The 40,562-nt window shown below is 42.6% G+C and carries 27 protein-coding genes and 3 pseudogenes; 18 read left to right on the top strand and 12 right to left on the bottom strand.

Going from position 1 to position 40,562, the window contains the following annotated elements:
* The first annotated feature begins 132 nt into the window (after positions 1-132).
* The 6 genes and pseudogenes from V7K48_RS11305 (at position 133) to V7K48_RS11280 (ending at position 5,230) form a co-directional block, all read left to right on the top strand.
* Complete coding sequence (locus V7K48_RS11305; RefSeq protein WP_442949432.1) at positions 133-282, top strand: hypothetical protein; 150 nt, start codon at positions 133-135, stop codon at positions 280-282.
* Between the two features lie 69 nt (positions 283-351).
* Positions 352-1,207: pseudogene (locus V7K48_RS11300) on the top strand (MFS transporter).
* A gap of 226 nt (positions 1,208-1,433) precedes the next feature.
* Positions 1,434-1,888, top strand: a pseudogene (locus tag V7K48_RS11295) (molybdopterin dinucleotide binding domain-containing protein); the annotation flags it as partial.
* Positions 1,889-2,018: 130 nt separating this feature from the next.
* On the top strand, positions 2,019-2,471 hold the full coding sequence (locus tag V7K48_RS11290; RefSeq protein ID WP_335072398.1) for a nitrate reductase associated protein: 453 nt from the start codon (positions 2,019-2,021) through the stop codon (positions 2,469-2,471).
* Positions 2,472-2,788: 317 nt separating this feature from the next.
* Complete coding sequence (locus tag V7K48_RS11285; protein WP_335072396.1) at positions 2,789-3,391, top strand: DJ-1/PfpI family protein; 603 nt, start codon at positions 2,789-2,791, stop codon at positions 3,389-3,391.
* Positions 3,392-3,847: 456 nt separating this feature from the next.
* Positions 3,848-5,230 carry a PrsW family glutamic-type intramembrane protease gene (locus tag V7K48_RS11280; RefSeq protein ID WP_335072394.1) on the top strand — a complete coding sequence of 461 codons (1,383 nt, stop codon included), beginning with the start codon at positions 3,848-3,850 and terminating at the stop codon, positions 5,228-5,230.
* A 242-nt stretch (positions 5,231-5,472) separates the two neighbouring features.
* Here the strand turns inward: V7K48_RS11280 and V7K48_RS11275 are convergent, their stop codons facing one another.
* The 4 genes from V7K48_RS11275 to V7K48_RS11260 form a co-directional block, all read right to left on the bottom strand.
* On the bottom strand, positions 5,473-6,120 hold the full coding sequence (locus V7K48_RS11275; RefSeq protein WP_335072392.1) for a hypothetical protein: 648 nt from the start codon (positions 6,118-6,120) through the stop codon (positions 5,473-5,475).
* A 147-nt stretch (positions 6,121-6,267) separates the two neighbouring features.
* Positions 6,268-7,851, bottom strand: coding sequence for a CHAT domain-containing protein (locus tag V7K48_RS11270; protein ID WP_335072390.1), 1,584 nt, complete (start codon positions 7,849-7,851; stop codon positions 6,268-6,270).
* Positions 7,852-7,999: 148 nt separating this feature from the next.
* Complete coding sequence (locus tag V7K48_RS11265) at positions 8,000-10,279, bottom strand: protein phosphatase 2C domain-containing protein (protein WP_335072388.1); 2,280 nt, start codon at positions 10,277-10,279, stop codon at positions 8,000-8,002.
* A 579-nt stretch (positions 10,280-10,858) separates the two neighbouring features.
* A complete protein-coding gene (locus V7K48_RS11260) occupies positions 10,859-11,218 on the bottom strand; it encodes an NAD(P)H-quinone oxidoreductase subunit M (protein ID WP_334980022.1) in 360 nt (119 codons plus the stop codon).
* Between the two features lie 889 nt (positions 11,219-12,107).
* Here V7K48_RS11260 and V7K48_RS11255 point away from each other — a divergent pair.
* Entirely contained in the window at positions 12,108-12,392 is a 285-nt protein-coding gene (locus V7K48_RS11255) for an Npun_R1517 family heterocyst differentiation transcriptional regulator (RefSeq protein ID WP_335072386.1), read from the top strand.
* A 581-nt stretch (positions 12,393-12,973) separates the two neighbouring features.
* On the opposite strand, the gene V7K48_RS11250 is transcribed toward V7K48_RS11255, so the two are convergent.
* A complete protein-coding gene (locus V7K48_RS11250; RefSeq protein WP_335072384.1) occupies positions 12,974-13,669 on the bottom strand; it encodes a response regulator transcription factor in 696 nt (231 codons plus the stop codon).
* Positions 13,670-13,701: 32 nt separating this feature from the next.
* The gene (locus V7K48_RS11245; protein WP_335072382.1) at positions 13,702-17,310 is read right to left on the bottom strand and encodes an NB-ARC domain-containing protein; all 3,609 of its coding nucleotides are present in this window, start codon (positions 17,308-17,310) and stop codon (positions 13,702-13,704) included.
* Positions 17,311-18,182: 872 nt separating this feature from the next.
* On the opposite strand from V7K48_RS11245, the gene V7K48_RS11240 reads away from it, so the two are divergent.
* Together V7K48_RS11240 and V7K48_RS11235 are read left to right on the top strand one after the other, a co-directional pair.
* Positions 18,183-23,666: a calcium-binding protein gene (locus tag V7K48_RS11240; protein ID WP_335072380.1), complete on the top strand. Its 5,484-nt coding sequence runs from the start codon at positions 18,183-18,185 to the stop codon at positions 23,664-23,666.
* 207 nt (positions 23,667-23,873) lie between these two features.
* On the top strand, positions 23,874-24,101 hold the full coding sequence (locus V7K48_RS11235; protein ID WP_335072378.1) for a hypothetical protein: 228 nt from the start codon (positions 23,874-23,876) through the stop codon (positions 24,099-24,101).
* Between the two features lie 313 nt (positions 24,102-24,414).
* On the opposite strand, the gene V7K48_RS11230 is transcribed toward V7K48_RS11235, so the two are convergent.
* The 3 genes from V7K48_RS11230 to ctpB form a co-directional block, all read right to left on the bottom strand.
* Positions 24,415-26,400 carry a sensor domain-containing protein gene (locus tag V7K48_RS11230; protein ID WP_335072376.1) on the bottom strand — a complete coding sequence of 662 codons (1,986 nt, stop codon included), beginning with the start codon at positions 26,398-26,400 and terminating at the stop codon, positions 24,415-24,417.
* Between the two features lie 827 nt (positions 26,401-27,227).
* Positions 27,228-28,217, bottom strand: coding sequence for a glycosyltransferase (locus tag V7K48_RS11225; RefSeq protein WP_335072374.1), 990 nt, complete (start codon positions 28,215-28,217; stop codon positions 27,228-27,230).
* A gap of 148 nt (positions 28,218-28,365) precedes the next feature.
* Complete coding sequence (ctpB, locus tag V7K48_RS11220) at positions 28,366-29,706, bottom strand: carboxyl-terminal processing protease CtpB (protein WP_335072372.1); 1,341 nt, start codon at positions 29,704-29,706, stop codon at positions 28,366-28,368.
* A gap of 309 nt (positions 29,707-30,015) precedes the next feature.
* On the opposite strand from ctpB, the gene V7K48_RS11215 reads away from it, so the two are divergent.
* The gene (locus tag V7K48_RS11215) at positions 30,016-30,714 is read left to right on the top strand and encodes a YdcF family protein (RefSeq protein ID WP_335072370.1); all 699 of its coding nucleotides are present in this window, start codon (positions 30,016-30,018) and stop codon (positions 30,712-30,714) included.
* Between the two features lies 1 nt (position 30,715).
* Here V7K48_RS11215 and V7K48_RS11210 read toward each other — a convergent pair whose 3' ends face one another.
* Together V7K48_RS11210 and V7K48_RS11205 are read right to left on the bottom strand one after the other, a co-directional pair.
* Positions 30,716-31,024, bottom strand: coding sequence for a Txe/YoeB family addiction module toxin (locus V7K48_RS11210; RefSeq protein ID WP_335072368.1), 309 nt, complete (start codon positions 31,022-31,024; stop codon positions 30,716-30,718).
* Positions 31,021-31,266, bottom strand: coding sequence for a type II toxin-antitoxin system Phd/YefM family antitoxin (locus V7K48_RS11205; RefSeq protein WP_322706617.1), 246 nt, complete (start codon positions 31,264-31,266; stop codon positions 31,021-31,023). The genes V7K48_RS11210 and V7K48_RS11205 overlap by 4 nt, the downstream gene beginning before the upstream one ends.
* 211 nt (positions 31,267-31,477) lie before the next feature.
* Between V7K48_RS11205 and V7K48_RS11200 the strand changes: the two are divergent.
* Positions 31,478-31,603, top strand: a pseudogene (locus tag V7K48_RS11200) (HigA family addiction module antitoxin); the annotation flags it as partial.
* Between the two features lie 555 nt (positions 31,604-32,158).
* Here the strand turns inward: V7K48_RS11200 and V7K48_RS11195 are convergent.
* On the bottom strand, positions 32,159-33,361 hold the full coding sequence (locus tag V7K48_RS11195) for a 3-dehydroquinate synthase (protein ID WP_335072361.1): 1,203 nt from the start codon (positions 33,359-33,361) through the stop codon (positions 32,159-32,161).
* A 478-nt stretch (positions 33,362-33,839) separates the two neighbouring features.
* Here V7K48_RS11195 and V7K48_RS11190 point away from each other — a divergent pair, with 478 nt between their 5' ends.
* The 7 genes from V7K48_RS11190 (at position 33,840) to V7K48_RS11160 (ending at position 40,387) form a co-directional block, all read left to right on the top strand.
* Complete coding sequence (locus tag V7K48_RS11190; protein ID WP_335072359.1) at positions 33,840-34,721, top strand: EboA family metabolite traffic protein; 882 nt, start codon at positions 33,840-33,842, stop codon at positions 34,719-34,721.
* Positions 34,722-34,803: 82 nt separating this feature from the next.
* The gene (locus V7K48_RS11185; RefSeq protein WP_335072357.1) at positions 34,804-35,739 is read left to right on the top strand and encodes a TatD family hydrolase; all 936 of its coding nucleotides are present in this window, start codon (positions 34,804-34,806) and stop codon (positions 35,737-35,739) included.
* Between the two features lie 167 nt (positions 35,740-35,906).
* Complete coding sequence (gene eboC / locus V7K48_RS11180) at positions 35,907-36,839, top strand: UbiA-like protein EboC (RefSeq protein WP_335072355.1); 933 nt, start codon at positions 35,907-35,909, stop codon at positions 36,837-36,839.
* Between the two features lie 209 nt (positions 36,840-37,048).
* Complete coding sequence (eboE, locus tag V7K48_RS11175) at positions 37,049-38,275, top strand: metabolite traffic protein EboE (RefSeq protein ID WP_335072353.1); 1,227 nt, start codon at positions 37,049-37,051, stop codon at positions 38,273-38,275.
* Positions 38,276-38,290: 15 nt separating this feature from the next.
* Complete coding sequence (locus tag V7K48_RS11170) at positions 38,291-39,667, top strand: alkaline phosphatase family protein (RefSeq protein ID WP_335072351.1); 1,377 nt, start codon at positions 38,291-38,293, stop codon at positions 39,665-39,667.
* Between the two features lie 100 nt (positions 39,668-39,767).
* Positions 39,768-39,977, top strand: a complete 210-nt coding sequence (locus V7K48_RS11165; protein ID WP_335072349.1) for a hypothetical protein — start codon at positions 39,768-39,770, stop codon at positions 39,975-39,977.
* Positions 39,974-40,387: a type II toxin-antitoxin system VapC family toxin gene (locus V7K48_RS11160; RefSeq protein WP_335072347.1), complete on the top strand. Its 414-nt coding sequence runs from the start codon at positions 39,974-39,976 to the stop codon at positions 40,385-40,387. Before V7K48_RS11165 ends, V7K48_RS11160 begins: the two co-directional genes overlap by 4 nt.
* Positions 40,388-40,562 lie beyond the last annotated feature (175 nt).

Below are 40,562 nucleotides of genomic sequence, written 5' to 3'. Positions count from 1 at the left end.
AAAACGCTCTAAATTGGTTTAATCATTGTGGTCTATTTTTTGAGCCTATTCGATAGTTATTTTTGTGGTTTTTTTGATCGCAAACTGCTGTAAAACTCGCAAAAATGGTTAAACCTTGGAAGCCGTTGATATATGGGTGGCAAAGTCGGCAAAGACGCTCATTTAAGAACTTATGTGACCAAAGGCATACCCTGTGAAGACTTGCAGCTAGTATTACAAGATTTACTGATTAAACATTTTGGGGCAAAACTCAAGCAAGAAGCCTTAGTAATTAGCGGTTAGTAACTGCTAAAGCTAATTTTTTCGCTCATTGTCCTCATCTCCCTCACTTCTTCAATTAGAAAGATTAAAATGCTTAAAAAATTATTTTCATTCAGCGATCGCTACCGCATCTTACATCAAACTTGGCTTGCTTTCTTTCTCTCTCACCTTTGTCTGGTGGTTTAATTTTGCTCCCTTTGCTACAACTATTGGCAAAGAGCTACATTTAGCACCAGAACAAATCAAAACTTTGGGCATCTGTAATCTTGCCCTCACAATCCCTGCACGACTAATTATTGGGATGCTTTTGGATCGTTTTGACCCCAGAATCACCTATTCAATCCTGCTGATATTTGCGGCTGTTCCCTGTTTAGCGACGGTGTTAGCGCAAGATTTTAATCAACTAGTGATCAGTCGTTTGCTGATGGGAATTGTCGGATCTGGGTTTGTTGTGGGTGTCCGCATGGTGGCGGAATGGTTCCAGCCAAAAGAAATGGGAATTGCTCAAGGTATTTATGGCGGTTGGGGTAACTTTGGGGCTTTTGGCGCAGAGTTTGCCTTGCCGATGATTGCAGTTTCTACTAGCTTTTTCGCTGCTGCTTCTAACTGGCGGTTAGCGATCGCAGTTACAATGTTTGCCGCCTACTTTGCCCAAGCTGGCTGCGGTGCAACCTACAGTATCGTACCCCTAATTAAGAAAGAAGCTACTGGACAAATTGCTGGTAATGTGGGAGCTTACGGTAATTTTGGCGGCGTGGTTTACCTGACAATTTTTAGCTTCACCGACGCATCTACATTATTTAGCACAATGGGTTTAACTGCTTTAGTCTGCGCTTTCATGTGTGCCTTCTTCCTTAAAGAACCAAAAGATTCCTTTGCAGCTGCTTATAAGGGCGAATTACCAGAAATCACAACTAAAAACCCTACTTTCTTAACGGAAGAATAGACCTCTTGCATAAATCAAAAATAAGAACCCCGCCCAATACTGCTCGGTTAAGAATATTTGTAGGTTTGGTTGAACATTTTTATTTTTTAGGCAAAACCTACGCAGTATTGGAACCCCACCCCGTCTTTGATTTAGATTAAAGTCTCCTTTCACGGATGCCTACGTATCTCTTGATCTGCAATGCCAATGTATCAACCTGCATTGTTAATGTAAAATATACAATGTCAATGTATCTGAAGTTTATGCTGAGTTTATCAAACTAACTAAAACTCGTCCCTACAATATGACGGGTATCAGTCATGAGCAATTACAAGCAGAAGTCCCAACTCAATGGCCTCATTCAGAAAAAAGTTATGAGTTAAGAGTTAGGAATTATGAATTAGAATCTTCAACTCCTAACTTCTCACTCCTAACTCCAAACGCCTCTACACCTCTGATGGACGCGCTCGATTTGAGGCATATTACTCAAAGGGATTGGCAGAACCACTAGACCCAGATTATCCGTTTGTGCTAACTAATGGACGACTTTACAGACACTGGCATACGCAGACACGCACTGGGCGGATTGAAAAAATTTGTAAAATGCATCCCCGTGATGCTGCTCAGTTAGGTATTGTAGATAATATATGTGTAAAAGTGCGATCGCGTTGCGGTAAAGCTAAGTTTCCGGCAAAAGTGACAACCAATAGGTAATTTTGTCAATAATCATCAATAATTATGATAATTTTTTATGACTTTAATCCCAATCCTCACCTAGCAATTTTGGGTTTGTCGAGCAACAGTATAATGAGCTAATTTTAAATACTTTCTTATGACAGATTTCTTTCAATTTGAAGCAGACTTTGTTGATTCTCTGCGTTGCATCCCCATGCAGGTGCGTTATAAATTAGATACCTGTGGCATCAAGCTAAAATTGTCTGATTGGAATCAAATGACTACAGCCGAGCGTCAAGCTTTAGTCGAATTACCTTGCACCACAAAAACGGAAATTCAGTTTTACCACGACCATATCCAGCAATTAATTATACAACGTACAAATATATCAGCGACAAAATTACCCATCGAGCTTCATCCTGCATGGCTAGACTCTGCCACTGTACCAGCTAGCCTCCAAGAAAAAGCTCAAGAAATAGGTGTAACCCTGACACAGCAATATTGGGCAGCTTTAACGCCCTTACAGCGTTTTGCCTTGATTAAACTCAGCCACCCAGGACATGAAAATAAAAACTTTAAGAGAGCAATGGCAGAATTTTATCTGCTTTAATTAGTCAATGCGTAAGTCTTACTACAGCAACCTTCAGTTACTTCACAGGCATTATCACCACAGAAAAACAGCAATGGATATCAAATCTCTTGTTGGAAGTACCCATATCAAGGGTCAAAATATAGAGGAGCCAGATGACGCGCTCATTGTCACGTCCGGTTCTGAAGACGAGCAGTTCTTGTGAGGGAATCGCTTAATTTAACATTAAGCACGGTTTTGAAGACCAACGGGGTTAGTGACAACCTCGTTGAATTTTACTAGTATGTCAATTTATAAACAACTATAGACTTTGACTAATAGGTGAGGGTAACAAAAATATGGCTGCAAAAAAACTTTTGATGCTTGTTGGGGATTATGTAGAAGACTATGAAGTAATGGTTCCTTTCCAGGCGTTGCAAATGGTGGGACACACTGTCCATGCAGTTTGCCCAGACAAAAAAGCTGGCGACAAGGTGCGGACAGCAGTTCATGATTTTGAAGGAGACCAGACTTACAGCGAAAAACCCGGTCACAATTTCACTTTAAATGCTACGTTTGCAGAAGTAGAAGCTGCAAACTATGATGCCTTAGTCATTCCCGGAGGACGAGCACCAGAATATATCCGCCTGAATCAGCAGGTGCTAGAAATCGCCCGTCACTTTGCCCAAACGAATAAACCGATTGCTGCCATCTGCCACGGCTTGCAGTTATTGGCAGCTGCTGATGTACTACAAGGCAAGAGATGTACCGGTTACCCTGCTTGTAGCCCAGATGTCAAGAGTGCTGGAGGGATTTATGTCGATATCCCTGTTGATCAGGCAATAGTTGATGGTAACTTGGTGACAGCACCAGCTTGGCCTGCTCACCCCCGTTGGCTGGCAGAATTCCTCACAGTACTTGGAACTAAGATTGAACACCCAGAACTGGCTATAGTTGTTTGAGCAAGATACTGTAAATCTTTTGGTTCAATCTTCGGGGCAGTTTCTTTGACTACTCCCTACTCCCTGCCCCGAAGGAGCTTAGTCAATTAGCAGTGGCAAAAACAACTGACAATAGACAACTGAAAATCATATAGTTTTTTGATGAAGCTAAATGCAATAAAAACTACTATTTTTGATAAATTGGTGTGGGTTTAATTTGCCGCTAGGATGTCAAGAGTACACCACCGATACAATCTGATTCATCCGCCTAACAAGCCAGATTTAGGACAAACTCTCCGCAGATGGAATACTTATTTACATTAGGTGAAACAATTTAAAATTTTGCATCTGAAATTTTAAATTTCTTAGCAGTAAGTGAAGCTATAGTGGATTTAGCAATGCTGCTGTTAATGTGGCTAAGGTTAGTCCTGCTGCCAAATTATGTGAAGAATTAGTTTAGAAACGCACTTCTTATCGATGACAGGCAAAAACGCAAGACAAAATGCATTTCTGCGGCTAGTGTCTGGTAATGGGGCAGCTTTTGGATCAGAATCTCGCTACTCGCTGCCCCCCAGTAAAGAGATGGTAATTGGACGCGACCCCAGCTGCCAAGTTGTCTTGGATGCCATGAGCTACCGAATGGTATCTCGTCGTCATGCGGTGGTTCGTCCCCTTTCTCTATCTCCAGATAGCAAATTCAGCTGGGTGCTTTGTGATTTGAATAGTGCTAATGGCACTTATTTGAATGGACAACGCTTGTATGAATGTCAGGAATTGCACCCAGGCGATCGCATTTCTCTAGGTGCTGATGGTCCACAATACGTTTTTGAGTACGAGTTTACCTCATTTACCCCGACCACGACAGTTAACCAAGTTACACCATTACCTTCGGCGACAAACCACCACAACCACACGCAGTTAAAGCAGCCAGATTCTGTTAGCTTCACCCAGCTTTTTCCGATTATTTCCACTGGTAAAGATTTAACTCGTAAAGCTTACCTCGTACCGGGAATCCTAACTGTAATCTTTGTAGTGTTAATGTTTGCTACAGTCGGTCAGCCCCGAGCTAATCAAGTTATCGTCGCAACTTACATCGCCTTCGCTGCCTACTATTTTGTTTACCAACTTTGCGGTAAACAGAAGCCTTGGTGGGTGTTAATGGGTGCAACATTGGGCACGATGCTGATTTTGCTCAGTCCGCTGTTGAATTTATTTATCTTCGTGTTTCGCGGCATTTTGCCTGGAAACTTGCCCTCTTCCCAAGAATCGATCACCTTTACAGAGTTACTGGTGCGGATGTTTTTTGGCGCTGGCTTGATGGAGGAATTACTCAAGGCATTGCCTGTACTAGGGGCCTTTGCCATCGGTAGAATGTTGTCTTCACCTTGGCGGGAACGCATAGGCGTCTGGGAACCTCTAGATGGTATTCTCCTGGGAACGGCTTCTGCTGTGGGTTTCACTCTCTTGGAAACTCTCGGACAATATGTCCCAGATATTACTCAAAATGTCACACAACAGGTGGGTACTGGTGCTGCTGGTCAACTGGCGGGTTTACAACTGCTAATTCCGCGAATTTTAGGCTCTGTAGCCGGACATATGGCTTATAGTGGCTACCTGGGTTATTTTATCGGGTTGGCTGTTCTCAAACCCAGTAGAAGTTGGCAAATTCTCTCTATTGGTTATCTGAGTGCGGCTGCGCTCCACGCTCTGTGGAATGCTACAGGATCAATCAATGCCTTGCTGTTGGTAGTTGTTGGGGTGTTATCTTACGCCTTTTTGATGGCGGCAATTCTCAAGGCACGGGCACTGTCACCGACGCGATCGCAAAATTTTGCTACCCGATTTATTGGCCCAAAATAAGAGATGGGGAAATCAGGGAGATGAGGCAGAACAACCAATGCCCAATCACTTTTGAATATTTATATCTTGGGATAGATGGCCTAATTGGAAAATTAGCTTATCGTAATGTTACTTTAGGTGCATTATACTAAAATGCAGAAAATTAGTAAATGCTTAAAATCGCAGCACAGCTTTTATCAGTAGATAAATCTGCCTACCTTGCGTCGGAAATTTATGTAGAAAAAAGAGATAGTTGACTCAAGTTATGGTTCAGATTGAGACTTGTCGAGTTGATTGAAAGCATAGGAAGCGATCGCTAAAGTAACCTTTGCTTTCTCTACTTCTGATAAAGCTGTCCACTCACTATTTTTAAGATTACTGAGCGCAGATGCCGCGTTTTGCGATTCGCTACTTCGCATAGCGTAAGCAAAAGGACGAGCCAAAACTAAAAGATCCTCTGTTCCCCAAGTTGGTAGTACTGTCTGAACGCACTCAACCAGTTGCTCACCCATTAATTGGCCAGAAGCAAATATCTCAGCAGCTTTGGTGGCGATCGCGTTGAGTAATACTTGGGGGACGTAGGCAAGAAAAGTAGTACGTAATGTTTCTTCAAGATTAAGCACTACTGCCTGTTGGGGATTGAGATTAGAGTTTGACTCAAGGGAGATATTAGACCAAAGTGTGTCTAAATGACTATAAAAATCTTGCGATCGCGTCGTCAGTTCTTCTTCGAGCAAATCTGGTATTCCGAACTGTTGTTCTAGTTCCTGAAAATAAGCTTCTGATTGATCATCACCTGGATTCCAGGGATAGGTAGCATCCTCTGGTTCCAGTAACGCTTCTAAGAAGTCTAAATCTACTTGAGATGGCAAAGAGGAGAAAGTGTCTGAGCCGTTAATTTTTTTAACCATTTTTTATTGCCTCAAGATTCTTTGGTCATATTGACAGCTACAATTCCTAAGAAGAGATTTCCGCAAAAAAAGTTGATTTTTTCTTTCGGAAAAACAGATTTTAAAGGTTAATACTAAAGACTAAAATCCATTTCTGCAATAGCTCAGCTAGGAGTCTTCAATAATAAACTCCCAGGTTTCACCTTTAGCACTTCCAAACTTTAACTGCATTCCCGATTTCAAAGGGACTTCCTCTCGGAGGATTTGTTGCCAGCCATTAGGCCCTAAAAACCAGGTTGTCCCGTAGGTGGAAAAATCTTGCAAGTAATAAGTTCGCACCAGTGTAGCATCAGTAAGAGTATTGCGGCAGAAGATTTCGGCGTGGCGTTTAGAAACAGATGGTTCCGGGATGACAATATCATTGTCCCTCGTGCGGCCGATACGAGTGACGACTCCATAACGCAACAACCAGATTTTACCTTTTGGGGTGAGCGATCGCAAAGAAGCAATCGGAAGCGAGGAATCGACATCAGGAATGGCTGTGTCTGGTAGTTCTGTAATCCCTTCATCCAGGTTCTTAATCAGTTCGCCATTAAAATCTGGATGCAAGTAAAGAACAGGCAAAGTCCAAGCAGGTTGATTAAATTTATATAGTGTTAACAACTCTTGCCTAGCCTGGGCTACGGCTTCATCAATTGGCTTGTGCGATCGCAAAGCTTCGGTAAAGGCTTGAATAAAACTGTGGCTTTCGTGGTCAGCAATTTCATCGCGCATTCCCAAAACCGCAGGCACACCATTACGAATCAGTACTTCTGCTAAACTACTGGCAGGTATAGCTTGATGATTAATAGCAGCTGGTTGTGCGCCCCAACAGGCGTTGAAAACTGCTAGTTTCACACCTGTATGGGTCAATACTTGCGCCAATTCTATCCCATTCAGTGGCATGTCTGGCCGCAAAAACAGTAACCCCCCGTCTGGATCTGGCAAACCATGTCCAGCGTAAAAGAAAACATTGTATGCTTTGGTTTCTAATTCATCAATCAACTCCTGTGGAGTTGGTTGTAGAAGTTGATTCACTATACAAGGTGCATATCTTTGGGAATTATCACTTACAGGCGTATCTGCAAGAGTTTGCTGTAAAATAGCAGCTTCAAGTTCTAGTTGCAGCTTTTCATCATGACCTAAAACCAGCAGGATACTTAAAGCCTGGTCAGTTCGCAAATACGGTAAGGCGTCAACTTCACTGCTGGTGCGACTAAATAGCAAATCTGGGGAGAGAGACATCGCCGATTGACCAGGCTCACGCTGCATAATTTCCCAAGGGAGAGCGATCAGATCCGGATCGCGAATTTCTAGTCGAAAGCGCAAACGTGTATGCTGACCCATAGCAATACCGCGACTGCGTTCTAGACTACCGAGAATTTGTCCGTCGAATACCCAGCGCCATAAATTCATTCCCAAGTATTGCATCAGACGACTGCTATGGGGACCAGTAGTCTGACCTGAAGGGGGTGAAATCCAATCCAGGGGTGATGGGTTGGGCTTTTGAGATGTTGAGTTTGGGGAAATATCTAGGTGACTATGACCGGCAAACATCTGCTGCCATTCTTGCCAGACTTGGGTGAGTTCAACAGGCCATACACAGTCACGTAAAACGTAGCCACTGGGATAGGGAGCGTTGACCACCCAAATGGCGAAGTTGTCAGTGCCAGTGTTTCGGAGACGGGCGATCGCCAAATTCAGGGATGGCATGGATTCATTAAACTAAAAGCTAAAAACAAATAATTTCAAATAACAATTCTTCAAGGTGAAAATTTTCTACTTTTTTACCTTGTAAATTTTTTACTCTAGTTGTTACCTGTTATTATTCCAGGTTTTTACAAGTTTATCGAGTATTTGACTAAGTTGGACTGGTGTTAGGTGATTGAATAACTGGCGGTTGGGTGGTAGCGTTACATGGACTTGGTGTGTCTGATTGTAAAACAGAGACTCCAAAACGGTTGAGTTGTTCAAATTGAATCGATACTGTTTTCTCAGGTTTCAATACAGGTTTTGATTTAGATGGAGCTTGGGAGGATGCTGGTGGATTTGTAGTGTTTACGGGAGTTGGTGTACTTTTATTGGTACAGACTCGCATATTCACCGAAAAATCCCCAGAAGTAGGTTTGGGATCTGGTTTTGTGCTGAGAACTTGTAAAAAACTGTTGGGGGGAAGCGATTGGTTCTTTCCGAAGGAAATTTGATTGTTGGTTTTTATTACCCAATCACGATCAAGGTTAGCAAGCGATCGCAGTGTGGGTGTCGCTGGGATGGTAGGGTTTAAAGTTTGTATTGGATTGGAAAAAATTGGAAATGGCCATGATTGCGATCGGAATTGCTTCATGAACAATCCTAAAGAAGCTGCTGCTACTACAATTACTAACGGAACTATCCACTGTAAAGGTAAACTGGAAGTTTTGATCGGCTCCTTGTCGGGAATGACCTGAGTTTTATGGTTTGGGTTATTTAAAAGTGTCGGATCTGTGGCTCTGGACGTAAAATCAGCAGTTTTGGCAGAATAACTCTTCGGAATAACGGCTTTGATCGTGATTTCTGGTTCCCAGTATTCAACTTGATAGTGGACTAAAGCGACGGTGACATTATCGTGTCCATTCTTAGCATTAGCGATTTCGACTAATCTATCCACAACATTTGTTATACTTGCTTCCCCAACTAAAATCGGCAAGATTTCTGTTTCCCAGTACTCCTCCACCCGATCAAAATCACTCAAACCATCGGATGTGAGCAGAAAAACAGCATCTTCATCGAGCATAAACCGTCCCGATGTGGGATGCAATGAAGTGCTGGGCCCCATGCCCAAAGCCTGGACGAGAGAGCCAGCGGCACTCTGTTGCACTGCCTCGCGGTAAATGGCATAACCTAGCCGCACTTCGCGGGAGGCAACATCATCGTCGAGGGTAACTTGATAACAGCCGTGACGGGTAATCCAGTAGGCACGACTATCCCCAACGTGGGTAATGTACATTTCGTGTGCAACAGGCAATGCCATGACTAAAGTTGTGCCCATGCGTTGACGCCCTTGGCGATTTTCACCGTCATTGCGCTGACTAATTTTGTCATTGGCAATTGCCACTGCCTTTTCGAGGTCATAAAGCAGCTGTGAGGGGTCTATGTGGTCGTAGGGAACTTTTGTTAGTTGCTGTACCTGCTGCTGGATTGTTTCAATGGCTAAATTTGAGGCGACATTACCGCCCTCGTGTCCACCGATGCCATCACAGACAATTGCTAAGGCTGTTGGCTGGGGTGGTTTGCTCACCAGAGTTCCGCTGGGTGGGCTACAGGCATCTTCGTTACGTTGGCGACTTGGCCCAGTGTCGGTTTTGGTGATAATTTTGATTGTGGGTGTTTGCGATCGCCCTAACCCAGCCAGTCCCCCATCTAAAACTCCGATTAATTGATCAGTTGAATTAATCTCTCCCTGAATTAAGGCAAGGCTAACCTGCTCAACAAATTTAGCTATAGCTGGTTTAGCATCACTGACCAACTGCTGCCAAAATTCACCTAATTGGGGCAATTCTGGTGATTTTGCGGTGTCGAAACGCAAGTCCAACAACCGGACTAATGATCCTTCTACCCGTAATACATAGGAGTCAAGCAAGCTAGAGGCCACACCTTCACTCGCAAGCGGTTGCCACAGATGAGCTATTTGCCATAACCAATTGAGTTGGCGCATCGATGTTGCATCTCGCCAAGCGGTAGTTAACTCGCAGCCCAAATGCACTTGTTGGATTGTGTCATCTACTAATAGTGGCGGTTTTTCTAAGAGTAATATTTCTCGATGGGAGGGCGCGTCAGCGAGAAATATTACTCCATATACCTGCGGTACGTGTAAGCGATAAGGAATGAGTCTCAGGTAAGCTCTTAGAGGCTGTAAATTATCTAACTCAGGCGTTAACGCTAATAAACCAGGCTTCGTATCTAAAAGAACAAATTTATCAAGGATTAAATAGCGATCGGCTAATATTTCTCCAGGGCTACCCACACTCGGGGCATCTACCACAGCCCAGAGGTAATTTTTCGGTAGGGGCGTGGAACATCGCTGGCAAAACTTGTGGGTCAGGGGGTTGGCAGCCTGACAATTTTCATTTGGACAGTAGAGCGTTGCCGCGTCATTTTCCATAGTTTTCGCACCGATCAGCGATTGGCAATTTCTTTAACAGCATTATTAGGGACAATCTAGACCGCTCATCTTTCTTTAACTTGACATATCCAGACTTTAGATGATGATTTTAGCTGGCGGATATCAGCAGGTGCTAATACTTAACTTATCCAAAGAATACGCTCCTAAGTCAACCCTACAGCCTCATCATAGCTTTTATTGCCTTGTGACTCTCCATCGCCAAAGCAACTAACTCCAACCCTGTTAGCAAAGCATAACCCAAGCATAACTGCGCTATTTGCTTTTGCTGAATTACCCGATCATCAAGAGGCAGATCAGGTTGGTATTTATTTAGTTTATAAGTAAGATAGCAACAATTAACTTTAATTAAGAATTAAGAATAGCAAATATAATAATTTTGGCAAAAGTACCTGATGAATCAAGAAAACCTCTCTAAATCTCTCTCCTACCAGGAGAGAGATTTAGAATTTCCCCCTTAGAGCGTCGGGAAGGGAGTTAGGGGGTTAGGTTTTTTGTGGGCTTTTCCAGATGACCTAAATTGTCACAAAGGTTCAGCCAACTCGCTACTAACTCATTCGCTTATTGTTTATCGTCAATTGCAACTTGGGGAACTCCCATGCTGTAGTTGGTGACACGGGCAGAGAGATTGTAGCTGATTTCGCCGAGTTGGAGGAGCGATCGCAGATAATGCTCTAAGTCTGACCCCACACGGCGTAAGTTATAGTCTGTAAGGTCTGCGCCACTAGATGCTTCTACTAGTTCATCAAATTTTCGATAAACCTTTTGCAGTGCATCTTCATTCCAGTTAAATTCGTTATCTGGGTCAACATCTAACGTTAAAACCTGTTCACTGGGAACCAGGTCGCCATCCCGGTCAATTTCGCCTGCAAAAATGCGGACATGTCGGGTTGTGGACTTGAGCAGCATCGGGTTATCCATAAAAGGATGTAAGATTTGGGTGGATTACACTGAAATTATTGTAGACGCTATATCCGAGCTTGAATGCTCTCGATTTACAAGCTTTGAACGCAGTTTCAAAAGGGTATATTGAATGGGCATAAGTAAAAATATCAGTTGTAGTGATTAACTTACTACTTCTGTTAGGAGTTGAAGACAAATTTAGTTGCTAGTACTGACAGTAGTCCAATTATTTTTCTGCAAAAAGTACTGGGTAGAGTGTTTTTCTTTGGAGCATACAAACAAGTTTAAGCGGTGTCCTGATCTTCCTACTACTAAGATTTTTATACTCACTCAGCTTAGAAGGCAGTAGGGTGAGGCGATCAGCTGGAATAATTTGATCTGTGTACATTTTTTTGGGGAGAACAAAAATTTTTACCTTAATAATTATGCTGAGCAATTTTTCCGGAATTTTCTACTGAAAAAAAAGTACATCTAGTAATTTTACTGAATAGGGCTACATCGACCTCTGGCTTTAATAAACTCAAAAAAATTCAGCAGTTTTGCTTACGTATAAATACCAAAATCAAAGTAACAAGTTCAACTTTTATTGGCGTTAACATAAAGTTGATGTAAAAACCTTTAAAAAGGTCGAACAACTTCTTACAGAAACTTTATTGTGTAGAATTTTAAAAACTGAATAATAGTTATGGCTTACCATAAGCTACATCTGGCACAGTCACATCAAAATCTAGACAGTGAAAATCTAGCTTTAAAATAAAGCACAGGAGAGTGAAATGGAATACAAAGGTGATTGATGAAGAAAAATTCTTAATTCAAGCACTTTGGATTCAAAAGAGATATAAAGAATTTTTGTTCGACATCTACCTCCTTAGCCTCATGACCACCAAGTAAAGGAATCTCAATAGCTATGAACTCCAAAGCATTACCACGCCAGATAAATAATCTCGAAGTAGGTGTTTATGAGTGCGAAATACATCTCAAATTCCGGTTGATTGAGGAAAAGAGTCTATTGGGCGATCGTGAGCAGCTCTTACAGGTGCTACTTGATGCCTTGACTGTGGGTTCTGACGACTTTTTAGAGACGCTACAAGCGTCCGTCAAAGCGCAGGAAGTATCCGAGTTCAAAGCCTCACCTCAAATGCGACGCCAGCTAATGCGTTTGCGTAATGCTACCGAGAATCCCCAAACTTAAAGGTGTAATTTGAAGAGCGGCAAAACGTGAATTGGGCATCAAATCAAATATTGATCCCATACCCCCGTTGCAATAGAAACTAAGCAGTAAGTAGAATTCATCAAATACTGTGATTTTTACTTTATGAAAGTCTTTAGCAACACAAAGTCCCAGGAACAGTTTCCTCCATTAAAAACTTTGTAGCAAAGGGTACTGGTAGAATCTGAGATCAAATTCAGCCGGGTGCATTTTACCGAGTTTTTATCAAAACATTGCAGGAATAATAAAACCCTGTGTCTTTACAGATAGGGAATTGGACAACAAGCGCAAATCAAATGCAAACCTAAAAGACCAAAGTAAAAATAAATAACCTTTCTTTTAGCTTTTTGCTCTAGCTCAGTGCCTGATTGCTGAAATACTTATGTTTTATCTATTACTGGTAATAGGTTATGGTTTAGCAGCCAGTTACCTATTACCAATTACCCACAATCAAAAGAAGATTTAATCAAGAGGAGCAGATAGCAGAGGGGAAAGAGGTGATTTTTCATTCTCCCCCTGCAAGAACTGCCCCTCTACCTCTTCTCAATGCCCAATGCCCATTTCTATTTAGCAAGACCGTGTTCTAGAGCAAAACGAACTAACTCTGTACGGCTATTGGTGCCAGTTTTACTAAACAAACGGCTGACGTACTTTTCTACATTGCGGACGCTGGTTTCTAAGCGTCGGGCGATTTCTTTGTTCATCAACCCTTCAGCGACCAAGTTTAAAACACTTTGTTCTCTGGGAGTCAAATCAATCTTGAAAGGAGCTGGCGATTGGGAAATAGCATTTCTCTGAGTTAACAATGCCTTAATTTGGGCAATCTGATTAGCTAGTTCAGCAAGATCAGGGGTTTCAGCATCATCTCCCGTACTTGAAGCCTTAGCAGCACGGCGGGCTAGCAAATTTTCGACTATAGCCACTAACTCGTCTGGATCGAAGGGTTTGGGTAGATAGGCATCAACACCAGCATGATAGCCTTGGATGCGATCGCCTGTCATACCTTTAGCAGTTAAAAATACTACTGGGAGCGCTTGGAAGCGGGGGTCTTCTCGTAATTGCTTGAGGAACTGATAGCCATCCACCTGAGGCATCATGACATCAGAAATCACTAAATCCGGTGTATTCAGCTGCATCCATTCCCAACCTTCAAGGGCGTTACTGGCGACTTGAACGCTGAAACCGCTCTCTTGCAAATAGTCTTTCACGGCTTCCCGTATGCCTGGTTCATCATCCACCAGTAACAATTGTGCTGACATTTAAAATTCCCTTGAGTTTATCTTTTTCCAATTTAGCGAAAGTTGACAGTGATTGAACAATCTGAATTCACCTCTACCGCCCCCAAAGCTTTTAAAGTTGACATCTCTGCCTCGGTCAACCCTTTAACCTCTGTAATAATCGTGCCTTCATATGGACGGGCTGGCCGCAAAGTTGTCCAGCATTCTCCTGTACCAATATCCCAACAGTTGATTGTTTCATCCTGGCTACCGCTGAGGAGAGTTTGATCGTCTGGACTCACACTGAGCGACCACACCCAATTTTGGTGATTCTCTAGTGTAGCAAGGCAGTCTCCAGTAGCCACATGCCAAATTTTGATGGTGCGATCGCTACTACCGCTAATCATGCGGCTACCATCGGCGGTGAACAGAATGCAGACTACCTGGCTAGTATGTCCAGAGAATGTCCGCAGAGAAAACCCTGTGTGGATGTCCCACAGTCGTACCAAGGAGTCATCACCCCCAGTAGCAACGTATTGAGTATCTGGACTGACAGCAACTGCCCAAACACGGTTAGAATCTGCCTCCCAAGTATGAAGACAATTGCCTGTTTTAACATCCCACTGTTTAACTATCTTTTCATAGCCACCGCTGAAGAGAGTTTTGCCATCAGGGCTAAAGGCGATCGCCAGCACACAACCAGGATGCCCCTGCAATGTTTGCAAACATTCACCAGAACCAAGATCCCAAATCTTGATTGTGTGGTCGTAGCTGCCACTAGCAAGGAAGTTACTGTCTGGACTGAAGGCGATCGCCCAGACCCAACTCCCATGACCATACAAGGTTTTGAGGCATTGTCCTGTATGGGGACTCCAGAGTTTAATGGTGCGATCGGCACTAGCGCTAGCCAGGAATTGCCTATCAGAACTGAAGGCAACATCAAAGACACGATTACTGTGTCCGTGGAGTACACGAAAAGGCTGGAGGTCAACTTTTAAGCGTTGTGGAACATTCAGGTTGACATCCCAAAGTTTGATTGTCTGGTCTTCATGTCCACTGGCAAGTAAGTTTTGTTGCCAACTGTGAGCGATCGCATAAATAATATTGCTATGCCCTTGTAAGGTTTTAGTACACTTTCCACTCTTAAGCTCCCAGACTCTAGCTGCATGGTCATCCCCACCACTAGCAATCAAGTGTCCTTGGGGGTGAAAAGCAATTGACCAAATACGGTTTCTATGCTTATTGAGCGTATCCAAACATTTGCCGGTGACCGTATCCCAAATCTTCACAGTTTTGTCATAACTGCCACTTGCGACTCGCTTACCCTGTGGACTAAATGCTACGGATGTTACGACACCTGTATGTCCCAGCAACGTCATGAAACATACCCACACTCCAGTATGTACATCCCACAGTTTCACAGTTTGATCAAAACTTGCACTGACTAACATTTGTCCCTCTGGGCTAAAGGCGATCGCTTTTATCCAGTGCTGATGACCTTCTAGGGTTTGCACACAGCATCCAGTTTCTAGATTCCACAACTTGATTGTGTTATCTTCACCAGCACTTGCTAGGGTTTTACCTGTGGGATGAAACGCTACACTCCATACACAAGTACTATGTCCCTCCAATGTTTGCACACATTTTTCTGTGGTAAGATGCCAGAGTTTGACTGTGTGGTCGTAGCTAGCACTGGCAAGGAATTGAGCATCGGGACTAAAAGCCAGCGCTGTGACGATGCTGGCGTGTCCATGCAGCGTCTTAAGACATTTACCTGTGGTGGTGTCCCAAAGTTTGATTGTATGATCCTGACCGCAACTAGCTAACACCGGATGCACAGGGCTAAAGGCAACACTCCACACCCAACTATTGTGTTCCTTACAGCTAAAGAGTTGTTTGCCATTGTTGGCATCCCAGATATAAAGTTCACCGTTAGTATCACTGGTAGCAAGATGGCGTCCATCTGGACTGAAGACAACACTAGTAATGCCGCCAAAGGTTGCAGCAAATGCACACTCTCGAAATGTTGTTTGGGTAAAGTTGACTTGATGTAAATTGAGCGATCGCAAATCGCAGTCACGAATGTTGAGACCAGAAAAGTCATACCCGGTTAAATCAGTTTCTAATTGTGCAAACAAATTCAGCAGGTTGCCGCCACCATAATCAACTGTATCTACAGCTTCGTCTTGCAGTTTATTAATCAGTCTGCCCAGTTTATGCTCAAGCTGACGAGTTGAGCCAAGGGTTATTTGCAGTTGATCCAGGATAGGCCGCACAATTAGGTGAATTTGACTATCGCGGATATAGTCTTTTGCCTGGGCTTTCATCAAGGCATGACTGAGGAGATATTGCGGCAATTCCGTCACAATTTCCTGACATACTTGCTCAATCAAACGATCTGTCACGTATTCCATTACGACAGGTTGCTGTGTGAATCCCGTAGTGTTGCTTTCAATCAAACTACGCCAGCATAAAGACTCCAGCACTTCTATTAACTTCGGTTTAGGCACTGGTGCTGCAAGATTGGTTTGCAATTCCGCCACAGAAACGCTTTCCCGGTGAATCGCCAACCAGTGCATAACTTGTTGCTCCAAGGCACAGAGTCGTTGGAATTGCTGCTCTATGAGATTGCTAATACCATTAAAGACCGTTGTGCCTTCGGTAAAAAAGCGGGCAATGCTGCCTTCATACAAGTGCCGAATTGAGGTTGCAGCAATTTTCAACGCCAGGGGATTACCACGGTAACATTCAATCAGTTGGCGGGTTTCGTTCTCTGTACTTGATAACCCTTTGAGCGATAGAATTGTTTCTCCGGCTGCGACTTCTAATCCTGATAGAGCAAGAGTCCGAACTGGCAAAGCATCACCTTCCAAGGCAGCGACTTGGGCAGGTTTTTCCCGACTGGTGAGCAGAACACAGCTTTGATGCCCAGTTTCTCCTAATCGCCACAAAAGTTCACCGTAGGATTCATAGCCCTCCCGATAACAGCCTGTCTGCCTACCATGTTGCAACAGCGTGTCAAAATTATCTAGAATCAGCAAGCAGCGAGATTTCCGAAGGGACTCGATTAAACAGGTGATTTGCTCGTGAGGGTCAGCGGGCAATGTGATAACTTGTTGATTGGAAAGAATTTTGATGCAGTCCGTCAGCTTGTCATGTAAAAAAGGTGCGTGCCGCAGCGATCGCCAAATGACATACTCAAATTCTCCCTGCAACTGTTCTGCTAACTTGACTGAGAGTGCAGTTTTGCCCATACCACCCATACCTAGCAGTACCACCAGACGAGTGCGATCGCGCACAATCCATTGGCTCAAGGTTTCTAATTCAGTGATACGTCCATAGAAGCAGGAAACGTCGATCGCCTCTCCCCAATCGAGGTAAGGCGTGAAGGGCTGAAGGTTTAATGTTGGAGATGTGTTTGTGCGATTGTGCTGGTGTGCGGTTCGCTTCAGGACTCCGTGCAGATTATTCTTGGTAACTTTTTCATCTAAAGCTTGAGAGAGCGATCGCCATAGTTGCGAGCCAACATCTTTGATGTGACCGGGGTCGTATGTGACTTCTCGCGCCATTTCTAGGTAAGTTTTCCCTTCCCAGGAGTAGCAGAATACAATCTCTTGTGCTCTTGTTAAGCGTCCCCGTTCCAGTAAGCGTTCAACGAGTGCGATCGCTTCTTCAACCGTCATTTATTTCCCTAGTAATACAGGTTAACTACAATATTCCCACTGTAAGCTTTATGTTTTCTTAAAGTTTAGGTAAATCTACCAAGAAGAGCCGACATTTTTACAGCTTTGGTCTTGCTCTCAAGTCAACCAATTTTGGATTTTGGACTTCGGCTTCCTTCCCTACGGGACGCTGCGCGAACGGCTCCGCTCAGGACAAGTCGCTCAGTCGAACGATTTTAGATTAAAGAATTGAAGCAATAGCAATCAAGTCACTAAAGGCGATCGCAATACTACCATCAAGCGATCGTCTCACTGCTGGCTAATTTTTCGGTGCATTGGCATAGACCACCGTACCCCGACTCTTAAGCAAGCTACGCGTATGGTTTTGCAGTAAAGCGATCGCTTCTTCAACTGTTATTTATTTTCGTAGTAATACCAGGTTAACTATGATTTTCCCACTATAAACTTGATTTTTCCAAAAAGTTTATGTAAATCTACCAAAAAGACCCGACTTTTTTCCGACCTTTTCCGACCGTCAAACTTTATACAAGGCTATAGAGTATTTATATTATTCAGTTTGAGGACAGGAATCTGCCCAATGATTAAATATAGGTAAAGTGTTTACCCAAACACCAGAAGGTGTTGAGTGCGATAAATTTTTCATCTAGTTGAGCCATAGCAGTTGTGAGCGACGATGTTTATTCGTTCGCTGGTTTTTTTCTGGCTAATGGTTTGGAATTGCGATGCGATGCCTACGGCGGGCTGCGCCTACGCACTTAAGTTATCGGGGTTTGGAAGGGGTGCGATTGTAGATAGGAAAATTTTTTTCAACATCTGACGAGTGTATTTCTGTTTTCTTCAACAAACTTTAGTTTCAATAGGATTTAATTCGCATGGTAACTGTACAACAAGCTCAAAGTAGTTTATCGCAACTCAGCAAGATTTTAGAGTCGTTTAAAACTCCTAGTATTTTCAATACTGACTTTAAAAAACTACAGGATAGTATCAATCAATCACAAACCAACATCAAAGATGCTGCTACAGAAACTGAACTTTTTCAGAAAGTAGAGGACACCTTTGATAAAGTTTTTGAGAGTAAAGCAAGCGATCCAAATTGGGTTAATCTTGACAAGGGCAAACTAAATTTGGATGCTCTTTCTCTAAAAACAAATTTTGGTATTGGTAAAGGTCTACCACAATTTATAGTTACTGCTTCAGATTTTTCCCTTGAGAATACCAATAATACTAATCTTAGTCTTAATTTTAACGTCGCACTAGATGCACGCTCTTTTGTGCAGGATTTTACTAAGCCGATTCTGAATAAAATTGATAGTGTGCTTACGCCTTTCAAAATAATTAATAAAGCCTTAGATAAGGAAATAGAACCTCTTAAAATTCTTGAGCCTGCTGGAGTACCTATAACTTTAAAAAAGTTGATTAATAAGTTTGGTAATAGTAAGGACTTTGGTTTGCTAACGAAGGTTAGTGACTTTAGCAATCTTTTCAATGAAATTGAGAACACAGAAAAAATTGCTTCCAAAATTGGTTTAATTTCAATAGGTAGTTTTGGTATTAATGGTAGTGGGGATACACTAAATTCAATCCCTAATCCTGAGACTACACTTGATTATCTTAGCAAAAATGGCCTAAAATCTTTTATTAGCAATGCAAAAAATACTGGTTTTTCTTTCCCACTTTTTGACAATTCAAATGAAGTATTTAAGTTACTTCTAGGTAAGGATAATAATGTAGATATTTTGAGACTTACACTGCCCAAGCTTGGGGCTGGTATTGCTTATGATGTGCCTCTTCCTTCTATACCTATAATACCAATTCCTCCGATAAATGCCAATATCAAGTTTGGAGCTACAGCCAGTTTTAGTAGTCCTGGACTTACATTTGGATTTGACACTGAGGGAATTAAAACAAGTGATCCCCTTAAAGGTCTTTATATAGACGGTAGTAATCCTCTATTCACAGCTACTGCTAACATTTTTGGACAAGCTGGTGCTGCTCTTGGTATTGATCCAATAAAAGCTGCTGAGGCAGGTGGTAAATTATTTATTGAAGGCAATATTGACTTCAATATTTCTTCTAATGGAAAAGAACCGAAAAAAGTTAGACTAGAAAGCTTAGGAAATATCTCAAGCTCTATTAACGGTAAGATATATGCTGGTGCTGATTTGTATGTAGAGTATATTAGTCCAAATCCAATCAAAGTTGTATCAGGGCTATTTAGTGGAAATCTTGACGAGGTATATAATAGAAAAGAAAAGACTCTAGTTACAGTCGATATTTTCGATTTTAACAATGATAGTTCTAATTCTCAAACTGAACCACCTAACTTATCAAGAATTGATGGAGAAAATCTCATACTTAATGTTGGTAATGATGCTAAATTCCGAAATATAGAAAAAGAGAAGACTGAGGAGTTTTTTGTAGTTGAATCAGGAAAAGTCAAAGCTTTTGGTGCAGAAGAGTCTCGTTCTGGCATAAAAAAAATTATTGCTAATGCTGGAACAAACAATGATTCTATCAATATTCAGGTAGATATTATTGCCGAACTTCACGGTGGCATAGGAGATGATGTTCTTTATGGAAATAATCAGAGCGATAAGCTCTACGGAGATGAAGATGACGATCAACTTCTAGGTAGAAATGGTAATGATTATCTAGATGGTGGCGATGGTAAAGACCGATTATACGGCGATGAAGGTAATGATACTCTTGTGGGCAGTAAAGGTCAGGATCTGCTCATTGGTGGTAAAGATAATGACATTCTTGATGGTGGAGCTGATGACGACAAGCTTTACGGTGATGATGGTAATGACGAGTTAAAAGGTATGGGAGGCAATGACCTTCTAGTAGGTGGTAAAGGTAAAGACACTTTGAGAGGTGGAGCTGATAACGACAATCTTCTTGGTTTAGAAGATGATGATCTTATCTACGGTGATGAAGGAAATGATCAACTAGATGGATATGCTGGAAATGACACTTTAATAGGTGGAATTGGAGAAGATCGACTTTTTGGTAATATCGGTAACGATATTCTAGATGGTGGAAATGAAAACGATGAGTTAAGGGGTGGCGATCAGAATGATACCTTGAATGGTGGAGAAGGAGCCGATCAACTTTTTGGAGACGCTGACAATGATTTACTAAATGGTGGTGCAGGCAATGACACCCTTGACGGCGGCTTGCAGAATGACAAACTCTTCGGTGAAGACGGAAATGACCTTCTCAAAGGTGATGCTGGCAATGACAAACTAGAAGGTGGTGCTGGCAGCGACAAGCTTTACGGGGGTATAGACAATGACACTCTTAATGGCGGTCAGGGGAATGACACACTCTCCGGCGAAGGCGGAAATGACTTCCCCTATGGCGATGCTGGCGATGACGAACTAACAGGTGGTGACGACAGCGATCGCCTCTACGGAGGTATAGACAATGACCGTCTTGATGGAGAAGTTGGCAATGACTTTCTCTATGGTGATGCTGGTGTTGATACCCTATACGGTGGTGCTGATGCTGACACTCTATACGGCGGTGCTGACGATGATCAGCTGTTAGGTGAAGTAGGCAACGACCTACTGCTGGGAGAAGCAGGTAATGACTTTATTGACGGAGGCACCGAAGTCGATACCGTCAGCTACGACAACTCCCCCAGTGGTGTAGTCGTCAATATTGATGAGGCACAGAACTACCAAAATCCCGGCGGCTCTCTCCACACAACCATAGTTACAACCAGCCTCATACCTACCGACACAGAACCAAACTTTACGATCGCCCCAGGTACAGCTAAAGATGGGTTTGGCACTGTAGATACTCTACGAAATCTAGAAAATATCATCGGTTCTAGATTTGATGATGTTCTAATTGGCAACAACTTAGATAACAGCATCTTAGGCTTAGTCGGGAATGACCTGTTAGTTGGCAATGCTGGCAATGACTCCCTTGACGGAGGCGATGGCATTGATACCGTTAGTTATCGCCGTGATCCTAGTTCAGTCAGAGTTAACTTAGAGCAAAACTACGCTAAAGACGGCTTTGGCAGCACTGACCAAATCTTTAATGTTGAAAATGTGATCGGCTCTGCCTTCAATGATGAAATCATCGGCGATGCCAAAGTCAATATCATTCATGCTGGAGATGGCGATGATGTTGTTAACGCCAAAGACGGCAACGACATCATTTTTGGCGAGGGTGGTAAAGACACTCTTTCTGGCGAAAACGGTGACGATTTCTTGGTTGGGGGTAAGGATGCCGATCGCCTCAATGGTGGAGAAGGCAATGATACGGCTTCCTATTTCACCTCTGCGACGCGTGTATCTGTTAGTCTGACAACGGGTACAGGCTGGGCTGGAGATGCCAAAGGCGATCGCCTCCAAGCGATTGAAAACCTAGAAGGTTCTGAATTTGAGGATTTGCTCATCGGCGACGCTGGAAACAATACCCTCAGTGGGTTGGGTGGCAATGACCTAATTTACGGTGAAGCTGGCGACGACTACCTTGATGGCGGCACAGGAAGCGATCGCCTTTACGGTGGAGACGGTAACGACAACCTATATGGTCAAGCCGATGAAGACCTCCTCAAAGGTGAAGCTGGCAATGACAATCTGAATGGAGGAGACGGCAACGATCAACTCTACGGTCAAGACGGCAGAGACACCTTAAATGGTAATACTGGCAATGACTATCTCGAAGGCGGCACAGGCGATGACCAACTTTATGGCAGCGATGGCAACGACCAACTTTATGGTCAGGAAGGCAATGACTATCTCCAAGGTGGCACAGGCGATGACCTCCTCGATGGTGGCATAGGCGAGGACTACCTCAATGGAGGAGACGGGGACGATCAACTTTATGGTCAGGCCGATAAAGATACCCTAAATGGCGGGTTGGGTAATGACCTGCTGGATGGGGGTGACGGTAATGACCAACTTTATGGCGACGACGGTAACGATCGCCTCTATGGTCAAGTCGGTGAAGACACCTTAAATGGCGGGTTAGGCAATGACCTGCTGGATGGAGGTGACAGTAATGACCTACTTTATGGCGACAACGGTAACGATCAACTTTACGGTCAAGCTGGTGATGACAACCTCGAAGGTGGAGCGGGAAATGACGCTCTCTACGGAGGTACTGGTATAGATACCCTTTTAGGGCAAGCTGGTGATGACTACCTTGATGGTGGAGCAGGCGATGACCTACTCAATGGCAACGAAGGTAGCGATCGCCTTTACGGTCAACAAGGTGATGACCTACTTAACGGCAATACTGGCGATGACTACCTTGATGGTGGGTTAGACAATGACCAACTCAATGGTAATGAACGTAATGATCGCCTCTACGGTCAGCAAGGCTACGATATCCTGGATGGTGGCGCTGGCGCTGACTTCCTCGATGGTGGCTCAGACGATGACTATCTCTATGGCAGAGAGGGGAGCGATCGCCTTTATGGTCAAGCAGGTCAGGACTATCTTGATGGCGGCAATGACGATGACCGCCTTGAGGGGGGCACGGGTGATGACCAACTCTTCGGGCAGCAAGGGCGTGACTACCTCGATGGCGGCATCGGCGAGGACTTCCTCTATGGGGGTGATGATGCTGATAAGCTGCTAGGGCAGGCTGGCAATGACTACTTAGATGGTGGCTTTGGTGCTGATCAACTAGATGGTGGCGATGGCAACGACCAACTATATGGTCGAGACGGCGATGATGCCCTTGATGGCAGTGCTGGTAATGATTACCTTGAAGGTGGAAACGGCAATGACCAACTGACCGGGGGCAACGGTAATGATTTCCTCTACGGTCAAGATGGTAGCGACACCCTCAATGGCGGTGCTGATAATGACAACTTATATGGTGGAATCGGTGATGACAATCTTTTGGGAGGCGATAGCAACGATCTACTCTCTGGTCAAGAAGGGAACGACATTCTTGATGCGGGTGCTGGTGATGACTACCTAGAAGGTGGGTTAGGCAATGACCAACTCCTAGCTGGATTAGGCAACGATCAACTCTACGGTGGCGCAGGCAACGACATTCTTGATGGTGGCGCTGATAATGACTACCTAGAGGGTGGATTGGGCGATGACCAACTTATAGGCGGCGACGGTAACGACCAACTCTTTGGCCAAGAAGGTAACGACACTCTTTATGGAGGCAGTGGTAATGACAATATTCAGGGTGGCGACGATGCCGATATCCTGCAAGGGCAGGACGGAGATGATTATCTCTTTGGTAATAACGGTAACGATACTCTTGATGGAGGCACTGGTAACAACTCCTTAGAAGGTGGGGCTGGCAACGACTATCTTACAGGTGGCGACGGTGACAATATTTTCAATGGTGGAACGGGTGAAGATATATTATAGGACTTACGCATTGACAGAGAAGCCAAAGTAACAGGTATAGTTTTCAAGGCTTATAGCTAGATTTTTCAATGATATTTTGGCTTTTGCAACCAATCAAGAGTGATTAATAAAAGCCTTAAACAACGTATTTACCTTTATGCATAAGACGGTTATTTTGTACAGTGCGTAAGACCTATATTATACGGCGGCAGCGGTCGTGATCTGTTCGTGCTGGCAAGCGAGACTGGAAGTGACACCATTTTCAACTTTACAGTTGGTAGCGATTATCTAGGATTATTGAATGGTCTGACATTTGAACAGATCAGCATTACTCAAGGCATTGGCACTAACACCAGGGATACTCTAATCAGGAAACAGGATGGTGAAGTCTTAGCTACACTCATTGGAGTAGAAGCCAATACCCTTAGTCTGTGGGATTTCACCAATCTAGGATGACAATTACTGTCCGTTCGTTTACTTGCACAGGGTGGGAGGGAATTGTAGCGATTATTATTTGAATCAGGTACACAGGTAGGGTAAGCTGTTGGACAAATAACCTTGCATATTACCTGGAATTAAAACTCTTGTCTGGTGGGCAACATGAGCGCCCTGTATATTCAATAGCTTGATTTCCTTGTAAAAAGCAGTAAAAACCAATAGTAAAATTTGAGGGTGGAGAATGTGGGATCTAAACGAAAGTTCGCTTTAAGAGTTACCCCCCATACTCATTTCCTGCCCATTCCCTTAGAAGTACCTATTTAAAACACCCTTACCACCGAGGATTTGCCATAATTAATGCCTCTGCTGCTGAACTATTTAATGGAACTGAGAAAAAATGTCCCTGGCCGTATTCACAGTTCAACTTTCTTAGAAGTGCTAGTTGCTCTTTTGTCTCTACTCCTTCGGCTAGCACATCCACACCCAGTTTGTTTGCCAATGTAAGAATTATCTCAATAATTTCTAAATTCCTACTACTAGCGCCGATTGAGCTGACAAAAGAACGGTCAATCTTCAACATACTAATTGGAAAGTTGTAAAGACGACCGAGTGAGGAGTAGCCTGTACCAAAGTCATCAATTGATAACTCAATGCCCATCTCTCGAAGTTGTAAGAGTGCGGCAATTGCCTTATCGCCATTTTCCCCAATTATACTTTCAGTAATCTCTAGCACTAGAGTGCCAGCATCAAGACCAGTTGAGTGCAAGATTTGCCCAATCTGCTCAATCAAATCCGGCTGAGAAAATTGCTTGAGGGAGAGATTGACGCTGATTTTCTCTAGCAAGTTGGAATGATGGCACACCCGCCAAGCTTGCATCTGGCGACAGGCTTCATGCAACGCCCAGTTGCCAATCGAGAAAATTAGTCCAGTTTCTTCTGCCAGGGGAATAAAATCTGCTGGATTAAGTAAACCACGCTCTGGATGCTGCCAGCGCAACAGAGCCTCAAAACCTAAAATAGAGCCTTCAGTGAGCGAAACAATCGGTTGGTAATAAACTCGAAATTCTTGCCGTTCAATTGCTCGACGCAAGTCAGTCTCTAACTGCAATTTTGCCAGAGCATTAGCATACATATCTGAGTTGAATAGCTCATAATGCGCTCTGCCCAGCACCTTGGCTCGGTACATTGCTGTATCTGCATCCTTTAAAAGGTCTTCTGGGTTTTCATAGTCTACTATCGAACTCAACGCGATGCCAATACTTGCGGTTATGAACACTTCTTGTCCGTCAAGCTCAAAGGGTAACGCCAATTCCTGTTGAATCCGTTCAGCTACTGTGATGGCGTCTGACACATCTTGGATTCCCTCAAGCAGGATTGTAAATTCGTCTCCCCCAAGCCGTGCTGCTGTGTCTATGGAGCGTACACATAGTTCTAGCCTACTTGCGGTAGTAAGCAGTAATTGGTCTCCATTCAAGTGTCCAAGACTGTCATTGATCAGCTTAAATCGATCCAGGTCGATAAACATTACAGCTAATAGATAATTTGAATGGCGTTTTGAATAATTAAGCGCATGTCTTAGGCGGTTCATAAATGCAGTACGGTTTGGCAGACCGGTCAGTGCATCGTGAAAGGCAAGGTGCAGCAGTTGTGATTCGGCTCGTTTACGCTCTGTAATTTCAATCAGCAATTTCTCATTTGTTTTTACCAGTTCTGCTGTCCGTTCTGCCACCCGTATTTCTAACTTATCGTAAGCTTGGTGCAACATTTGTTCAGCTTGTTTGCGTTCACTGATGTTGCACAGCAGCCAACGCCAGCTAACCAGCTTTCCTTCAAGGTTGTACACCGCAGACGCCTTAATCATAGCAGGGAAAGGTGTTCCTCTCCGTGGCTCTAGGTTAATTTCCCAGTTCAGTAGTTGCTGCAAATTATTCATCTGAGAGCTAAAGGAGTGGCGGTCTTGTTCAGCAATAAAGACAATTAATGGTTTACCTACTAGATACTTTTGGTGGACACCGAGCAAGGTTGCTACTGCATGGTTAGCCTCTTGGATTGTCCCTGCGGTATCAGTTATCAAGTAACCATCTGGAGCGAACTCAAACAAATCTTGGTAACGTTGGCGCTCTTTCTCTACTGCCGCTCGTGTTACCTCTAACTCCTCGCAGGCTGTCAATAGTTCTTCCATTGCAATGTTGAGTTCCTCGAAAGCCTCTATGATGATCTCTTGTTGTGAGATTGGCTTAGTTGTATTGCATTCCAATAGTCCCTCTACCTGTGAGCGCAATTTCTCTATCTGTTGGCTAAATCCATTCACGTTCATATTGCTTAACTTATAAAATTATCAAGCGTAGCTATAAATCAAGAGAGTAAAGGAAGCAAACCCCATGTTTTCCTGGAGGCTTTAGACCCTATTGAGCAGGGGAGGATGGGGTTACTTGAAAGAGGGGACACCTTATAAATAAATATGGCAGAACTTGTTTTCTTGATTTACTAACTTGTCTATCAATAATAAGGGAGCAATCAAATTTGTCTACGCTCAAATTAACTCGTCGCACTATATAAGTGCCATAAACTTGTCCATTAATGACCAAAGTACAAAGTTGGAGCAAACCCTACCTGCTGAGATTTTTACTTTATCAAACACAATTTATCAAAGTTAAAATTTTATCACTAACAGTATATTTGCTGTACCTATTTTTTTAAATATTACTTAAGATATATTCATTTTTGTGATTTTAACGAAATAACAAGGATTTCAGGTGACGCTTTTGGGCTGATAAGAGCGTTTTTTATTACTTAGCTGTCTAGTAGCATAGGATGCTATGGAATGTCATGCAGAAGGGCAGCATTCCAATGCAAAAAAATAAATGCCGAAGGACTAGTACCGCTGCGCGGAAGTCACTCATTCACTCATTCAAAATGAATACAGCATAAGCGTTTCGTTGATTTTGAAATGGTGAGGCAGTCCGGTCTTCTCCCAAAGGGAGAGGCTAGCGCCAAGGGGATTCCCCCTATGAGGAACTGCCGAACCCGTTAGCGCAGCGTAAAGCCTGCGGCATGGCTTCTCTACGAGACGCTACGCGAACGCTTAGAGCGAGTCCTCGAGCGTCAGGGGTTGTTTATTTCCGCCGTGCTGTACTAGTGTTGTTACAGCCGATCAATTATCTTGGCATTCTCTAGCAGCTTGGTGTCTCGTTGCCCAGCAGCACGCGCCCTAGCAGTGAACAAACCAATGGGAGTATTTAATAAATCTACAAGGGTGGCTTGACCCGCGATGCCTGCGGCGGGCTGCGCCAACGCCTTCTTAATATCCCTTGGTATTTCCTTGAATAACCAACGTACTAAGCGATAGCCGCATTCTTTGAGTGTAATCTCTCGCATCAAATCTACACCGTGCAGTTCGTGCAAATAACGATTTGAGCGTCCATAGCGCCGCCATTGACTTTGTAGTTCTTGAAGTGTAGCGCGGTGGCGATGCCCAACGATCGCATTCGGGGCAAATTCCAAACGCCCAATGTTTTCCCCCAAAATCCGCCAGCAAATGTCGGCATCGCCACCAGTGGTAAGATAGGGACGAAATAAACCTGCTTTTTCTAGGGCAATGCGTCGAATCGCCAAATTAGCAGTTTGACCATAGGGACGAAAGGGATGCTTAAGAGTATGCTTTGGCGACAAAGTTTCTTGACGCTCTGCGTGTTGTTCTAGCAGAGTTGTGCCTGGTAGTGCCAAAATTTCACCAGCGACAATTACCACTTCTGAGTTGACAAAAGGCTGAATTAATGCAATTAACCATTGCAGTTGCGGACGGCAATCAGCATCGGTAAAAACGATAATTTCACCCACAGCGGCGTGAATCCCAGTATTACGAGCAGCATAGGAGCTTTGAATTTGGTTTTCGCTCAACGGGTGAATTGTAATTGGGCAATTTTCGGCAGATGTTTTGAGAATGGTGAGAGTGCGATCGCTACTATTATTGTCCACCAACAAGTACTCTACCCGGTCTTTTGGGTAGGTTTGAGACAACAGACAATTGATTAACTCTGGTAAATCCGCCTCACCGTTATAAATAGGAACAACCACCGACACCATTGGTAAAAAGCTGGTGGCGGTGGTTATATCAACTAGCTGATGATTCATAAATCTGAGATTTTGGCGATAGGATTACTAGCTAGTGTTCCCAAACCAAAATCCTGGAACTGTATATCAAGCAGTTTTCATAACTCCAAAAATCTGGATTTGGGAATACTACTATATAAACACCTGCTAACAAATCATTCGCGTCAATCTACAATTTCAGGTCACCAGCGCGGCTCATCGGTCGAGTCAGCTGATTTGCTGGCGGCTGGGCAAAGTTGTTATTTGATAGAATTGCGATCGCCCGGGCATATTGCGGATCACTCTTAGTTCCGATTAAATCTGGATTAGAAGCCAACTGACGCTCTTGTGTCTCTGTCAAGTCTAGTTTGATATCTGGCGTAATCCCTTTATGGTTAATATCCGTTCCCGCAGGGGTGAAGTAATGGGCAATGGTAACTGCTAAGCCGGAACCATCTGCGAGTTCATGAACTGATTGTACTAAGGCTTTACCAAAGGTTTGACCACCTACGACTACCGCCCGCTTATTATCCTTGAGTGCCCCTGTGAGGATTTCGCTAGCACTAGCTGAATTACCATCTACTAAGACCGCCAAAGGACGATTTGTCAGAGCAGTGCGATTGGCTTTAGTTTCCTCACTGCTTCCCACACGGTCTACAGTCTTGACAATTCCGCCGTCATCATACCACATTCGAGCAATTTCAATGCTCGCCTGCAACAAACCGCCAGGATTTCCCCGCAAATCCAAGACATAAGAATCAACTTTCTTAGTGTTCAAATCGCGGATGGCTCGTTGCATTTGATCTGCGGCGTGAGCGCTAAATTCCCGCAAACGGATATAGCCAACGCGGCGATTCCCTTCTTGCCTGAGGGTATAACGTACCGTTGGCACTTCAATACTTGCCCTCGTCAGCTTCAGTTCAAAAGGATTTTGCCCAGCCCGTCCTAGTCGTAGCTTGATGGGAGTACCGGCTTTGCCACGAATTAACTTGGAGGCATCATCCACTTTCATTTTTAGAGTGGGTTTGCCGTCAATTGCCAAAATTTCATCGCCTGCTTTGATCCCAGCTTTCAGCGCCGGAGAATTTTCTATAGCTTCGACAACAGTGAGCCGCTGAGTTTTTCCGTTCACTTCCATCCGAATGCCAATGCCAGAGACTTCCCCAGATGTTTGGTTTGTCAGGGCTTCAAACTGTTGGGGGTCCATGAATCGAGTGTAAGGATCTCCCAACTTTTGTAAAGCTTCGCGGATGGCAGCATAAGCTTCTTCACGAGAAGAATAATCTTTGCTCAACAGGCTTTGCCTGGTTGCTTGCCAATCTTGTTGATTAAATTTACCATCAACATATTCATGATTCACCAGTTGCCAAACTTGGTCAACTATCACTTTTGGGCTGTCTTGTAAGGCTAGGGCAGCACGGACACCACGAGTCCAAGCAGGGCCGAACACAGACATAGTAGCAGTTGTGGCGATCGCTCCACCAATCAAGGCTACTTGGAGCGGTGAGTAACTTTTCGCAGATTGGTTCATGTATATCAGTTGGAATAATTGTGTTGTTGACAGTTTAGCAATCAGGCTTTCCAGAAATTTTTAAGTTTTTATACCCCAAACTCAGCTATGGTCCTTTGATCATTTTTATCGTTGAATGATGCCGAAAATACTGCATTCTTAACAACCATTTCTCAGTTTGTTAGCCTTCTCCGGAAGGCTATACTGAACATGTGACACTTTGAGCAGCGTCATGTTTGCACTTCTTCATTACCTTTATAAGATAGCACTTTGGTCATTGAATTGTAGCACTGTTAGACAGCTATTAAATCAGGTTTTATTACCCAAATCATGAAACGCAAATTTACCATCAAATCATTGATTTCTATTAAAAGAAATTCTGCTAATCTGTGGCAAGTGTTACAAAAACTAACTAGTGGATTGTACTTTGTCTTGGGCACTTGGCTAATTTTTACCACTATAACCTTAGTTTTTGCTTCTTTGCAGCCAGTAGATGCCTTCTTGGTGCTTGGTGGCAGTATTCATCGAGAAACTTATGTTGCCCAACAAGCAAAACAATACCCGCAAACCCCAATTTTAATTTCTCATGGTTCCCCAGACCCCTGTACATGGTTAATTTTTCAACGGGAATTAGCAGTGTTAGAAAATGTTTGGTTAGAAAAGTGCGCGAATTCTACCTTTGAAAATTTTTATTATGGTATTCCAATTCTGCGGCGTTGGGGAGTGCATAAAGTCATGGTGATTACCTCGTCAAGTCATTTACCCAGAGCCAAATGGATGGCACAGATTCTCCTGGGCGCTCATGGTATTTGGGTAGAGACAGAGATTGTTCAGGAGTTGGGTATTCCTGGTAATCATGAATCTTGGCCCAAAACAGGACTAGATTTAACACGCAGCCTATTTTGGGCGATTTTAAGTCAAATTATTCAACCGCAATGCTCAAATGTGACAAGACTTACCCAAGTAGATATGCAAACTTGGCAGCATCGAGGTTTTCATTGTGAACACCAAGGGGGGTTGGGGAGATAACTTACTCGTAATGCGTCCACATACGAATTATCTTGACTAGATGCTCAGATTCTATGACCTCATATACCAACCGATGCTGTATATTTATCCTACGAAAATAAGCACCTTCTAAGTCACCAACCAGCTTTTCATCAGGCGGAGGATTTTGAAAAGGATTGTCTTCAAGGACTGCGAGTAATTCCTCAGCCTTTTCCTTTAAGTTACTAGAAGCTAATTTCTTCGCGTCTTTTTGCGCTTGTTTTGTGTAAATCAACCTCCAACTCGCTCCTTCGGGGTTTGCAAGTGGCTCCTCAGAAGCTTGCTGACTCACCAATCCAACTCCCCATCACATTCTTGGATCGGGGTTGCTAGTCCTTCTTTTATAGATTCTCGCATTCCAGGAACAGATAATAAGTAAAGAGTCTCCTGAATTGCAGACCAATCTTTTTCTGCAAGCAGAATCGCATTACCGCGATCGCCTCGAATGATCACAGGTTTACCCTGCTCTGCAACTTGGTCGATGATCTCTTGCAAATTATTTTGAGCGTCGTTGACGGGAAGCGAAGACATCATACTTTTTTGGCTGACGATAACTTTAATTTAGTATACTCACATAGCATTCGGATTAATGATCAATATCGAATTTGCTTTATATGGACATTCCAAGGTGCATCAGAAGTTGAAATAGTCGATTACCATTAGGAGATAACAACAGATGAGAGTTCCCAAGTATAGAACCCCATCACATCCAGGTTAAATATTATTTAAAGACTTTCTACACCCAATGGGAATAACCCAAAGAGAACTTGCAGATGCACTTCACGTTCCTGATCAGCGAATAAATGAGCTTGTAAATCAAAAGCGAGGTATTACAACTAGTACGGCAATCAGGTTATCAAAATTTTTTGGAAATAGCTCAGAGTTTTGGTTAAACCTCCAACAAAATTGGGAACTTTACCACGTTCTCAAGGAAGAAGAAGAGGAACTAAAAAGTATTTTGCAATTCCCAACTATGAAGTAGCGATCGCCTAGAAAATTAAGCAATATATTTGCATAAAAGAATCGCAATTGGGCGTAGTTTAAAAACATCTCACTTTTATAAAAATCTCTCCTATTCTCTGTATTCCAGACAAACTGCTGACGATTTTCTGTATAATTTCTCAGCTGACTAATAAAGTCTTGCGTTTCTGGGTGCATAAATCATCCAAGTGTAAATTTGTGCTATTAATAAGCACCTTTGAGCGTAGCGGTGAGGGGGTCGCAGTCTTCTCTACGAGAGGCTCCGCGTTGGCGTTGGCGGAGCCTCTCGTAGAGAAGCCTCTCGCAGAGAAGGCGGTTCCCGTCGATTGCGTTAGCGCAAGCGGTAGCGACGAAGGAGCGTCACCCTCGAACCCGTTGGCGCAGCCTCTCGTAGAGAAGGGCTTGTCGTTAGACATCGCTTCTGCTGATTGCATCCAAAGGACAATTAATGCAAAAGTTCCCAATCTTGTAGCATCAAAATAGCATCTTTATACAAAGACAAATCCACCTGGTTAACTTCTATTCCCTCTCCAATTCCTTGTAGAAGGGTGATTGTCAATTTTCCTCCCAAGTGTTCACGGAACTCAGTAAGCCCTCTAAATAGACAATGCGGATGGTCTAGTTGATCTAATTGCTCTGTCAGTGCCGATACATACAGGGTAAAGCCTAATTTATTGAGTGTACTTAGAACCCTTTGCCAATCTGATTGCAAGAGTTGCCCTGTTAAATATGAATAGGTCGTGTCCAAAGCAATGCCGATCGCTACAGCTTCACCATGACGTAAGCTGTAATTAGTTAAATGCTCCAGTTTGTGAGCAGCCCAGTGTCCAAAATCCAAAGGACGCGATGAACCCATTTCAAAGGGATCGCCGCTACCAGCAATATGCTCTAAGTGCAATTGGGAACAACGATAAATCAGCTTTTCCATTATCTGCATGTCTCGATTAGCTAATTTATCGGCATTAGTCATAATGAAATCGAAGAAATCTGCATCTTTAATCAGCGCTACTTTCACCGCTTCTGCAATACCCGATCGCCAATCTCGATCATCAAGACTAGTAAGAAAATCAAAGTCATTTAAGACAGCATAAGGTGGCATGAATGTACCCAAAAAGTTTTTCTTGCCGAAGGCATTGATTCCGTTCTTTACCCCTACGCCCGAATCGTTTTGCCCTAATACTGTTGTCGGTACCCGTAGCAGCCGAATTCCTCGGTGAGCTGTTGTTGCTGCGTATCCTACCATGTCTAGAACGGCTCCACCTCCAATTGCTAACACGTAGGAGTGACGGCACAATCCGACTGCATTGATCCGCTGATGAATTTGCTCTATAAATCTAGAATCGTTCTTTACTGCTTCTCCACCCGGAACTACTATCGGCTCACCACTCAGTGTTAGTACATCTTCATAATACTGAGCATAGACTGATAATTTTTTTACTAACCCATCCTGGTACTGTAAAAATCCTGCATCTACCACTGCTAGCACTTGTTTTGGGGTTGTCTCCCCATCTGCGGTAATTACTTGTGCGAGTAAAGGATTATCTAACTGAAATAGACCTCTCGTGAAGTGAACATCATAGTTAAAAGTCACACGGACACATTGGTTAATTGGTTGCAGATTAAGAGCGGTTTTTTGTTGAATAGCCATTTGAATATTATTACTTTTTCAGTAACTGTAAATATCTACACTAATCAAATTAAAATCGACAGAAAAATAAACAATATTAATTTTTTTAATATTGAATAATTAAAAGAAATTATTAAACAAATTAATCTCAGAAATTAATTATGATTTTCAAGTACGTTTACCCTACTAGATAAAGTTAAAAATTACACCCATTAATTTACAATTTTATTCATGCCTAGCTTTTATATCTGAGGTTGGCAATGGATACGATGATTACATAAGATTCTAAATTTTTCCGTAAGATAATTTGAGAATTTATCTAATCAAAATGATATCTTTACATGATCTTCTTTAAAGTCGGGAAATTTTTATAGATTCAGTGAAGTTATGATCTCAGTGGTATATTGTCTAGCAGTTTTAATTATAAAGTATCAAGTTTAGTGGTAGATTTTATACTTAGTTGTCACAAAAAAGTTGGGCAACTTCTCCTGAATTCATCATGAGTAAAGTAAACGAGTTACTGTATCACTGGCTGTTAAAGTCTGTTTCAGAGAAAGCTTTTACTTGGCTGGAACAGAAGCAGGCACAGATTGCTAGCGGCGCTGCTGAACGAGTGTTTTTTACAGCTTTTAGTGCTGTGCCGCGTTATCTAGGTAAACAGGATTTACAGCTAACATTTCAGGACTTGGAAGCCGCACAGGATGTGATTCCCGGTTGGTATCCTAGTCACTGGAGTGTAGATCAAGCGGGTCGCACACTCTTGCTTCTAGCTTTGCCCCACGATAATACTGAGGGGTATGTGCAAACTCTCAATCAAGTCTTCTCCACTGCCGATATGGGCGAGTTAGTTGTCCTTTATCAAAGTTTGCCGCTATTACCACATCCAGAGTTACATCGCCATCGTGCTACTGAGGGAATTCGCAGCAATATGAGTAATGTATTCCAAGCCATAGCATTACGCAACCCTTATCCAGCAGATTATTTAGATAATGCTGCTTGGAATCAGATGGTGCTGAAAGCTGTGTTTGTCGGCAGCCCGTTGCATCTAATTTGGGGTCTAGAACGGCGCGCTAACCCAGAATTGGCAAGGATGTTAGCAGACTATGCCCATGAACGTTGGGCAGCTAAACGCTCAGTTACGCCAGAACTTTGGCGACCTGTAGGGCGGTTTGCGGATAGCGCAATTATCACAGATTTGGAAAAAGTATTGGCTAATGGGGATATAGACGAGCAAAAAGCAGCAGCTTTAGCTTGTGCTGAGTCTCCTTTACCCCAAGCGCAAGCCTTACTTTCTCGTTATCCAGATTTACAATCATCCATTCAACAAGGTAATCTGACTTGGAGCAGTTTTAGCCGCAATCGCCTCTTTGTTTACAAATAAAAGGGACTGGGAACTGGGGAAAAGTTTTCCAAATACCCAATACCTAATCCTTAATAAAATTTATCGCTCATTAAACCACACTATGATGTTCATCGATCCTCACATTCACATGTGTTCTCGTACTACTTACGATTACTTAGTAATGCGGGAATATGGAATTGTCGCTGTCATTGAACCAGCCTTTTGGTTAGGACAACCCCGAACCAACGCGGGCACATTTAAAGACTACTTCAGTAGTCTTGTGGGCTGGGAACGGTTTCGTGCTAGTCAGTTTGGCATTCAACACTACTGCACAATCGGCCTAAATCCGAAAGAAGCTAACAACGAAGCACTAGCAGCAGAAGTTATAGAACTGCTACCACTTTATGCCTGTAAAGAAGGAGTTGTTGCTATTGGCGAAATTGGCTATGACGACATGACAGAAGCAGAGGATAAGTACTTTTGTCAACAGTTAGAATTAGCTAAAGAACTCGATATGTTGGTACTAATTCATACTCCTCATCGTAATAAGAAAGCGGGTGCTAGTCGGAGTATGGATCGGTGCATCGAATATGGCTTAGATCCTTCACAAGTAATTATTGACCACAACAACGAAGAAACTGTTGAGGAAGTATTACAACGGGGTTTTTGGGCGGCTTTCACGATTTATCCACAGACGAAGATGGGTAACGCCAGGATGGTAGAAGTTGTCCGCAAGTATGGACGCGTTAGCGCAGCGGGACGTGATAACGTTCGTCGGATCATTGTAGATAGTAGTGCCGATTGGGGTATTAGCGATCCTTTAGCAGTCCCAAAAACGGCTCAGTTGATGTTAGACAGGGGCATCCCTGAAGAACATGTGCGAGCAGTTTGTTATGAAAATGCTCTCGCTGCTTACAGTCAAACTGGGCAGATGAAAGCGTCAGACTGGCTTAATCCCCAATCTGTTGATCAGCGTCAAATGTTCAATGGCAATTCTGTGTTGCGGGGACAGGAACCAGGAATCAAATCAGTTTCAGATTATGTGCTGATTGAGTAGAAAATTGGGGAGAGACGCGATTAATCGCGTCTGTACTGGGGAGTGGCGAAGAGGAATTTTTATCCTGAGTTGTGAATCATAGTTCATGGGTGTTTATTGTATAAATATCTGATTCATATGTAATATGCGATTTGTTTTGATAAATTACTAGGCAAGGAGGCGGATAAGTGAATGTTGCAAGTTTAAATTTTTCAGGCTGGCGAGGTTATCTGGAATTGATCCGTCCTGCTAATATTGTTACTGCTTGGGCGGATATTCTTGTTGGCTTTGCTGCTTCTGGCTCTGGGATTATTTTTATTAAATTAATCAATGGAGAAGCAAGTTTTGCCATACTAATTTCATTAGCTTGGTTGTTATTAGCTACAACCGGTTTATACGGCGGCGGTATAGTTTTTAATGATGTTTTCGATGCGGAATTAGATGCAAAAGAGCGACCAAATAGAGCAATTCCCAGTGGTCGCGTATCTCGCCAAAATGCTAGTTTATTAGGGAGTATATTATTTGCAATCGGGATTATAGCTGCTTTTCAAGTATCCTGGTTGAGTGCTGCGATCGCTATATTTATCGCTCTTGCATCCCTTCTGTATGACGCACTCGCCAAACATCATCCTTTTTTTGGCCCTTTAAATATGGGTTTGTGCCGTGGCAGTAACTTATTATTGGGCGTAAGTGCTGTACCTGCAATAATAGGAGAACGTTGGTATTTAGCGCTGATTCCTATTCTTTATATTGCTGCGATCACTGCAATTAGTCAGGGTGAAGTTCACGGAGGTAAGCAGATTACAGGAGTACTAGCATTACTGCTGATTGCCATAGTTTTGACGGCAGTTTTAGCTTTAGGATTTTTAGGAGAGTATACAGCGATCGCCGCACTACCGTTCGCAGCTTTATTAGCTATCAGAATCTTACCTAATTTTATCAAAGCAGCGCGTGAACCAGTAGCTGGAAATATCCAAACTGCTGTGAAAGTAGGTGTATTATCTCTAATAGTTTTAGATGCAACTGTTGCATCTGGTTTTGCTGGTTTTTATTACGGTTTATTAGTTCTAATCTTGCTACCAATTTCGATGAAACTAGCACAAATATTTGCCGTTACTTAAATTTAAATGTATATACCCAGTAATACCATATTAGACCTCTTGCATAAGTTGAATAGACCCCCCTTAATCCCCCCTTATAAAGGGGGAAACTTGAAATCTTGCGCCCTCCCCTTATAAAGGGGAGGGTTGGAGAGGGGTGATTCAAGGATTTTTGCAAGAGGTCTATTCAACAACAGATTATTAGCATATATACCGCAGAAAGCTAGAAAATGAAAATTACAAAAAACAGCAACTTTCATTTAACTTATTGTAGCAATATTCATCCTGGCGAAAGTTGGCTAGAGGTTTTTGCCAATTTAGAAAAATATGTTCCCAATCTCAAGTCACGTTTATCACCTACCAAACCTTTTGGTATTGGTTTGAGGTTAGCAAATGCAGCCGCCAAACAACTTTTAGAAAGTAATAATTTAGCTAAATTCCAAGAGTGGCTAACTCAACAAAATTTATATGTTTTTACGCTAAATGGATTTCCTTATGGCGAATTCCATCGACAGGTAGTAAAAGACCAAGTTTATGCACCAGATTGGTCTACACAAGAACGGGTAAATTATACATTAAACTTGACAACAATTTTAGCTACTCTATTACCAGAAGGACTGGATGGCGGAATTTCTACATTACCATTATCTTATAAACCTTGGTGGGTAGAAGACCAAACGACTTTCGAGATAGTTCTGAAAAAGAGTTGTTTGAACATAGCCTCAATTGTTGTAGAAATGATTCGCATCCGCGAAGAAACAGGAAAGATACTACATATTGATTTAGAACCTGAGCCGGATGGATTAATTGAAAATACCTTAGAAGTAATTGATTTTTATCAAAATTGGTTATTGCCAATTGGCGGTAATTACTTATCAGACAAACTAAATATTGAACAGAATTTAGCAGAGACTCAATTGCTAGAACACGTTCGAGTTTGCTATGACACCTGCCATTTTTCAGTTGAATATGAGCAGCCAAAGTCTGTGTTTGCGCGTTTGCAATCAGCAGGAATTAAGATTGGCAAAATTCAAATCAGCGCAGCAATTCAAGTAAAAATACCTGCTGAGGTTGAGAAGCGTAGTTTGATAGTTGAACGCTTACGTCCCTTTGCAGAATCTACTTATCTTCACCAAGTAATAGAACGTCGTAGTGACGGTAAACTCCATCACTATCCTGACTTAATAACTGCATTACCACATTTAGAGCAATCTCTAGCTGAAGAATGGCGCACTCACTTCCATGTCCCAATTTTTATTCATGATTATCAAATTTTGCAGTCTACCCAAGATGATATTGCTACTGTTTTGCATCTACTTCAAACAAACAATGCTTGCTCACATCTAGAAATTGAGACTTACACTTGGGATGTATTGCCATCAGAAATGAAGATAGATTTGCTGACTTCTATTCAGCGGGAATATGAGTGGGTATTAAAGGAACTCGCCGCAAATTAAGAAGAAACTAAGTTTATGAAAAAAACAGTTGTTATAAATGTCGTAGGATTAACACCCAGCTTACTAGAAGAAAACACACCGTTTTTATCTTCTTGGGCGGCTATTGGGCAGACAGTTCCTATCGCAACAGTGTTACCTGCTGTGACTTGTTCTGTTCAGGCTACTTATTTAACAGGAAAATTACCTGATGAGCATGGAATTGTTGCTAATGGTTGGTACTTCCGCGATGAATGTGAAGTGAAGTTTTGGCGACAATCTAATAAACTAGTGCAGGCTCCTAAAGTCTGGGAAATAGCTAAATCAATAGATCCAAACTTCACTTGTGCCAACCTTTTTTGGTGGTACAACATGTATTCCTCAGTAGATTATGCCATTACACCGCGCCCAATGTATCCCGCAGATGGCAGAAAATTACCTGATATTTATACCCATCCTGCTGATGTGCGATCGCAAATTCAATCTGATTTAGGTAACTTCCCTCTGTTCGATTTTTGGGGGCCAAAAACTTCCATTAGTTCTAGCCAATGGATTGCCAATTCGGCAAAATGGATTGAGGAGCGCTACAGCCCTACACTATCACTAGTTTATCTACCACATTTAGATTACTGTCTGCAACGATTTGGTCACGATGAAACACACATCCAAGCAGATTTGCGAGAAATTGATGCTGTTTGTGGCGATTTAATTGAATATTATCAAGCACGTAATACTCAGGTAATTATTCTTTCTGAGTATGGCATTACGCCAGTCTCCAAAGCAGTAGATATCAACCGCGTATTAAGGGAAAACGGTTTAATAGCTGTGCGAGAAGAATTGGGGCGAGAACTGCTCGATTTTGGTGCTAGCGTTGCCTTTGCCGTTGCTGATCATCAAATTGCTCATGTATATGTGAATGATCCAGCGTACATCCCAAAAGTGCGATCGCTTTTAGAAGCGACTGAAGGCGTAGCCCAGGTATTGGATGAGGAAGGTAAGCAAGCCTACCATCTTAATCATCCTAGATCAGGGGAATTAATTGCGATCGCTGGGCCTGATGCTTGGTTTACTTATTATTATTGGCTTGATGATCATAAAGCACCTGATTTTGCTAGAACTGTAGATATCCACCGCAAACCTGGTTACGATCCCGTAGAACTTTTCCTTGATCCACAGATTAAATTTCCTCAGGGAAAAATTGCTCTCAAGCTACTGAAGAAACAACTGGGTTTTCGCTACTTAATGGATGTGATTCCTCTGGATGCTTCCCTAGTACGTGGCTCTCACGGTCACATTACCACTTCTGTTGCCGAAGGGCCTCTATTTATCACCCATCAAACTCACCTAGTTGATCAAAATCGAATTGAGGCGACAGATGTTTGCTCGTTGATTCTCAAACATTTAAATAAGGAGTAGGGAGTGGGGGATGGTGAGTGTTGAGTAAGTATTATCTACTTACTCTGCTACAAAGCAAATTCATTTGATTAACTTATAAAATCAATCGAGGTAATTAAACATGAAATTAACAGCAACAGAAAAAGGCTTATTAATCCCTAAAGAACTATTAGGAGAAAACCAAGAGTTTGAGATTATTCAAGAAAATGGAAAAATTATTATTACTAGCATCAAACAAACATCTTCTATTTGGGATTTAGGTTCAAATCCTGTGGAATGTGATGTAAAAGATGGTGCAATTAACCACGATCGCTATCTCTATAATCGGTGAGAAATATCTACTTTTTAGATACTAGCTATATTTTAGCTCTGGAAATCAAAAATGAAGATGCTCATCAACAAGTATTACAAAATTGGGCTAATTTAATAAAATTGAAACCTTTTTTAATAACAACAACATACATCTTTGATGAAGTTGTTACTTTTTTTAATAGTCGAAATCTTCATTATAAAGCAGTTGAAGTTGGTAATCGGTTATTGGAAAGTCCTGAGATAGAATTAATCGAAATTGATCGAACTTTATTTAATCAGGGGTGGGAATATTTTCAAAAGCATAAAGACAAATCTTATTCTCTCACTGATTGTTTATCATTTATCGTTATGCAACAACGAGAGATTGTTACAGCTTTAACCTTAGATAATCATTTTTATCAAGCTGGATTTCAAATTTTACCATCATAAGTTAAGTATAAATACTCAAGATATATTTACTATTTTATCTAATAGAATTCAGAGGTCAGGAGTCAGAATTCAGAATAAATTCTATAGAACCCATTTGATATCTTTTTTAGCTGGCAGCTAGTCTTTTAAGCATCAGTCTGATAAAACAAAGCTTGAGCTTGGCATTGGCACGAGC

Origin of the sequence: Nostoc sp., from assembly GCF_036919615.1 — a bacterium.
Lineage (GTDB): Bacteria > Cyanobacteriota > Cyanobacteriia > Cyanobacteriales > Nostocaceae > Nostoc.
This window is presented reverse-complemented; position numbering and strand designations above follow the sequence as displayed.

Bases quoted from the DNA above. Each gene is read 5' to 3' on its own strand.
- V7K48_RS11240 (WP_335072380.1), top strand. From the start codon at position 18,183: ATGGTAACTGTACAACAAGCTCAAAGTAGTTTATCGCAACTCAGCAAG.
- V7K48_RS11190 (WP_335072359.1), top strand. From the start codon at position 33,840: ATGAGTAAAGTAAACGAGTTACTGTATCACTGGCTGTTAAAGTCTGTT.
- V7K48_RS11270 (WP_335072390.1), bottom strand. From the start codon at position 7,851: ATGCCATCCCTGAATTTGGCGATCGCCCGTCTCCGAAACACTGGCACT.
- V7K48_RS11195 (WP_335072361.1), bottom strand. From the start codon at position 33,361: ATGGCTATTCAACAAAAAACCGCTCTTAATCTGCAACCAATTAACCAA.
- V7K48_RS11280 (WP_335072394.1), top strand. From the start codon at position 3,848: ATGACAGGCAAAAACGCAAGACAAAATGCATTTCTGCGGCTAGTGTCT.
- V7K48_RS11285 (WP_335072396.1), top strand. From the start codon at position 2,789: ATGGCTGCAAAAAAACTTTTGATGCTTGTTGGGGATTATGTAGAAGAC.
- V7K48_RS11245 (WP_335072382.1), bottom strand. From the start codon at position 17,310: ATGACGGTTGAAGAAGCGATCGCACTCGTTGAACGCTTACTGGAACGG.
- eboE (WP_335072353.1), top strand. From the start codon at position 37,049: ATGAAAATTACAAAAAACAGCAACTTTCATTTAACTTATTGTAGCAAT.
- V7K48_RS11230 (WP_335072376.1), bottom strand. From the start codon at position 26,400: ATGAACGTGAATGGATTTAGCCAACAGATAGAGAAATTGCGCTCACAG.
- V7K48_RS11305 (WP_442949432.1), top strand. From the start codon at position 133: ATGGGTGGCAAAGTCGGCAAAGACGCTCATTTAAGAACTTATGTGACC.
- V7K48_RS11205 (WP_322706617.1), bottom strand. From the start codon at position 31,266: ATGATGTCTTCGCTTCCCGTCAACGACGCTCAAAATAATTTGCAAGAG.
- V7K48_RS11290 (WP_335072398.1), top strand. From the start codon at position 2,019: ATGACAGATTTCTTTCAATTTGAAGCAGACTTTGTTGATTCTCTGCGT.
- V7K48_RS11215 (WP_335072370.1), top strand. From the start codon at position 30,016: ATGAAACGCAAATTTACCATCAAATCATTGATTTCTATTAAAAGAAAT.
- V7K48_RS11250 (WP_335072384.1), bottom strand. From the start codon at position 13,669: ATGTCAGCACAATTGTTACTGGTGGATGATGAACCAGGCATACGGGAA.
- ctpB (WP_335072372.1), bottom strand. From the start codon at position 29,706: ATGAACCAATCTGCGAAAAGTTACTCACCGCTCCAAGTAGCCTTGATT.
- V7K48_RS11225 (WP_335072374.1), bottom strand. From the start codon at position 28,217: ATGAATCATCAGCTAGTTGATATAACCACCGCCACCAGCTTTTTACCA.
- V7K48_RS11170 (WP_335072351.1), top strand. From the start codon at position 38,291: ATGAAAAAAACAGTTGTTATAAATGTCGTAGGATTAACACCCAGCTTA.
- V7K48_RS11260 (WP_334980022.1), bottom strand. From the start codon at position 11,218: ATGGATAACCCGATGCTGCTCAAGTCCACAACCCGACATGTCCGCATT.
- V7K48_RS11275 (WP_335072392.1), bottom strand. From the start codon at position 6,120: ATGGTTAAAAAAATTAACGGCTCAGACACTTTCTCCTCTTTGCCATCT.
- V7K48_RS11185 (WP_335072357.1), top strand. From the start codon at position 34,804: ATGATGTTCATCGATCCTCACATTCACATGTGTTCTCGTACTACTTAC.
- V7K48_RS11255 (WP_335072386.1), top strand. From the start codon at position 12,108: ATGAACTCCAAAGCATTACCACGCCAGATAAATAATCTCGAAGTAGGT.
- V7K48_RS11165 (WP_335072349.1), top strand. From the start codon at position 39,768: ATGAAATTAACAGCAACAGAAAAAGGCTTATTAATCCCTAAAGAACTA.
- V7K48_RS11265 (WP_335072388.1), bottom strand. From the start codon at position 10,279: ATGGAAAATGACGCGGCAACGCTCTACTGTCCAAATGAAAATTGTCAG.